The sequence below is a fragment of the Photobacterium proteolyticum genome, from assembly GCF_001939735.1.
In the GTDB taxonomy this organism is placed as follows: Bacteria; Pseudomonadota; Gammaproteobacteria; order Enterobacterales; family Vibrionaceae; genus Photobacterium; species Photobacterium proteolyticum.
This window is the reverse complement of sequence record NZ_MJIL01000060.1, coordinates 115344-173014: the sequence shown is the minus strand read 5'-3', so window position 1 is coordinate 173014 and position 57671 is coordinate 115344. Positions and strand designations below refer to the sequence as shown.

40 protein-coding genes and 10 tRNA genes (2 of these 50 cut by a window edge) are annotated in these 57671 nt (G+C 46.5%); 29 read left to right on the top strand and 21 right to left on the bottom strand.

Annotation, left to right across the window (positions count from 1 at the left end; genetic code table 11):
- On the top strand, nucleotides 1–545 hold the 3' portion of the coding sequence (gene hxpB / locus BIT28_RS10070) for a hexitol phosphatase HxpB (protein ID WP_075763420.1). The gene continues 109 nt to the left of window position 1, outside the view; the window shows 545 of its 654 coding nt (coding positions 110–654); the start codon falls outside the window, past its left edge; the stop codon is at nucleotides 543–545.
- 324 nt (nucleotides 546–869) lie between these two features.
- Nucleotides 870–1073, top strand: a complete 204-nt coding sequence (locus tag BIT28_RS10065; protein ID WP_075763419.1) for a CPXCG motif-containing cysteine-rich protein — start codon at nucleotides 870–872, stop codon at nucleotides 1071–1073.
- 83 nt (nucleotides 1074–1156) lie between these two features.
- Here BIT28_RS10065 and BIT28_RS10060 read toward each other — a convergent pair whose 3' ends face one another.
- Nucleotides 1157–1771 (bottom strand): riboflavin synthase subunit alpha, encoded by a 615-nt coding sequence (locus BIT28_RS10060; RefSeq protein ID WP_075763418.1) that lies wholly within the window; start codon nucleotides 1769–1771, stop codon nucleotides 1157–1159.
- Nucleotides 1772–1968: 197 nt separating this feature from the next.
- Here BIT28_RS10060 and BIT28_RS10055 point away from each other — a divergent pair, with 197 nt between their 5' ends.
- From BIT28_RS10055 to BIT28_RS09975, 17 genes are all read left to right on the top strand, one after another.
- Nucleotides 1969–3828 (top strand): sensor domain-containing diguanylate cyclase, encoded by a 1860-nt coding sequence (locus BIT28_RS10055; protein ID WP_075763417.1) that lies wholly within the window; start codon nucleotides 1969–1971, stop codon nucleotides 3826–3828.
- 90 nt (nucleotides 3829–3918) lie between these two features.
- Nucleotides 3919–5289 (top strand): MATE family efflux transporter, encoded by a 1371-nt coding sequence (locus BIT28_RS10050; protein ID WP_083651779.1) that lies wholly within the window; start codon nucleotides 3919–3921, stop codon nucleotides 5287–5289.
- 94 nt (nucleotides 5290–5383) lie between these two features.
- Nucleotides 5384–6430 carry a DUF3080 domain-containing protein gene (locus BIT28_RS10045; RefSeq protein ID WP_075763415.1) on the top strand — a complete coding sequence of 349 codons (1047 nt, stop codon included), beginning with the start codon at nucleotides 5384–5386 and terminating at the stop codon, nucleotides 6428–6430.
- Between the two features lie 136 nt (nucleotides 6431–6566).
- Nucleotides 6567–6827: a DUF5062 family protein gene (locus tag BIT28_RS10040; RefSeq protein ID WP_075763414.1), complete on the top strand. Its 261-nt coding sequence runs from the start codon at nucleotides 6567–6569 to the stop codon at nucleotides 6825–6827.
- A gap of 65 nt (nucleotides 6828–6892) precedes the next feature.
- Nucleotides 6893–7690, top strand: a complete 798-nt coding sequence (locus BIT28_RS10035) for a ParA family protein (protein ID WP_075763413.1) — start codon at nucleotides 6893–6895, stop codon at nucleotides 7688–7690.
- Nucleotides 7691–7875: 185 nt separating this feature from the next.
- Nucleotides 7876–7952 (top strand) — tRNA-Val (locus BIT28_RS10030).
- Nucleotides 7953–7975: 23 nt separating this feature from the next.
- Nucleotides 7976–8052: transfer RNA gene (locus BIT28_RS10025), tRNA-Val, on the top strand.
- A gap of 51 nt (nucleotides 8053–8103) precedes the next feature.
- Nucleotides 8104–8180: transfer RNA gene (locus BIT28_RS10020), tRNA-Val, on the top strand.
- Nucleotides 8181–8203: 23 nt separating this feature from the next.
- Nucleotides 8204–8280: transfer RNA gene (locus BIT28_RS10015), tRNA-Val, on the top strand.
- A gap of 52 nt (nucleotides 8281–8332) precedes the next feature.
- Nucleotides 8333–8409 (top strand) — tRNA-Val (locus tag BIT28_RS10010).
- 23 nt (nucleotides 8410–8432) lie between these two features.
- Nucleotides 8433–8509: transfer RNA gene (locus BIT28_RS10005), tRNA-Val, on the top strand.
- A gap of 52 nt (nucleotides 8510–8561) precedes the next feature.
- Nucleotides 8562–8638: transfer RNA gene (locus BIT28_RS10000), tRNA-Val, on the top strand.
- Between the two features lie 23 nt (nucleotides 8639–8661).
- Nucleotides 8662–8738: transfer RNA gene (locus BIT28_RS09995), tRNA-Val, on the top strand.
- A 52-nt stretch (nucleotides 8739–8790) separates the two neighbouring features.
- Nucleotides 8791–8867, top strand: a tRNA-Val gene (locus BIT28_RS09990).
- 23 nt (nucleotides 8868–8890) lie between these two features.
- A tRNA-Val gene (locus tag BIT28_RS09985) sits at nucleotides 8891–8967 on the top strand.
- A gap of 557 nt (nucleotides 8968–9524) precedes the next feature.
- Nucleotides 9525–10625, top strand: a complete 1101-nt coding sequence (locus BIT28_RS09980; RefSeq protein WP_075763412.1) for an efflux RND transporter periplasmic adaptor subunit — start codon at nucleotides 9525–9527, stop codon at nucleotides 10623–10625.
- On the top strand, nucleotides 10625–13816 hold the full coding sequence (locus BIT28_RS09975; protein ID WP_075763411.1) for an efflux RND transporter permease subunit: 3192 nt from the start codon (nucleotides 10625–10627) through the stop codon (nucleotides 13814–13816). The genes BIT28_RS09980 and BIT28_RS09975 overlap by 1 nt, the downstream gene beginning before the upstream one ends.
- Nucleotides 13817–13912: 96 nt before the next feature.
- On the opposite strand, the gene BIT28_RS09970 is transcribed toward BIT28_RS09975, so the two are convergent.
- From BIT28_RS09970 to BIT28_RS09960, 3 genes are read right to left on the bottom strand one after another with little or no spacing between them, the layout of a single operon-like run.
- Nucleotides 13913–14026 carry a DUF2474 family protein gene (locus BIT28_RS09970; RefSeq protein WP_217696624.1) on the bottom strand — a complete coding sequence of 38 codons (114 nt, stop codon included), beginning with the start codon at nucleotides 14024–14026 and terminating at the stop codon, nucleotides 13913–13915.
- Nucleotides 14026–15024, bottom strand: coding sequence for a cytochrome d ubiquinol oxidase subunit II (cydB, locus tag BIT28_RS09965; protein WP_075763410.1), 999 nt, complete (start codon nucleotides 15022–15024; stop codon nucleotides 14026–14028). The genes BIT28_RS09970 and cydB overlap by 1 nt, the downstream gene beginning before the upstream one ends.
- 8 nt (nucleotides 15025–15032) lie before the next feature.
- Nucleotides 15033–16403: a cytochrome ubiquinol oxidase subunit I gene (locus BIT28_RS09960; RefSeq protein ID WP_075763409.1), complete on the bottom strand. Its 1371-nt coding sequence runs from the start codon at nucleotides 16401–16403 to the stop codon at nucleotides 15033–15035.
- 572 nt (nucleotides 16404–16975) lie between these two features.
- On the opposite strand from BIT28_RS09960, the gene BIT28_RS09955 reads away from it, so the two are divergent.
- A complete protein-coding gene (locus BIT28_RS09955) occupies nucleotides 16976–18223 on the top strand; it encodes an NADH:ubiquinone reductase (Na(+)-transporting) subunit B (protein ID WP_075763408.1) in 1248 nt (415 codons plus the stop codon).
- A 111-nt stretch (nucleotides 18224–18334) separates the two neighbouring features.
- Here BIT28_RS09955 and BIT28_RS09950 read toward each other — a convergent pair whose 3' ends face one another.
- Nucleotides 18335–19192 (bottom strand): GNAT family N-acetyltransferase, encoded by an 858-nt coding sequence (locus BIT28_RS09950; protein ID WP_075763407.1) that lies wholly within the window; start codon nucleotides 19190–19192, stop codon nucleotides 18335–18337.
- 494 nt (nucleotides 19193–19686) lie between these two features.
- Between BIT28_RS09950 and BIT28_RS09945 the strand changes: the two genes are divergently transcribed.
- Complete coding sequence (locus BIT28_RS09945; protein WP_075763406.1) at nucleotides 19687–20175, top strand: L,D-transpeptidase family protein; 489 nt, start codon at nucleotides 19687–19689, stop codon at nucleotides 20173–20175.
- Between the two features lie 88 nt (nucleotides 20176–20263).
- Here BIT28_RS09945 and BIT28_RS09940 read toward each other — a convergent pair whose 3' ends face one another.
- The 3 genes from BIT28_RS09940 to BIT28_RS09930 form a co-directional block, all read right to left on the bottom strand.
- The gene (locus tag BIT28_RS09940) at nucleotides 20264–23023 is read right to left on the bottom strand and encodes an EAL domain-containing protein (protein ID WP_075763405.1); all 2760 of its coding nucleotides are present in this window, start codon (nucleotides 23021–23023) and stop codon (nucleotides 20264–20266) included.
- A gap of 132 nt (nucleotides 23024–23155) precedes the next feature.
- Nucleotides 23156–25126 carry a tetratricopeptide repeat-containing diguanylate cyclase gene (locus BIT28_RS09935; RefSeq protein ID WP_075763404.1) on the bottom strand — a complete coding sequence of 657 codons (1971 nt, stop codon included), beginning with the start codon at nucleotides 25124–25126 and terminating at the stop codon, nucleotides 23156–23158.
- Nucleotides 25127–25388: 262 nt separating this feature from the next.
- On the bottom strand, nucleotides 25389–26843 hold the full coding sequence (locus tag BIT28_RS09930) for an HD-GYP domain-containing protein (protein ID WP_075763403.1): 1455 nt from the start codon (nucleotides 26841–26843) through the stop codon (nucleotides 25389–25391).
- A gap of 390 nt (nucleotides 26844–27233) precedes the next feature.
- On the opposite strand from BIT28_RS09930, the gene BIT28_RS09925 reads away from it, so the two are divergent.
- The 3 genes from BIT28_RS09925 (at nucleotide 27234) to BIT28_RS09915 (ending at nucleotide 30488) form a co-directional block, all read left to right on the top strand.
- Nucleotides 27234–27602, top strand: coding sequence for a VOC family protein (locus BIT28_RS09925; protein ID WP_075763402.1), 369 nt, complete (start codon nucleotides 27234–27236; stop codon nucleotides 27600–27602).
- A gap of 44 nt (nucleotides 27603–27646) precedes the next feature.
- Nucleotides 27647–28285, top strand: a complete 639-nt coding sequence (locus tag BIT28_RS09920; RefSeq protein WP_075763401.1) for a glutathione S-transferase family protein — start codon at nucleotides 27647–27649, stop codon at nucleotides 28283–28285.
- A gap of 586 nt (nucleotides 28286–28871) precedes the next feature.
- Complete coding sequence (locus tag BIT28_RS09915) at nucleotides 28872–30488, top strand: BCCT family transporter (protein ID WP_075763400.1); 1617 nt, start codon at nucleotides 28872–28874, stop codon at nucleotides 30486–30488.
- A 50-nt stretch (nucleotides 30489–30538) separates the two neighbouring features.
- On the opposite strand, the gene BIT28_RS09910 is transcribed toward BIT28_RS09915, so the two are convergent.
- Together BIT28_RS09910 and BIT28_RS09905 are read right to left on the bottom strand one after the other, a co-directional pair.
- Nucleotides 30539–32005: a glycoside hydrolase family 19 protein gene (locus BIT28_RS09910; protein WP_075763399.1), complete on the bottom strand. Its 1467-nt coding sequence runs from the start codon at nucleotides 32003–32005 to the stop codon at nucleotides 30539–30541.
- 197 nt (nucleotides 32006–32202) lie between these two features.
- Nucleotides 32203–34530 (bottom strand): ATP-dependent helicase, encoded by a 2328-nt coding sequence (locus tag BIT28_RS09905; protein ID WP_075763398.1) that lies wholly within the window; start codon nucleotides 34528–34530, stop codon nucleotides 32203–32205.
- 274 nt (nucleotides 34531–34804) lie between these two features.
- On the opposite strand from BIT28_RS09905, the gene BIT28_RS09900 reads away from it, so the two are divergent.
- Both BIT28_RS09900 and BIT28_RS09895 read left to right on the top strand, forming a co-directional pair.
- A complete protein-coding gene (locus BIT28_RS09900) occupies nucleotides 34805–35908 on the top strand; it encodes a phosphoribosylaminoimidazolesuccinocarboxamide synthase (protein WP_075763397.1) in 1104 nt (367 codons plus the stop codon).
- 283 nt (nucleotides 35909–36191) lie between these two features.
- Nucleotides 36192–38060: a methyl-accepting chemotaxis protein gene (locus BIT28_RS09895; protein ID WP_075763396.1), complete on the top strand. Its 1869-nt coding sequence runs from the start codon at nucleotides 36192–36194 to the stop codon at nucleotides 38058–38060.
- Between the two features lie 95 nt (nucleotides 38061–38155).
- On the opposite strand, the gene BIT28_RS09890 is transcribed toward BIT28_RS09895, so the two are convergent.
- The 10 genes from BIT28_RS09890 to BIT28_RS09845 form a co-directional block, all read right to left on the bottom strand.
- Complete coding sequence (locus tag BIT28_RS09890) at nucleotides 38156–40015, bottom strand: methyl-accepting chemotaxis protein (protein WP_083651783.1); 1860 nt, start codon at nucleotides 40013–40015, stop codon at nucleotides 38156–38158.
- Nucleotides 40016–40580: 565 nt separating this feature from the next.
- Nucleotides 40581–42491 (bottom strand): methyl-accepting chemotaxis protein, encoded by a 1911-nt coding sequence (locus BIT28_RS09885; RefSeq protein WP_075763395.1) that lies wholly within the window; start codon nucleotides 42489–42491, stop codon nucleotides 40581–40583.
- A 432-nt stretch (nucleotides 42492–42923) separates the two neighbouring features.
- Nucleotides 42924–44471, bottom strand: coding sequence for an alanine/glycine:cation symporter family protein (locus BIT28_RS09880; protein WP_075763394.1), 1548 nt, complete (start codon nucleotides 44469–44471; stop codon nucleotides 42924–42926).
- Between the two features lie 583 nt (nucleotides 44472–45054).
- Complete coding sequence (gnd, locus tag BIT28_RS09875; RefSeq protein ID WP_075763393.1) at nucleotides 45055–46503, bottom strand: decarboxylating NADP(+)-dependent phosphogluconate dehydrogenase; 1449 nt, start codon at nucleotides 46501–46503, stop codon at nucleotides 45055–45057.
- Between the two features lie 10 nt (nucleotides 46504–46513).
- The gene (pgl, locus tag BIT28_RS09870) at nucleotides 46514–47230 is read right to left on the bottom strand and encodes a 6-phosphogluconolactonase (protein ID WP_075763392.1); all 717 of its coding nucleotides are present in this window, start codon (nucleotides 47228–47230) and stop codon (nucleotides 46514–46516) included.
- Between the two features lie 2 nt (nucleotides 47231–47232).
- On the bottom strand, nucleotides 47233–48732 hold the full coding sequence (gene zwf / locus BIT28_RS09865) for a glucose-6-phosphate dehydrogenase (protein ID WP_075763391.1): 1500 nt from the start codon (nucleotides 48730–48732) through the stop codon (nucleotides 47233–47235).
- Nucleotides 48733–48925: 193 nt separating this feature from the next.
- The gene (locus BIT28_RS09860) at nucleotides 48926–50518 is read right to left on the bottom strand and encodes an ABC transporter ATP-binding protein (RefSeq protein ID WP_075763390.1); all 1593 of its coding nucleotides are present in this window, start codon (nucleotides 50516–50518) and stop codon (nucleotides 48926–48928) included.
- 3 nt (nucleotides 50519–50521) lie between these two features.
- The gene (locus BIT28_RS09855; protein ID WP_075763470.1) at nucleotides 50522–51538 is read right to left on the bottom strand and encodes an ABC transporter permease; all 1017 of its coding nucleotides are present in this window, start codon (nucleotides 51536–51538) and stop codon (nucleotides 50522–50524) included.
- A 5-nt stretch (nucleotides 51539–51543) separates the two neighbouring features.
- A complete protein-coding gene (locus tag BIT28_RS09850; protein WP_075763389.1) occupies nucleotides 51544–52629 on the bottom strand; it encodes a microcin C ABC transporter permease YejB in 1086 nt (361 codons plus the stop codon).
- 84 nt (nucleotides 52630–52713) lie between these two features.
- Nucleotides 52714–54513, bottom strand: coding sequence for an extracellular solute-binding protein (locus BIT28_RS09845; RefSeq protein ID WP_245823678.1), 1800 nt, complete (start codon nucleotides 54511–54513; stop codon nucleotides 52714–52716).
- Between the two features lie 292 nt (nucleotides 54514–54805).
- On the opposite strand from BIT28_RS09845, the gene BIT28_RS09840 reads away from it, so the two are divergent.
- Nucleotides 54806–55138, top strand: a complete 333-nt coding sequence (locus BIT28_RS09840; RefSeq protein ID WP_075763387.1) for a PBPRA1643 family SWIM/SEC-C metal-binding motif protein — start codon at nucleotides 54806–54808, stop codon at nucleotides 55136–55138.
- A gap of 150 nt (nucleotides 55139–55288) precedes the next feature.
- A complete protein-coding gene (locus BIT28_RS09835; protein WP_075763386.1) occupies nucleotides 55289–55747 on the top strand; it encodes an RNA methyltransferase in 459 nt (152 codons plus the stop codon).
- 79 nt (nucleotides 55748–55826) lie between these two features.
- Here BIT28_RS09835 and BIT28_RS09830 read toward each other — a convergent pair whose 3' ends face one another.
- A complete protein-coding gene (locus BIT28_RS09830) occupies nucleotides 55827–56534 on the bottom strand; it encodes a DUF4336 domain-containing protein (RefSeq protein WP_217696623.1) in 708 nt (235 codons plus the stop codon).
- A 479-nt stretch (nucleotides 56535–57013) separates the two neighbouring features.
- Between BIT28_RS09830 and fusA the strand changes: the two genes are divergently transcribed.
- Nucleotides 57014–57671, top strand: partial view of an elongation factor G gene (gene fusA, locus BIT28_RS09825; protein ID WP_075763385.1) — the 5' portion only. Its footprint extends 1430 nt past the window's final position; the window shows 658 of its 2088 coding nt (coding positions 1–658); its start codon is at nucleotides 57014–57016; its stop codon lies off the right edge, out of view.

The window sequence follows — 57671 nt, the reverse complement described above, 5'->3', positions numbered from 1 at the left end:
AAAAAGATACCCTGCAAACCATGGGACTACGCATCGATCAGGTCGTCGAGTTTTGGTATGCCAAACAGCCTTGGCAAGATCTCGACTGTGCCACAGTAACAGAAATGATTGTGGTGCGAGTTGAAGAGCTAATCAAAGAGCATAAGCCGATGCTACCGGGTGTACTTGAAGCCCTGGCAACCTGCGAACAGCTAGATCTGAAAATTGCCCTTGCCTCATCTTCGCCAATGCGTCTGATCCAGTCAACGCTGGAAGCCCTTTCCCTCGAAAGCAAGTTCTCTGCAGTACTATCTGCCGAACACCTTCGCTACGGCAAACCACACCCGGAAGTCTACATCAATGCCGCCGATGAACTGGGTGTCGCTCCGCAGGCCTGTGTCGCATTTGAAGATTCGGTAAACGGCTTGCTTGCTGCCAAAGCCGCACAAATGAAAGGTATTGCCGTACCGGAAAAAGCCTATGCCGATGATGCGCGCTGGGCGATTGCTGATAGAAAACTTTCCTCGCTTCACGAAGTAAACCAACAGCTAATTACTAGCCTGTAACACACCAGATCTTACTATGCTGAGGTAGAGACAAATCGCTCTGTCTTTACCTCTCTTTTTGCACCTCTACTACACTTCGAAATGTTCCCAAATTGACATTTTGTTAAGTAACATAAATCTTATAAAATAGAAAATATCCAGCCTAAAATCACAATCCCTGACAAAATATTCATTATTTCTTTGAAACTTTCTGACCAATCAAACTTTACAGTTAATTCTCGGCAAAAACGAATGCATGCCGCTAAAGTTTAGTTATATACAATTATTCCTATAAATCAGTAATGAAGCCGATTTTATGTGCTCAGCACCTCTACGGAGTACACTATGAAAAACTATACTGAACAAGGGGTTATCTGCCCTCACTGTGGACATAATATTAGAATAACCCTCGATGCAAGCGCAGGTAGCCAAGAATTTTACGATGATTGTCCGGCATGTTGCCACGCCATTCATTTAACGATGGAAGTTGATGAGTTGCATAAAACCATTAATCTATTCGTTGATGCCGACGATGAACAGATTTTCTAACTAATCTCCCTGGCAGGTGGCTGAATACCCATTCAAACAAACAATCCCTGCAACAGCAGGGATTGTTATTAAACAAAGCGCTACTAGGCGTTTTCTTTTGCCGCCAGCACTCGTTCAACGGTATCAACAATGGCCTGTGTCTGAGGATCGATTTCGATGTTCACAATATCACCAGCCTGGCGACGGCCAAACAAAGTTCTGTTAAGCGTCTCTGGAATCAGATGAACACAGAAGCTATTGTCTTTAACCTCCCCTATCGTCAATGAACAACCATCAATGCCAATGTACCCCTTGCGTAACACATACTTAGCGTAAGCTTCAGGCAGTTGGAACCAGAGAGTACAGTTATTCGGGCTGGTGATAACCTCGCTGATTTCTGTCGAAAAGTTAATATGTCCCGACATCGAATGGCCACCAATTTCATCGCCAAACTTTGCTGCTCGCTCAACATTCACGGCATCGCCGACTTTCAGCAGACCAAGGTTCGTTACCTTTAATGTCTCATGCATCAAATCAAAGGCAACCTCGTCACCAGAGCACGCCGTTACCGTCAAGCAGCAACCGTTATGCGCCACTGAGGCGCCAATCTCAAGCCCAGACAACAACTGCGACGGCATCCTAACAACATGGGTTTGAAACTGCTCTTTTTTGACAATCTCAATAACCTCGGCCGTACCATGAACAATCCCGGTAAACATGATCTCTCCTGTTCGTATTCAAAAGGGAATGATTGATTCCCTGCATGAGAGGGCTGCAACTTACTCAGCCAACCCTATAACTTAATCAAAGAATTTATAAAACACAGCCATAACATTTGTAACCATCGACAGGAGAATATATCCTTCGAGGCATTCAATAACAGCCTATCAACTCCTGAATAGCCCAAGGGTATAATATGTTAAAGCAATTCTCTAAAAACCTTGGCTTGCGTATTCAGTTAATCCTGACGCTTCTGGTTTTGTTTACGGCAATTCCTATAGGGCTGTTATGGTATCACAGCTCTGAACAGGTCAGGCTGCAAACCATTGAAAGGCTATACCACCATTCCAGCGAAACTATATACAACCAGCTGGATAACTTCTTTGCTGAAGCCAAGGTTGTCTATCAACACCAACAAAAAATAGCAGCAGATTTGCCCGCTATTGTACAGGATCGCGACAAACTCATTGTCTATTTGTCCAATGTACTAAACCATCACTTCTCCATCGACTATGTGTACTTTGCCAACAATAAAGGCGGGTTAATCTCTCTTGGGCAAGACTGGGAAAAACACTTCATTCGCTTGGAATCAGACAACAATGCAGCCGGGCCACTAACAAGCTATCAGACCCTGTATAACGGAAAAGGTGGAATTGCTATCTCTGCCTCGGAGCACTTTGATGCCAGAGAAAGACAGTGGTACCAGCGGGCCCTTACATCTGATAAACCTATTTGGAGTGACCTTTACCCGGGAGCCATAGATAAAAACTTACTGGGGATTACTTTATCCAAGGCAATGCGGGATGAAAATAACCAGATCATGGGGGTATGGGGGCTTGATATCACGCTCACCAGCGTGGTCAACGAACTGATAAAAGCCAAGCCCAGCGAAAATAGTACCGTTGCCCTCGTTAACGAAGACGGTCAAATCCTGGCCAGCAGTAACCCTTTACACAGCCCGATAGAAGGCCAGCTTATTAACGTAAAATCATCGCAGTCACACACGCTAAGTAAGCTCTGGCCGTTAATAGAACAGCATGCTATTCAAAGCAATAAAACCAATATTGATACCACGCTGCCGTTCACTTTCCAGGGCAAGTCTTGGGTTAGCCACTATACGGAATATCCCCTAAGCGCAAAACGTACCATGCGAATTGTGCTTTACTCTCCGTTATCAGACCTAACATCGGCCTTTCTACAGGCAAAACACTATGCAATCATTATTACTGTGCTAATGATTGCCGTTGCGACCTACTACGGCTCATTAGGCACACGGTATATACTGACACCTATCCGCCAGCTAACCAAGATTGCTGAGGAAATCAGCCAAGGAAAGTGGGATAAGAAAATTACAATTGATCGCGATGATGAAGTAGGACTGCTCGAAAAGTCGTTCAACAAAATGACCACACATATCGAATCAACTATCCGCCAGCTTGATCAACAGCAGCAGGAAACCAAACGGCTGAATGCGCTTCTCGAAGAACAGAACTTACAACTGGAGGAGCGAGTAAGAGCCAGAACAGAAGAGCTGAGTATCGCCAATCACCAATTACGCGAGCTTGCTTATATCGACCCGCTCACCGAAATTGCGAACCGCCGCCATTTCTGGGAACAATTCGAGCAATCCACCAAAAACGCAGATGGTTGGCTCCTTATTCTGGATATCGACAACTTCAAACAGTTAAATGATCACTTTGGCCATGTTACCGGCGACCTCGCTCTTCAGCACTTTGCCAAACGTTGCCAAAGCTGCCTGGCAGATGGCGACTACATTGGACGAATTGGGGGCGAAGAGTTTGCCATCTGGTCCGAAGGCAGAAACGCAGAGCAAGTCAAACAATTAACAGACCAAATTTTCGACGCGCTCGCACAAGAGCCGTTAACGGTTCAGGACATATCAATTGTGATTACCACCAGTATCGGTGCTACTCACTGTGTTCCCGGAAAATTGAGCTGCTATGCCATTGCTGATAGGATGCTCTATAAAGCCAAACAAACTGGCAAAAACAAAGCAGTTATTGATACCCAGTATAACTCAAAGAATCTGGCGTAATAACTCCAACAACAATTGTATCGTCGTTCCGAGGCGCTATAATCCTCCCTCGTTTATTTGTATTACTTTTCTCTGCTTCAGGAGCATTCTGTGCATAATTACAGGCGTGAAACACGTCACTTACTCAAGCTAGCAATACCAGTGCTTATTGCCTCTGTCGCCCAGACATCCATGGGGTTTGTCGATACCGTTATGGCCGGTGGCGTCAGTGCGACCGATATGGCGGCAGTTTCGGTGGCGGCAAGCATCTGGTTGCCTTCCATTCTATTTGGCGTTGGCTTGCTGATTGCACTTGTTCCGGTCGTTGCCCAGTTAAATGGATCCGGTAAAAAAGAGAAAATACCATTCGAAGTTCAGCATGGCTTTGCGCTTTCGCTGGTCATCTCGATACCGATCATGTTTGTTCTTTACAATGCAGGCATGCTCATTGATATGATGGATGTAGAGCCCGTGCTTGGCGAAAAAACCATTGGCTACATGCACGCAGTTCTGTTTGCCGTACCGGCTTTTCTGTTCTTCCAAACCCTGAAGAGCTTCTCTGAAGGCCTGTCGATGACAGTACCGGGCATGGTTATCGGCTTTATTGGCCTGGCCGCCAATATTCCGCTCAACTGGATATTTGTCTACGGTAAATTCGGCGTACCAGAGCTTGGTGGTGTTGGCTGTGGTGTGGCGACTGCCATTGTCTACTGGCTGATGTTTTTCTCTATGTTGGTCTATGTACTGGTCAACAAGCGACTAAAGGCTGCCGGCCTTTTCACCACTTGGCATAAACCACAATTGAAAGCCATTTTGCGATTGTTCAAACTAGGCTTTCCTGTCGCCGCTTCGCTATTTTTCGAAGTATCATTGTTTGCTGCTATTGCCTTGCTAATTTCGCCGCTCGGATCAATCGTTGTCGCCTCACACCAGGTAGCGATTAACTTCTCCTCATTAGTCTTCATGCTGCCAATGAGCCTGGGTGCCGCACTTAGTATCCGGGTCGGCCACCTGCTGGGCGAAAAGAACCTTACCGAAGCAAAAATCGCCAGCCACTGCGGACTTCTGATAGGCTTGCTGATGTCGATGACAACTGCTGCGCTAACGGTTATTCTCCGTGAAGATATTGCCCTACTGTATACCGATAACCCTGACGTTGTGATACTCGCAGGCCAATTGCTGTTCCTGGCAGCTGTCTACCAGTGCACCGACGCCATTCAGGTTGTTGCTGCTGGTGCCTTGCGCGGGTACAAAGACATGCAAGCCATTTTTGTACGTACCTTCATTGCATACTGGATCCTCGGCCTGCCAATCGGCTATATCCTGGGAATGACTGACTGGATTACAGAACCAATGGGGCCTCATGGTTTCTGGTACGGAAACATTATTGGCCTGACATCAGCTGCGATCATGCTGGGTGCCCGCATGCACTGGGTTCACAAACAGGACGATGATGCTCAGATAGCCATGTCACTTCGATAAAAAGAATTCCATTTTCAACATAAGGCGGCCATGTGTCGCCTTTTCTTTTTTCCATGGTATTCACCATAATAGAAGAAAACGAGTACTCTATGTGATGCCAAACAAACCCTTCTTTTTCGCCATCGTTGTTATAGCTTTACTCACTCTTACAGGGTGCGAATTTACTACGGCTGAAGATAGCCTTGAAACCTACAACGAACGCCTGGCCAACGTACTGGAAGTCTCTCCCTCAGAAAAACCGGATACTGACATTCCGCAGTTGGCCGATATTCGAGATTTGCTCTTACCCATTGAAGACATTCGCATCGGGTTACTGGATGCCTATGAGCTAAGAAAGTGCGGTTTGTTTCACTTAATTGCCGAAAGAAATTCAATCCTAGGCAAAGTACAGGATAAAACGCATCGCTTCCGCTACGAACTACTATTCATGGATGGCTTGGAGCACTGCCTCGCTACCCTTCCCCAGGATGCAGAGATTCTTCCCGAGCTCAAACAGCTTCACCAGCTCAAACAGCAACAGCTCCCCGTCTATTTATGGAATATGCTGACTACCGGCGAGGAATGGCGCAAACAGTTGCGAATTTATCATAAACCTTTTGGCCTCGCTGAAAATCCGGGGTTTGCCGCAAACCATGATGCTATGCGTTACTTACTGTACATTCATAACACGCTTCAAGATGGCGCTACCGTTCCGCCCAAGCAAGCCGAGCGCCTGTTGGATTACCAACAGCAGATTTATACCCATAGATATTTTGGCCAGCTTGTCTATTCGCTAGCCCGCTCCCGGGACTGGCTAAATGCATCTACCCACCTGTTGGAATCCAACGAAGCAAACATCATCTGTGGTGCAAACCGTAACCAGCAAAAAGCAGTCTATCTCAGTAATGTTTTTCATCGTTTTTTTGTCGGGGACATCCAGCCCTACCTGGCAGAGCTAGACTCGCAATACAGTCAAATTCAGACCCCGCTGAAAGTGATATTGCAGCCTCCGTCTGCCGTCTCTTCCCACTTTAATGCCTACTATCAAAGCTATGTTGCCGGTGAACTGCATGCCAGCTTCAGAAACGCTATCCTTAAGCATGTGGAATTTTGGCAACGGACCTTCAAGCGATGCCAGCTCAAGCTCGGGACGCAAAATTAGCGATTGCACAGTATTTGAATAAAATCATACTGTTATTTCTGCGCTGTTCGCTCTAAGATGAAAGCTCGGCAATACCTATTCGCTAAGTTCATCCTGCTGTGTGAACTCAGCAAATCCGTATTGCAAGGAGCAAACAATGAAGAAACACAAGAATGAAGCCAAACTGCTTAAGAAAGCTCTAGAGCTCGGCATGGCGTTTGCGAAAAAGCAAGGATATGGAGACCTCGACAAAACGGTCTCGCCGAAAGACAAAGTCGAATGCATCTACCGCCTTTTAGTCGAGGCGAAACAAATTACCCCGCTAGCAACCAATCAGGAAGATGGTCCTAACATGAAGCACAAGTTAGTGCTGTGGATTTCACGATTATTACCCCCTGATCACGAGTTACTCAAATAAGCATTGCGACTCATAATAGCGTCAGGTAACGTATTCTAATTACACATATTCCAAGGTAGGAAACAATGCGTCGGGTAGTATTCAATCAAAAAGGTGGAGTCGGAAAATCAAGCATCGCGGCAAACTTGGCAGCACTTAGTGCAGCCAATGGTTATAAAACGTTATTGATTGATCTCGATGTACAAGGCAACAGCAGCCATTACCTCGGCTATGATATCAACAGCGATAGCAATACGACGGTAGCTGATTTACTTAATCAAACTGTCGGGTGGTTTTCAGTATCGACGCCGGTCAAAGACTTTCCGCAACCCACGCCTTTCTCTAACCTTGATATTATTCCCTCAAGCCCTAAGCTCGAAAAAATAGAATCTGAACTCGAACGACGCTATAAAATCTACAAACTGCGAGATGCCCTGGACGAGCTCGAGAAAAGCTATGATCGGATCTATATCGATACCCCGCCGAACCTGAACTTCTTCAGCAAGGCCGCCCTGATCGCAGCCAAGCGGCTGTTAATTCCTTTCGATTGTGACAGCTTCTCTCAACAAGCGCTGATCACCTTGCTCAATAATGTGGCTGAACTTCGTGAGGATCATAATCCCAAGCTGGAAGTCGAAGGCGTGATCGTCAATATGTTCAATGCCCAGGCCAACTTCCCGGCCCAGATCATCGCCGATCTGAGTGATCTCGGTTTACCGATTCTAGAGCCTTACCTTCCGCTTTCGATCAAAATGAAAGAGTCTCACTACCACCAGCAACCTCTGATCCATTTGCTGCCTAACCATAAGCTGACCATTACATTCGAAGAGCTCTTCCATACCCTCGAGGAAACTGCAGATAAAACAGCAGAAATCGAGCAATAACAAGCCATTATAAACGCGCTAATCGAACCTTGATTAGCGCGAAACTCCCCACAACTGCCGATTCGGCTCGCGCTTTGGACAAACTGTAAGCAAACAATCTCTTTTTTCTGACTTTCTGGATACTTGCACTTGCACCACCAGAATGAAGTGTTTAATATCCTCCTTGTTCTCAGGAACACAACAGTACGACCGTAGCTCAGCTGGTTAGAGCACCACCTTGACATGGTGGGGGTCGGTGGTTCGAGTCCACTCGGTCGTACCAATTCTCAATGAGAATCACAATTTGCGTCTGTAGCTCAGCTGGTTAGAGTATCGCCTTGACATGGCGGGGGTCGGTGGTTCGAGTCCACTCAGACGCACCAAATTTCAGTATACTGCCTTATTCGATATGAATGCAGTCTACTAAAAATGATACGACCGTAGCTCAGCTGGTTAGAGCACCACCTTGACATGGTGGGGGTCGGTGGTTCGAGTCCACTCGGTCGTACCAATTCTCGATGAGAATAACAATTTGCGTCTGTAGCTCAGCTGGTTAGAGTATCGCCTTGACATGGCGGGGGTCGGTGGTTCGAGTCCACTCAGACGCACCAAATTTCAGTACACTGCCCTATTTGATATAAATGCAGTCTACTAATAAATGATACGACCGTAGCTCAGCTGGTTAGAGCACCACCTTGACATGGTGGGGGTCGGTGGTTCGAGTCCACTCGGTCGTACCAATTCTCGATGAGAATAACAATTTGCGTCTGTAGCTCAGCTGGTTAGAGTATCGCCTTGACATGGCGGGGGTCGGTGGTTCGAGTCCACTCAGACGCACCAAATTTCAGTACACTGCCCTATTTGATATAAATGCAGTCTACTAATAAATGATACGACCGTAGCTCAGCTGGTTAGAGCACCACCTTGACATGGTGGGGGTCGGTGGTTCGAGTCCACTCGGTCGTACCAATTCTCGATGAGAATAACAATTTGCGTCTGTAGCTCAGCTGGTTAGAGTATCGCCTTGACATGGCGGGGGTCGGTGGTTCGAGTCCACTCAGACGCACCAAATTTCAGTACACTGCCCTATTTGATATAAATGCAGTCTACTAATAAATGATACGACCGTAGCTCAGCTGGTTAGAGCACCACCTTGACATGGTGGGGGTCGGTGGTTCGAGTCCACTCGGTCGTACCAATTCTCGATGAGAATAACAATTTGCGTCTGTAGCTCAGCTGGTTAGAGTATCGCCTTGACATGGCGGGGGTCGGTGGTTCGAGTCCACTCAGACGCACCATACATAAGAAAGCCTGTTCTTCGGAACAGGCTTTTTTCGTTTATAACGAAGATCCCATACCTTCCTACCATATCATTCAAGTTCAGCTTTAATCCTCATGCCGCATATAAGCTGTCCGTTTTAATCCCAGCAGTTAGAAAATCAGTTCGCCAAAGCAAAAATACCAGCGGGCAGATAACAAAAATGTATTCGGTTACATAGCATTCATTTCATGAATACCAAAATTAAAAGTTTGAAGTGCGCTGGAATTTAATAAGAAAAAAACACCCTAAATGACGCAAATTTCATAAGAAAGATCAACCTAGAAAGCGATATGCTTCTAAAAAAGAATAATTCTCAGGAAGATCATCCAATAACTTTAACTTATACATTGATAATAAGAGAGTTAATCCAAACGATGGAATGCGCCGCTAGTAATCGCTACTAGATGCGAAACCACCAGCGGATATTCAATGATGATAATATAAGCATCATATTGCAGCCGATTGGCTCAACCTAAATTCTCTGGACGGTATCCATTCGATATCGTCCCACCTGCCATACAAGGATTGTGATATATGATGTCAGTTCGCCGATTTCTTTCCCAAAAACCTTGGATCATCTCTCTTGCTATCCTGCTTGCTATTGGACTGTGGCTGCTCAGTGGTACCTCCGGAACCGAACCTGCACCACAAGCTGAAGCTTCTCAGCCTAGTGAAAAAGAACAAGCACCATTAGCAAAAGTCGTTGTGACCAACTTTAAATCGCAACCTACCCAACGCTCTATATCCTTATACGGGCGTACTGCTCCTGACAGACAGGCAACCTTGGGAGCAGAGGTTTCTGGAACCGTAGATAAGCTGCTGGTTCGTAAAGGTCAACGGGTTACCGAAGGCCAGCCACTGATCCAGCTCAACAAGGCTGATCGCGAGCTACAGCTCAAACGTGCCGAGGCTTTATTAATGGTTCGTGAGAAGGAACACAACGCGGCAAGATCTCTTCGCGAGCGCGGGCTACAGGGCGAAGTGGCATTAAGCCAGGCAGAAGCTTCACTGATTGATGCAAAGGCCACGGTAAGAAACCTGGAACTGGCACTGGAAAACACCCTGATCGAAGCGCCGTTCGACGGAATTGTCGAGACGCTGCACATAGAAAAAGGTGACTACCTTGGCGTTGGCGATCCTGTCGCAACCGTGGTTGATCTCGATCCTTTAGTAATTAGTGCAGATGTCAGCGAGCGCCATATCCAGCAGATCCATACCGGGCAGAAAGCGCGTATTTCACTGCTCAATGGCTACAGCACTAAGGGAGAACTCAGGTATCAGGCCAGCGTAGCCTCGTCGCAAACCAATACCTTCGCCATTGAGATTGAGATCCCGAACCCGGACATGAAGTTAGCAGCTGGCGTCAGCGCTGATGTCGAGCTTAAACTTGATAAGCAATCGGCTATCAAAGTAACACCTTCTATGTTGGCACTGGATGAGTCAGGTAATCTGGGCATTAAAATCCTAGCCAGCGATAACCGCGTCAACTTTATTCCCATTGCGATTGTCAAAGTAGAACCCGATGGCGTCTGGCTCAGTGGGGTTGGCGATCAAGTTGATGTTATTACTGTCGGCCAGGGCTTTGTACGTGCAGGTGATAATGTCATTCCGGTGCATCAGGCGGAGAATGAATAATGTTCGCGATTATCGATGCGGTATTAAGCCGTACACGCACCATGATCACATTGCTGATACTGATCTTGATTGCTGGTGCCATTATGTATCAGGTGGTTCCCAAAGAAGCGAACCCTGACGTAACCATTCCCGTTATCTACACCTCTGTATCGCACGAAGGGATCAGCCCAGAAGACTCAGAGCGACTGCTTGTTCGCCCGCTGGAGAAAGAGCTTCGTTCGATTGAAGGTATCAAGGAGATGAAAGCGACGGCTGCTGAAGGCTATGCCTCTGTCGTACTTGAGTTCAATGTCGGGACCGATCTTGACGAGGCATTGGTTGATGTTCGTGAAGCTGTTGATACCGCCAAAACCAAACTGCCTGCCGATAGCGATGACCCGATCGTAAAAGAAGTGACTATAGCAAGCTTTGATCCGGTTCTCTCAATGGTTCTTTATGGTACTGTCCCTGAAAGAACGATCATCCAAATTGCCCAGCAGCTTCAAGACAAACTGGAGAGCTACCGTCAGGTACTGGAAGTCGATATTGCCGGCGACCGGGAAGATGTTGTAGAGGTGGTTGTAGAGCCTCTGCTAATGGAAAGCTACGGCCTTGACCAAAATGACGTATTCAACCTCGTCTCGCGTAACAACCGTGTGGTGGCTGCCGGGTTTATTGATAGTGGGTACGGTCGATTCTCCGTCAAAGTTCCCTCGGTATTCGACTCGCTCAAAGACATTCTTGAACTGCCCATCAAGGTAGACGGCAATAAAGTTATCACTTTCGGTGATATCGCCACAGTACGTCGCTCGTTTCGTGATCCAAACAGTTTCGCTCGCCTTAACGGCCAGCCAGCTGTTGTGCTCGATGTGAAAAAACGAAGTGGCGAGAACATCATCGAAACCGTCGAAATAGTCAAGGCTGTGGTTCAGGAAGCCCAGCAAACGGCAATGTGGCCCGACAACCTGCTGGTTGAGTACACTCTCGATCAGTCTAAAGATGTCAAAATCATGCTTGCCGACCTTCAAAACAATATCATGTCGGCAATTGTCCTGGTTGTGGTTGTCATACTGGCAATCCTCGGCTCCCGAACTGCCCTACTCGTTGGGATCTCGATACCCGGCTCATTTTTAACCGGTTTACTCATACTCGCTATGAGCGGGCTTACCGTAAATATTATTGTTCTGTTCTCCCTGATCATGGCAGTCGGTATGTTGGTGGACGGTGCTATTGTCGTCACTGAGTATGCTGATCGTAGAATGCTGGAAGGTACCCCACGCAAACAGGCATACCGGGAAGCGGCGAAACGCATGGCATGGCCTATTACCGCCTCAACAGCAACAACCCTGGCAGCCTTCGCCCCCATGCTGTTCTGGCCGGATATTACCGGGGAGTTTATGCGCTATCTGCCATTAACGCTGATAGCCACACTGAGTGCCTCCCTGATTATGGCGCTCCTGTTTGTTCCTGTGGTTGGCAGTGTCATCGGCAAACCTCAACAGAACAATAAAGAAGAGCTTCAACGGAAGTTGGCGCTCGAACGAGGTGAGTTCGATAAAGCTAAAGGACTTACCCGGCTTTACCTGAATAGTCTGGCTATCGCAATTCGCCATCCCTTAAAAATACTTGCTGGTGCCCTGTTGTTCACGGTGCTCGTTGCTTTTGGCTATGCGAAGGCTGGACTCGGTGTCGTATTCTTCCCGGAAGTGGATCCTCCTCACTTCTCGCTTAAAGTGCGCTCTCACGGCGACTTGTCGATTTATGAAAAAGATAAGCTAATGCGCGATATCGAAGCGAGGATCATCGGTACAGCGGGGATCAGCAGCGTCTACACCCGAACTGGCGGGGAAGATCAAATCGGCTACATACAACTCAATCCGCTAGACTGGCAGTACCGTGCTCCTATCAAAGATATTATCGCCGAGCTTCGGACCAAAACCGATGATCTGGCCGGCGTCGAGCTGGAATTCAAGTCACCGGATGCCGGGCCGCCGAGTGAGCATGATCTGATCATTGAAGTAGCCGGTACCAATAGTTCAGACATGACCGAAGCCGTACGGCAGATCCGCCATTGGGTAGAATCTCAGGCCGCCTTCACCAATATTTCCGATACCAGTAACAAGGCAGGGATCGACTGGGAAATCAAAATTAACCGCGATGATGCTGCTCGCTTTGGTGGTGATGCCACGCTTGTCGGTAATACTGTCCAGTTTGTTACTAACGGCTTAAAAATCGGCGAGTATCTGCCGGATGATACTGATGAAGAAGTCGATATACTTGTGCGCTACCCACAGGACAAACGTGATATCGGCCGCTTTGATGAGTTGAGGATAAAAACGCTCTATGGATTAGTCCCGATCACTAACTTCTCCAGTATTGCGCCATCGCCAAAACAGCACACGATCAGCCGTACTGACGGTAAACGCGTTCTGGAAGTCATGGCTGACGTTACCCCCGGTTATAACCTGAGCCTGGAACTTCCTAAGGTTCAGGCTGCTATCGATGATATGCCATTAGCTGATAATATTAATGTCAAACTTCGCGGGCAAAACGAAGATCAGGATAAGTCATCTCAGTTCCTTCAATCAGCCTTTGTTGTCGCACTAGCTGTAATGGGACTTATCCTTGTCACCCAGTTCAATAGCTTCTATCAGGCCTTGCTGATTTTAAGTGCCGTGCTGTTTTCAACCGTCGGTGTTTTCCTCGGCTTACTCATCTTCCAGCGTCCATTTGGCATCATAATGTCTGGAATTGGTGTTATCTCTCTGGCTGGTATTGTAGTCAACAACAATATCGTTCTTATCGATACCTATAACCAATTGCGCCGAAAAGGCTATGAAAAAACGGTTGCCATAATGCATACCGGTGCCCAACGTTTACGTCCTGTTATGCTAACCACCATCACTACGGTGCTGGGCCTGATGCCCATGGTCATGGAAATGAACATTGACCTACTAAACAGAAAAGTAGAATTTGGTGCGCCCAGTACCCAATGGTGGTCACAGCTGGCAACAGCAGTAGCAGGCGGCCTGACGTTTGCGACCCTGCTCACCTTGATTTTGACACCTTGCCTGCTCATGCTAGGGCGTGATAAGCAGCAAAAGAGTCAGCATCAGCCCCCATTCAGGCCCGATGATACGATCGAAATTATGGAAGAAGATGTATCAACAAAGACAGAAGGTAATCCTATGAAAAGGGAACTAGCTTACTAATCACTTCTCCTTTCGTTATAATTCCGTGCACCTTGAAGCAACAGGGTGCACGGAGTGTTGACCCTTAATTAGCTAAACTAGCTGGAAAAAACTGCCCTAGGCGACATTCAGTGCCCAGCGGATCAGTAACGCGACCAGTGACAAACCCAACACGCCGCAAAACCACAACGCAACAAACCACAGCCAGCGTTTAAAACACGGATTGATCATCAATGGTACCCTTCATCTTCATTCAGCTTGCCTCGGAACACCCAATACGAATACGCCGTGTAGGCAATGATCAACGGCAATAACACAACCGCGCCAGCCAGCAGAAATTTCAAACTGGTATCAGGCGCAGCAGCCTCAGCATAAGTCAGGCTGTGCGGGACAATATAGGGATAGGTACTAACACCAAAACCCAGCGAGGCCAGCAGGAATAGACCAAGGCTGGCCAGATATGCCTTAATAGGTTTATGTTCTATAAGATCTTTAAACAGCAGGTACACCAGATAAGCAGACCCTGCCGGGATCAGCAAGAACAAAAATGCCTGCGGAAATGAGAACCAGCGTTCAGCGATTTCGCTATTTCCCAAAGGCAGCCACAAGCTCAGGATCCCAACCATAACCACCATAATCAAGGCACACCTTTTGGCTGTCGAGTAATAGCGACTCTGATAAGGTTTCGGCAATTTGATCAATAACCAGCAGGCACCAAGCAGACAGTAAGCAGCTATGGTGACCAGCCCACAAAAAACGCTGAAAGGCGTAAACCAGTCAAACCAGCCTCCGCTATACTGCCTGTCAGCCACTTCAATCCCTTGCAATAAGGTGCCAAGCATCATGCCCTGGGTGAAAGTTGCCATCAATGAGCCAATAAAGAATGAGCTATCCCATAGAAATTGCCCGCGCCGGGTCCGGAAACGGTACTCGAATGCGACCCCTCTAAAAATGAGCCCGAGCAACATCATGATCAACGGGGCATACAAGGCAGGCATTACCACCGCATAGGCTAAAGGAAATACGGCAAATAAACCGCCACCGCCAAGCACCAGCCAGGTTTCGTTACCGTCCCATACCGGGGCGATACTGTTCATCATCAAATCTCGCTCTTTGGTTGAATCGCCGGCAATAAACAAAATCCCAATCCCGAGATCAAATCCATCAAGTGCAACATAGGCGAAAACCGCAATGGCAATGAGCATATACCATATCAATGCGTAATCCATATGGCCTCCTATAGCGTTGGGTCAGTTGTGGTTGATACAGCCGATTGGCCTTTCAGCTCCGCCTGATACTTGGTCGGCGATTTACGCATCAGCCTTAGCAGGTAGAAAAAACCCGCACCAAAAACAGTGAAGTACACCACAACAAATGCCGCCAGCGACACACTTACCGCCGCAGCGTTAACGGGTGAAATGGAGTCTATGGTTCTCAGTAACCCATAAACGGTATATGGCTGTCGCCCTACTTCCGTGGTCACCCAGCCACAAATAATGGCGACAAAGCCAGTCGGAGCCATAACAACGCAGCAGCGGTGGAACCACTCATTATGGTAAAGCTCGTCTTTTCTCCTCAACCACAAACTAGTCAGGCCGATTGCTAGCATCAGAAACCCGATCCCAACCATGATCCTGAAGCTCCAAAAAACGATACCGACTGGCGGATGTTCATCCTCGGGAAACGCATCTAACCCCTTAACCTCGCCATTCCACTCATGCGTGAGGATCAGGCTACCGAGATGCGGAATCGCGATTTTGTAATCAACAGTTTTCTCTTCTTCATTTGGTAACCCAAACAAGATCAGTGGTGCCCCTTTTTGGGTATCAAAATGCCCTTCCATTGCGGCAACCTTTGCGGGCTGGTGCTCAAGCGTATTCAGGCCATGAAGATCACCGACAATCACCTGAATAGGGGTGACTATCGCGGCCATCCACATTGCCATTGAAAACATGGTTCGTGCCAAATGATTGCTCTGAGAACGCAACAAATGAAAAGCTCCGACTCCTCCCACAACAAATGCCGTCGTTAAGAATGCCGCCAGCACCATATGAACAAGACGATAAGGAAAAGATGGATTAAAAACGACTGCCCACCAGTCTACGGGGATAAAATGACCAAGCTCATTCATCGAATAGCCCGCCGGTGTCTGCATCCAGCTATTTACGGAAAGGATCCAGAATGCGGAGAACAGGGTACCGAATGCGACAATAACCGTAGACAGAAAATGTAGGTTTTTCCCGACTCGGTTCATCCCAAACAGCATCACACCAAGAAAACCGGCCTCGAGAAAAAAGGCAGTAAAGACTTCATAACCCATCAAGGGTCCGAGTACAGGACCGGTTTTGTCAGAAAAGACACTCCAGTTGGTACCAAACTGATAACTCATCACAATGCCGCTGACGACGCCCATCCCAAAGCTAATAGCGAAGATTTTTATCCAGTAATGGTACAGCTCAATGTATTTATGCTTACCAGTTTTAAGGTACAAACCTTCCAGCACGGCCAAATAGCTCGCCAAGCCAATCGTGAACGCCGGAAAAATGATATGGAAAGAAACAGTAAATGCGAATTGGAACCTTGCCAGATCAACTGCGAGTTCATTCATAGTTGCTCCTTAGCCCAAACCAACGTATTAAGGTGCCCGGTTCAGGTAGTACATGTGATGAAAGCTCTATTCTGCTAATACGATCAAAGTTAAATTATGGTTCATCTATCTGCATTCGTTGGGACATTTTCAGTACGATTAACGCTATTAACTATCATTAGGCGTTTTATTATTTTTGTAACCACCTAATTATTAGTCGATTCGTCAAAGAAAAAACTCAAAGCAATATATAAAAACATTAACAAGCCAACCCGCAAGATAAAACCACAATAAATGTACTTGAATAATTTTTATCTCTTAATTTGCATACCAAAGTTGACAGCTATATATTCATTAAGTTGGCAACGTAAAACATAAACCAATAATAATTAACTATTTTATGACCAGGTAAAATGAGAGTTAATAATTATTCCGTATTTTAACGCATCGCAAACTACTATTGATGCTTGCTATTAGCTTTAGTTAGGCGTATAGATATAAATTAAACCACCACTCAGCCCTTGTTAGTAATGATAATTACTGGCACGTCATCTTACGTTTGAATTTTGGTATTTGATGTGAGGGCACACTTTATGAGTCTTAAACGAACTCTTGAAAAAATGGAGCCGGACTTTGAGCCCGGAGGGAAATATCAAAAATGGCACGCATTGTATGAGGCCATTACTACCATCATCTACACACCCGGCACGATCACCAAAGGTCACACCCATATCCGTGATAGCATAGATCTCAAGCGAATCATGATTATGGTGTGGTTCGCGACTTTCCCTGCCCTATTTTGGGGAATGTACAATATCGGTAACCAGGCCATTATCGCACTCAATGCTATCTACTCTCCTGAACAGATAGTAACCCTTGCCGAAACCAACTGGCATTATGCGACAAGTCTTGCGCTTGGCGGATCTCTCGCCGACAGTGCAGGATGGGGCAGCCGCATGCTATTAGGGGCTGCCTACTTCCTGCCCATTTATCTGACCGTTTTTATCGTCGGCGGTTTTTGGGAAGTTCTTTTCGCAGTCATACGCAAGCATGAAATCAATGAAGGCTTCTTTGTCACTTCAATTTTATTTGCCCTCATCCTCCCGCCTACCACTCCGTTGTGGCAAGCGGCTTTGGGCATCACTTTTGGTATTGTTGTTGCCAAAGAAGTCTTTGGAGGAACAGGCCGAAACTTCATTAATCCCGCGCTCGCCGGACGCGCTTTTCTCTACTTTGCCTATCCAGCACAACATTCTGGCGGCTTAGTCTGGGTGGCAGCCGATGGTTACACCGGGGCAACAGCGCTCAGTCAATGGGCCGAAAGCGGTCCCTCGGCACTGATTCACAACACAACCGGCGACTCAATTAGCTGGATGGACGCATTCATTGGCAATGTTCCTGGGTCCATTGGCGAGGTGTCTACTCTGGCACTGCTTATCGGCGGCATCATGATTATTGCCATGGGTATAGCCTCATGGCGCATTGTTACCGGTGTGTTCCTGGGAATGGTCATCACCTCGGCAATGTTCAACCTCATTGGCTCGGAAACTAACCCTATGTTTTCAATGCCATTCTGGTGGCACTTGGTGTTAGGTGGGTTTGCATTCGGGATGTTCTTCATGGCTACCGATCCGGTGTCGGCGGCATTTACGGACAAAGGAAAGTGGGCATTTGGGGTACTGATTGGAGCGATGACAGTGCTGCTTCGTGTAATTAATCCGGCCTACCCTGAAGGCATTATGCTCGCCATTCTCTTCGCCAATCTCTTTGCGCCCATTTTCGACTTTTTTGTTACCCAAGCCAATATCACAAGAAGGGAGCGCAGATCGCGCTCTGGCTGAGGAGGAAATTGGTTTCTCTGGCACTCAATTGCTTTGCGTGCCCGAGGAACCGATAAAGCTATGATAGCTGAACAAACAATGGTCTCTGTACTGGCTCACTTATGGGAGGTGTTAAGCCATACCTTCGACAAAGATAACCGGATCCTGATAGCTGATCGCCATACCTTCGTCCATGAGCTCTTCGATGATGTCGTCATTCATTTCTACAAACGCTTCGCTCAGGATATCGCAAATCGCCTCCCCTCCCGGCGTCAAAGCCAAGGCTGAGAACCAGGGTTTTAGCCTGATCTTTCCTTGCAGCACATGATGAAGGTTCAGCATGTCTTTACGAGCAATATTTACAATGCTGTTTGCCAGGCTGCTCGCTATCCCCAGAGAGCGGTATTCAGGCAATACATAGACAGTATGCAATGAGAGCTCATAACACAGCTCTGATAAATGGAACGGAAAACGATGGTCTTCGATATAACGACTGAAAAGTGCCGTAGCAATCAACTCGTCATGGCAATATACAAGCAATGCTACATCATTGTCGGATTGATACTGGCGCTGAAAAGGTGCTTCCAGCAGGCTTGATTCAGCAGCAAAGGTGCTCATGCCATCGTTGCCATTCAGCACCTGGATTTCATAGCTAGCTTCAGCAAGCGGTTTAAGAACAGTCACTCCGTCAGTCAGCCCCAACGGTTCTATCACTCCCTCCAGGATTAATGCAGGTAGCGACAATAATCTCACTTGCTCATAAAAAGAGCCTGCACGGTGGCCTGTCGGTTTTAAAAGACCGAATGCATCAATTTGAAATACATCTTCACAATTATCATCTGCATGTATATCAACAACATACCATTTTTGCTTTTTATTAAGCTCCAGCTCTAACGCCCATAGAACAACTTTTTGCCAACAGGAAAAAGACTGATTTAATTGAAATGATGTCTCTTCCAGATGATAAACCTGATAACGATCTTGTTGCATTAAATAAAACCTTGCCAATGAAAGTAAGCAATCATTTGATTATTTATCATATCAAAGTTAACCAAACTCATCGCATAGCATTAAGCAAAGTTGTGATGTATGAGTTATTCGGTGAGAAGTATTGAGGTTTTTACGGCAATATTCCGACAATTGTTAGTCAATATCTTGACGCCAAAAAAGTGACAATAATTTGCCTTATTCTCGGCAAAATAATTACTACATTTAATTCAATACATTGAAATTAAAACAACAGGTTTGGGATCAATATCACCTCATAAAAGGCACATATAATATTGATAATTTATATTACATTGACTAAAGTCAGCCATGTCAGAGCAATGTCAAAAACAATAACAACCATTATTGGTGACCATAAGGCTTATCGAAATAATAACAGCAAGGATGCTTATGAAGTAATTACTCTATTTCTTATTCGTTATTAAAGACTCCATTATTATTTTACACAATAAATTTATAACAATATTAAGCATTTAATGAAAAAGTTACTTTTTATATTATTAGTCGTCGCCTCGCAAAGCGTAATGGCATTCAGTGATAGACCAACCGCAGATCTGGTGTTAGTCAAAAAAGCAGAGCGGAAAATGTTCCTAATAAAGAACGATACCGTCTTTCGCGAATATAATATCAGTTTAGGTAAGCAACCTGTTGGACATAAACAAAAACGGGGAGATAACCGAACACCAGAAGGCTTATATACGCTCGATTTTAGAAACAGGCAAAGTAAGTTCCATCTGAGTTTACATATCGATTATCCGAACCAGCAAGACAGGTTGAAAGCACAGCAACTCGGTGTCGACCCTGGTGGAGATATCTTTATTCACGGATTGCCAAACGGAAAGAACATGCCCCTTGTCTACGAAGGCGTCGACTGGACCCGTGGATGTATTGCAGTAAACAATCCGCAAATTAGAGAAATTGCCCAATACGTGTCAGACGGTACACCGATTAGAATAGCGCCATAACTAGTCACGACTTAGGTATAGCTCTCCACCATCCAGAAGGATTGGAGTACGGAGAGTTATCACAATTGCCTGTGCTGCTTGCATCACCTTATGATTGCGTCACACGCCCATCCAGCGCAACACGTAAGCTCTCTTCATATGACAAAGGCTTGGAGAAAAAGTACCCTTGAAGTTCTTCGACCTTCAACCCCTGTAACGCTTTCTTTTGCTGCTCGGTTTCGACCCCTTCAGCCACCATTTTAAGCCCGAGAGCCTTCGACATACTCACCACACTGCTAATGAGTATTTCCCCTTGGTCATCGACACCAATACGCTTGACAAAGTTTTGATCCAGCTTGACGACATCAAGCGGAAACTCGCACAGTGAATTCAACGCTGAATAGCCGGTTCCAAAGTCATCAAGTGCCAACTTGACTCCCATGTTTTTGATTACCTGCATACGGTGAATGACCTGCTTGGTCGATCCAATCAACATACTTTCGGTTATTTCTATCGTCAGGTTCTCAGGCTCAATCTGATGTCGCTCAAGCACTGACTGTATCTGGTGAAGTAGCTGGGAATGTGAAAAATGCGGACTCGACAAATTCACATGCACCGATAACGGCGCTAAGCCATGTTCCCGACGCTGACAATTAACTTGCGCCAAGAACTCGCAGGATTTATCCAAAATTCGGCTACCAAGGGCGATAATCATTTCTCGTGACTCCGCCATCGGAATAAACCGGCCCGGTGACACCTCTCCAAGCTCCGGATGGTACCATCGAGCCAATGCTTCAAAACCAGATATTTCTTCAGTAGCAGCGCACACTAATGGCTGAAACTTAGGATAAATACTGCCATCGCGAATAGCCTTGGCGATATCTCGCTGAATCAAAATATGACTTTTTAGCTGTTCCGCAATACGATGGTTGAACAGCTGAATCCGTGAAGGCTTTAATCCCGCACGGTAAGTTGCATACTCGGCGGCATTCATCATTTCATCTGCGGATAAAATTTGTTTTGTCGTTAGCACAACTCCCACTGAGACGGTTAGCTGAACTTCAACACCTTCGACCATTAACGGCTCATGCAGCGCTTCGATAATCGCTTTGGCATGGCGATAAGGAATAAAACGGCTGCCTTCAGTCAGTACAAAGGCAAATTCACTGTCAGCCACACGCCCCAGGGTTCCCCTACCGACAACACGCTTAAGCATTCTGGCAACGGCCACCAGCACCTCATCGGCCATTTGGTGCCCGAATGCGCCAGCGACAATATTAAACCGCTCTATTCGAATATAAATCAGCGCAGGTGATATTAACTGAGGTTCTTGCTGTTTATCAGCAAGTTTGTTCGATAACAGTTTATAAAGGGTCTGACGATTGGCCAATCCCGTCACCGTGTCGTATTTTTCGAGTTGTTTAATCAACCCTTCCTGCTTTTTTTGGTGACTGACATCTTTAACGGACAGCATCAGCGCCTCGCCATTTTGTTGTTTAATGGGAGTCACTTCCAACTTGCAGGTAATCAAGCTGCCGTCTGCTGCCAGCATATCCGTATCAAAATGTCTTTGTCCGGTGGCTACCGCTTGATACATAGCGTCGACCTTACAACTTTGAACACCGGATTCCGAACAAATATTCAGTAAAGGCTGACCAACAAGAACCCTCCCAGACGGATAGTGCAAAATAGAGGCTAACGTATCATTGGCATCAACAATTTGACCATCAAGCACGATGACCAGCCCTAGGTTGCTAGTGCGATACAAGGCTTCAAACTTTTGAGCAACATCATTAAGGGCTGAGTCGGTATGGGATGATTTTGTCAGGATTTGATTAATAACCTCGCCCACCATTGAGAACTCATCGTTACCATCGACTTTCATCGGGGTGCTGTACTCGTCCCGGATCAAGGTCTCAAGTCCTTTTTCCAGCGCGATAAAACGGCTACCCACTTTTCGGCGAAACGCGAGCAAAGTCAATACGCCGGTAATCACAGCGGAAATCAGCATGGCCACGGCCAGCCAAATAATAAGCTGGTTACCTTCGTGATAGATAGTTCGCGGCCGGCTGCTTTTTAGAATGGCTAATGGATTGCCATTGAAATCATTAAGCACAACGCATGCAGCAAGGTCTTTCCCGTTATTCTCAATTTGAGTAAGAGGAATTAGCTTACGCTCTATACTGTCTTGCGGTGTTACTGCAACCAGCGTATTTTCCGCAGATAGCACCTCCTTGAATTGATTTGGGAAAACGGCTGATAAATACCGTCCCCAGATCAGCCAGCCGCCAACAGGGCTATTAGCAAGACTGTTTCGGATCGGCGTTACGCTGACAATCAGCACTTTGCCCGATATTGATATAAGGCCTGATTTGACCTGATTGTCAGGAAGGTGGCCTTGGGTTAGTACATCAAGGTAGGTACCTATCCCTTGCAAGGACAATAGCTGATGGAGGAAACCAGGCGACACTTTAGATGTACGACCACGCCCATTTACCACCGAGCTCTCAACAATATCTCCTCCTTTGTTAACAAAGAGCATCAAATCAAGCTCAAGGTTTTTCAACGCATCGTAGTTCAGGTTTCGGTCACGGTAGACATCATCTCCTTTGGTCACAAGCTGATAGCTTTCATCCCAGTTCGCCCAGTCATATGAACGTTCTCCCTGACTACGAACAAGGATATCGATGACGGCTTTAGCCTGGTAGTTATCCTTAAGAATTTGCTGGCGCTCAATGTCATTGAGGTTCATGAGAAAAAAATAGCGGGCACAAAACAGGCATATAGCAGCAATCGCAAACAAGCCTGCTCCAAATAATAGAGCCGTTCTTGTACTTAGCTTGGCAGGTGCAAGAGTTTTTATTCTCATTTTCCATTAACAGTCGCAGTTTCATTCCATCAAAGAATATCAATTTACCCTTCGCAGACGCAACAAATCACGGGCGCTACTAATAGTGAAGCAATACGATAAACAGTAAAGGATACCTCGTAAACCGTGTACTCAGCATGGGTAATTTACTAGTTTGTATCCATTCCTTCCTGCCGCTTTTACGCTGTACAGCGCTTTGTCTGCCGCCACCATAATTGCATCCCATTCGCTTTGCAACTGCTGCTGGGACGCTGTAAATACTGCTCCCATAGAAACAGTGACAGTGATATCTCCGGCACTGGTAGAAAAAGCGATTTCAGAAATAGCCGAGCTTAGACATGCCAGAATGTTATCGGCTTCATGTTCAGAAGTATTGATTATCAACACGAACTCTTCTCCTCCCCAGCGAACACTCAGATCCCCGCTACACGATGCATTTTTTACTCGCTGAGCCAGCAAGATCAACACCTGATCACCAACATCATGTCCCAGCTTGTCATTGATAGATTTGAAATGATCAATGTCTAGCAATACCACAAGAGCGGTTCTTTGCTCAGGTCTTGAAGAAATGGTTGTCAGCCACCTTTCAAGGTAACGACGGTTGTTAAGACGAGTTAGCGGATCTTGCATCGACTGGGTGGCCAGTTCCGCATTTGACTGCTCCAGAGCGATATTGTTGCGGCTAATACTGCTGTAGCGACGATAAAGTAAATACAGCACAATCAAAATTAATACCGTGCCGACCTTTAGCATATTCTCACGAGCTTCCTGCTCAGCAAGGCGTGCTGAGCTCAAGGAGTTTTCCGTTTTCAACAACACGATTTCGTGTTCTTTTTCTTTCGCTTCAAACCGCTCCTGTAAATCAAACAGCTCTTTTCTTCTAACATCAAACAAGTACTCTTTGCCTTGTACTGCATACTGTTTGTAATATTTGAGAGCCAGCTTGAAATCACCCGATGCCTCATAAATATTAGCAATAATATTACTCACGTAGATGTAGCGCTTGCGATTTTTCCTTTTTTCATAGGTATCCAGAGCAAGAAAGGCATGTTCAAGTGCCTGATCAGTTTGATTTAACAGTAAATACGACTCAGCCAGGCTTTCATTACAATTGGCAATACCACGGGGCTCGTTATAGGTTTCTGCCAACCTCAGGCAAGCTATTGAACTCTCCATCGCTTCCTGTGGCATACCGTGATCCTGTTGCATAGCAGACAGATTCATGAGGGCTGTCAGCTTCACACGGTAAGAGCTGGTTTTTGCCGCCATTTTCATCGCTTCGTTAATATGAGCAACACGCTCTTCTGGTCTATTTAAATACTTAGTAATAACGCTGCCATTGATATGGAGTATTGCTTCAGCAAATGGATTGGAAAATGCCTGCTCATGATAGATATCCAAAGCCTGGCTCAAATAGTGATCAGCCTTTCCCCATTCCTCCATACGTATATAAACCGTTGAAATATTCGATAGAACGCGGGCTATTTGTAGCTTGTCACCACACCCGAGAAAAATTTCATACGCATTCTGGTAACTCTGCAGTCCCTGCTTATATTCCGAACGGTCAATATAGATATTTCCCTGCCACTTCAGCGCACGGGCAAGCAAAGAGGAATACTCCAGTTCCCTCGCCAGATCGGCAACTACAGCAACCGTTGATTCTGCCAGTTCGTAGTTTCGCTTATCCACCAGCTCAGCCGCTTCAGCCAACCATGCCTCGGCGACCATCCATTTACTGCCAGTTTTCTCGCCAAGCTGCTTTAGCTCGCGAATATAGCTCATTGCCTTAATATCATTGTCACCTTCAGCCTGCTCAATGTTGTACTTCACCAGCAAAAAAATCGCCTGCCTTACTGAGGAATACGAAGGATCGATTTTCTTTGCCACTGTCGGCAGGCGCTGCTCTGCTTTTTTGGGTGCAACTAAAGACTGTACATAAAGATCCAGCAAAGGCTGTTCCTTGTCGCTTGATATCGACTTCAAGAAATGGATACAGGGCTGATCGCTGTCTTGGCCAGCCATTGAACGAGAGGAAAACGTCACGGCAGCAAGCATGATTAATAGAATTGTAAAACGCGCTATTAACTTTGAAGGCTCGGGCATAAAACTCTTTATAGGTTAGTAATTGTCGTTGTTCCCTCACAACATTCCATCGGGGCTATTAGTATCAGAGATTGTATTACAAATACAATCTCTATCCTTTTATTTTGTCAATCAATATCAAGAAATGCCGATATCATCATCAGCCCGGTGTCTAATTTCAACAATTAATAGTAATTACAATCAAAACAATAAAGTGCAAGCAAAAAATACATATAAAATAGCCCACAAAAAGCGGGCAATTATATACTTCATGAATAATTAACTAAGCGACCATCGCCTCTTCATCTTGATAATTTCGCGCAATATCTACAAACTCATTTTCGCATTCCAAGAAGGCCTCAACCACTTGCGGATCGAAATGTGTTCCCTTTCCTTCCAGAATGATTGTCTTGGCCTTTTCATGACTAAACGCAGGCTTATACACTCGCTTCGATATCAGGGCATCATAGACATCAGCTAAAGCCATCAACCGACCTGACAACGGTATTTCCTCTCCAGCTAATCCGGCCGGATAGCCACTTCCATTCCACTTCTCGTGGTGAGTCAGTGCAATTTCACGCGCCAAGGACAAGAAGGTCGAGCTTCCCATTTGCTTTTCAGCCGTAGCGATCGATTCAGCACCGATCAGGGCATGCGTTTTCATGGTTTCAAACTCTTCGTCAGTGAGTTTACCCGGCTTAAGCAGTATCGCATCTGGAATCCCAACTTTACCGATATCATGCAGTGGAGCCGACTTATACAGCAAATCTATCCGCTCATCGGTCAAATAATCGCGAAAGACCTCTCGATACTTGAGGCGGTTTGCCAGTGCTCGTACATATTCTTGAGTTCGCAATATATGCGCACCTGTTTCATTGTCTCGCGATTCAGCCAATGCCGATAAGCCAACTATCGCAACATCGCGTGTCAGGTTGACTTCATCATAGCTTTGCTCCAATCGGATCAGCATTTCATTGGTATAATGCGCAATTGTCCCCATCTCGCCATGCTGGACAACGGGCACGCGAACAGATAAATCTCCCTTAGCCGCCTCTTCGAGCACCTGCTGTTGATTTACTAACAATAAACGCAACAACTTCAGCCACTGATACATAATAGAGACGGTATAGGCGACAAGAACAACGGCAACATAGGCAAACTCTTTGACGATACTGGCGATCGCAGAATCCGGCCCCGTTACCGCAATATTTTCAGCCAGCCAACGGACATCTTTGAGCATCAGCATACCCAGTATTGTTGTGAGCAAGGTAACCACAAATATCACCATTCCAGCCATTTGAAAGGCAAGTGAATGGCGGTAACTCTGAATACCCGCCAGCTCCGACACCTTGATCTGTTTAGGATAATGCAAGATCTGGCTATATAAAGAGAGATCCAGACTGATCAATACGCCCAGGCTGCCAATACCAAGCAGAACCTTAAAGCTGCTTTCAATGGGAAAGTTATGAAAAACGTTGTACCAAACAGACAGGCCTATTGCCCCTACAGCGAATATAGCCAGATTCTTTGTCACGCAATGGATGCTATCGCCTGTTTTAATCCATAACGAACGTAACACGAACATTAGCGAAAATGTGACTAATGCATAGAGTCCAGCCTGCCCCCCCGAAAGCGTATCGAGAAAAGGGCATACCCGCCCGCCATACAAACTAAAAATCCCGGCTGCAAGCGTGTAATGAATCGCAGCTCGTTTTGTCAGTTGTTGTTCAGTATTCATCTCTACTTATTGTTAGTATGAATTTGGTTCAGTGTAACCAAATGTTAAAAACATTTCATTCACTTAAGTCATCCAATAGTGACGTGGCATCTACATTAATAATGGTCCGCCTAAGCGCTTTACTATCTCACCCCTCGCCAATAACAAACGCCATCACATCACAACACAAGTGACACCGTAACTCATACAGTTCTGTTCAAATGATTAAAAGCATCCCCAAAGGGCATTAACTAAAGGGTTTATCCTACTTAAAAATACAAAAGCCATATTGCTGTTATTTGCAAAAGATATATTGCTAACCACCTGAAATCAGTACTTTTTATCAATATAACGTTGCTGTATCATTACTGTATATACATACAATACCAATCTGTATAATAAGGACCTATTGTGTTCATCAACCATGTCTCAGTCGGTACAAATGATATTTCAGCTGCCATCCGATTCTATGATGCAGTATTTGCAACACTTCAAATTCAACGCTCACACGTCATCGATGGTGTTTCCGCTTCATACGGTGAAAGCTTCGAGTTTTGGGTTGGCAGCCCCTGTGACGGTGAGCCAACATCCGGAAACGGTTCCCATGTTGCCTTTAGCGCCCCGACAACACAGTCTGTCGACGAATTTTATCAAGTCGCTCTAAAGCAAGGCGGCCGCTGTGGTGGCAAGCCCGGACTGCGCCCGTTATATGGAAGAACGTATTACGCTGCATATATCTACGACTTAGACGAAAACAAAATTGAAGCTGTCTGTTGTTAGCCCTTAAGGCTAAAAGCCCTAGATACTATTGAAAAGGACTCAACGTGTACCGACTATATTACTACCCCAACAACGCCAGCCTTGCTCCCCACTTTCTGCTCCATGAGATGCAGCTTGATTATGAGCTATTACTTGTAGACCGAAAATCTAATCGCCAAAAGTCTTCAGAGTACCTGAAGTTAAACCCTGCGGGCCGGATCCCCACATTGATTGATGATGAAATAACGTTATTCGAAAGTCCGGCCATCTGTATTCACCTTTGTGAACAGCACCCCGAAAAAGGCTTGATTCCACCGTTAGGAAGCAAAGAAAGACCATTGTTCTTTCAGTGGCTGGCTTATTTAAACAACACACTTCAAGCTGAACTCATGGTCCGTTACTACCCACATAGACATACGTTTAATGAGGGAGGCATACCAGCGATTAGAGAAGCACAAGATGAGCGCGTTGCGGAATCTTTGCAAATCATCAATGAAGCATTAACAGGCAAACAATACCTGCTCGGCGATGATTTTTCCGCCTGCGACTTCTTCCTATTCATGCTCTCGCTGTGGTCCCTTGGCACCAAAAGATCACCGATGTCATTCCCTCATTTAAGCCAGTACCTCAAACGCATGGCTCAATATCCAACAGTTCACGAAGTCTGTAAGTTTGAAAAGATCGATCTTCAAGCTTTTCAATAATTGCTTCAAATGAAAGTTGAGTTATTTCACAAAACAGAACAATCACACAAAAGAAAGAGAATGCACCTAGGCAAAACGATTAAAACAAGAAGATATCGAGTTACATTATCACAATCATAATTCTGATTTTTTCTCGGCTGAACATAGCCTTCGACCCACCACAAATTGCCCAGCTCATTATGCTGATTTCAGTCATGAATGCATGGAACCGAATAGCTGTAACAACCAAAATCCAAGAAAAATAACTGATCGGCTAGCCACAATTAGAAAACGCCTCAAAGAGCATCAAACCCAGTCACTTCACGTGACTGGGTTTCTTGCGCCATCCCGCTATATCTCTCGCTTTTCGATAGATTCAACACAAACAATTAGAGGTCAAAACATTATATTGCAAAAGCTAACGCTTTACTGATAAAAACCTTTGCCAAATGATGAAATTCAAATCAAAACTTGTGAGATACTTATCACAATGTTAACATTCTGCCGATTTTTTTAATTTGAAGTCTAAGCATTTTCCTTTTTTGAGCTGTTGAGATGATATTTAGCAGAGGTAAATACTTAGAGGACAAAACGTTTGAGAAGAAGTATGGATAGCGTATTTAGTAAATACAGTATAGAAACAACGGATTACGAAGTTGGGCAAGACAACATTCAAAAATGGGGATTTGACGTTCATAACCCTGTATTCGGCATCAGTGCCGGACTGATTATTCTATTTTTGAGCGCACTCTTGCTTGTTGAACCGAGTACTGCCAAAGCCGCCCTCAATGGCCTAAAGTTTCAAATCATTGAAAACTTTGACCTCCTGTTCATGTGGTCTGGCAATATTTTCCTTATTTTTTGCCTTGGCCTGATAATCTCACCGCTTGGCAAAATCAGGCTCGGGGGTATCAATGCCAAACCTGAGCACTCAAAGATCTCATGGCTTGCAATGTTGTTTGCGGCCGGTATGGGTATCGGCCTTATGTTCTGGGGGGTGGCTGAGCCAACGGCCTACTTTACTGGCTGGTATGAAACGCCTCTTGCCGTAGAAGCTTATTCACCAGAGGCGAAGGAAGTCGCTCTGGGAGCAACCATGTTCCACTGGGGAATTCATGCATGGTCAATGTATGCAATCGTCGCCCTTTCGCTGGCTTTCTTCACCTTCAACAAAGGCCTGCCACTTTCTATCCGTTCAATTTTTTACCCAATTCTCGGTGATAGAACTTGGGGTTGGTTTGGTAACGCCATTGATATTATGGCTGTTCTGGCCACCCTGTTTGGTCTTGCGACATCTCTAGGGCTTGGAGCTCAACAGGCAACCAGTGGCATCAATCATGTCTTTGGCACCGAAGGTGGCCTTGGCATGCAGTTAGCCGTCATTGCTTTTGTTACTACACTGGCTGTTATGTCTGTTGTTCGTGGTATTGAAGGCGGCGTTAAGGTGCTAAGCAACATCAACATGCTTTTCGCCTTTGCGCTTCTTGTCTTCGTTACCTTGGTTGGTTTTGCCATTGCAAAAGGTTCTCTGCCTGCAACCTTCATGGGTTATGTCGAGAACATCATTCCTCTGAGCAACCCGCATGGCCGTGAAGACGAGACCTGGATGCACGGCTGGACAGTCTTTTACTGGGCTTGGTGGATTTCTTGGTCACCATTTGTCGGGATGTTCATTGCCCGCGTTTCTAAGGGCAGAACAGTTAGAGAGTTCCTGATTGCCGTAATCTTTATTCCAACCCTGATTACCCTGATCTGGATGTCCGTCTTTGGTGGTATTGCTATCGACCAGGTGGTGAATAAAGTGGGTGAGCTAGGTGCAAACGGGCTGACTGATATATCTCTGACTCTGTTTCACGTATTTGATGCTCTGCCATTTGGCTCAATCATCTCAGTGATTTCTATCGCGCTAATCTTGGTGTTTTTTATCACCTCGTCTGATTCAGGCTCTCTGGTTATCGATAGCATTACTGCTGGCGGTAAAGTGGATGCGCCTGTTCCGCAGCGTATCTTCTGGGCAACCGTTGAAGGTGCAATTGCGGCAGTCATGTTATGGGTCGGCGGAACCGAAGCAATCCAGGCTCTACAGGCAGGTACCATTGCCACAGCCCTACCGTTTACCATTATTCTCCTATTGATGTGTGTGAGTCTCATCAAAGGGTTAAGAACCGAAACATCGCTCTACACGGCGAAAGGGACGAGCATTAACACAAGCCCTTCTCTTTAATTAAAAACAAATGGTCAGCAACATGCTGACCATTTTTTTACCTGCCCGAACTATTGTCCATCCGGGATCACATTGCCATTTTCATCATAGGCCCGGACATTGAAATGGTACTCGACACATTTCTCGTAATCACCTTTGAACAACGCATTAAAAGCATACTGATAAGGGACGAGTTTACATGTAAAGCTATGGTTCCCCGGAGTGTTCGGATTCCAGCCCCAATCCTTATCCCAGGTGATCATTAACGCTCCTGCCCCGCTTGTATCAAATGGCTTCATATCGGCACAACCCAACTTCTCGCCGGTGATATCAAGATTCAGTTCCTTGGCAAAGAGACGATAATAATCAATTCTGTTTTGCGCCAGATTGGTTTCGGCTCCCTTATTACATTCATAGGCGCCGTTGATGATCTGAATTGTTGCCCCGAATCCGGCCTCGATACCCGCCGCTTTGTCGGCGGCATTTGGCTTCCAAGTTCCGTCAATGACATGCAACATACTCGGCTTCGGTGGCTGAGGATAGACATAGAAGAAGACTGCCGAAGCAAGATTCAACCAGGTATCGGCAACCAATGCGGGGTTTTCCAACAAGATACTCTGATCGCCGAACATCGCTTCCGAGAACGGGCCATAGTTATAGTTCCAACTCAGCTGTTTAGCACCACGACCAAAATAACTCTTGCCTGGCGCGCATGGCCACTTCTCGCCCTGCCAGCCGCTGCATTTACTGTAGGTGCTGTCGGGCTTATCTTCGGACTTATACATCTCACGTAGGTAATACAGTCCCTGACGCCACTCTGGTACCCCTTTTGATGTCTCCCAGCTTGGAGCATGTGCCCCTGTTTCCTGAACAAAGTGAGCAAACATAGTGGTGATAGAGCGTTTACAAATATCGTCTGAATTACGGCCGTCAGTATAGGTTCGACAGAATGCAGGGAATTTGGCTATAGCCTGGAGAAAACGTGTATAGGTGTACTTCTCATTGCGCAGCGGGAAAAGATAGTTCCACATCGCCTCATCAACAATCGTCTCGACACGGCGGACATTCTCCGGGTTAGCTATGTTCAGAGGAGTCACCGCTTCCACCAACACATTATCAAGCGTCGCAATATCTGATCGTACCAAGCGAAACAGCTCTGTACTGGTTTGTTGTGTTTCGAAAGCTTCCAGCTCACTACGCGGCATTAAGTACCCGCCTTTGCCATCCGGGAGCACCGTCAAGCCGGGTTCCGGATTAGGGTTGGGCCCTGGGCCGGAGCCAGGCTCTACAGGAGTGGTACAATCCGAGGGTTTCCAAAACCATGATGATGATGCAGACGGTGTATCCCATGCGCCCGGATTATTCTGGGCGATATAACAACTTCCGTTGTAGCTAACTACATCACCATTAACAACCTGAGTCTGACCTGGCACCCACTCTATAGGTTGTACATTAGCGAGAGTCACGCCGCTTGCACTAACACTGAGTGCCATACCAATCAAATAACCAATTCTTTTAGTCTTATTGATGTTCAACATAAATAACAAGCCTCCGTTCTATCTTTCGGGTCCTGGTTATTATTTGTTCAACAAAAATACGGTGCGATGTGATTCAAATTTAAATTATCAGGCGTTCGAGTGTATTCACATTTTTTCTGATACCGGAAATATTCTCGCAGTGAATTGTCGATATCGCGCAAAGAATTATTCTATTGATAAAATGAGTAAAAACGCAATTACCGCCTCACCCGGCTTCTGGCATTCGCCGCTACAATGAGCCGGTTAATCAGTACTTTTTTCTTGGTCTCCGACGAAGTATTAAGCTCGCGGATCACCCGGCTGATTTCAGAATCAAGGTACTTGGCTGTCTTGGTGCGGATCATTGCACTGATGACTTTATCAGCGTTGACCGGCAACGGCTGTGCCAGTGCCCACTGGTAACTGTAGCCTTGGCTGGTGTCCGAATCATTGCCAGCCCCTTGAGCATCAATCATGATTTCAATTGGAGACTGAACATCCGCTTCACGCCCTAGTTTCCTGTAATACTCGCAGACAACAGGAGACCGGTGATGGGGCAGTTCGCCACTTTGGTACAACTTCGGCCCCAGCTCTCTGGCCAGATCTACTTTCGCCTCCAGTACAAAAGTACTCGCATTGGTCGCTTTGGCCGTTGGTTTATCCGGCTCGGTGAAATACACCATCGCCCGATCTTTGGCACGCGTCAAACCGACATAAGCCAGTCGCCGTTCTTCCTCAACATCGGCTGCAATACTCCCCGACGATTTATTCATATAAGGGAAGGCATCCTTATCCCAGAAAGGCAAGTGGACATGATTATATTCACAGCCTTTGGCACGGAAAATTGTAGTCAGTTGAACACCCGAAGCTTGGTTATTAGTCTCCCCAGTTCGCTGGGCAGATTTCTGTGCCGACTGCTGAGTGTAATATTCGAAATACTGCAGTGCTTTTTCGCAATTCTGATCCATCGATTCCAGCACCGTTGCCACACTGTCGAGCCTTTCAATTGCCTCTTCAATTTCAGTCGCTGTTGCCTCAGTTTTCCATATCCAGTTATCCAGTCCGCTATCATTGCGGTACTGGTTATAGACTTCCAGCGCCTTGAAGCTCCCCTTTCGCTGCAATCGAACCAGCAAATCCAATCGCTCGATCAGATTATCCAGCTTCAGGCTAGTGTTCGCTTTCTCGTACCGACCAATAAACACCAACCAGTTAGTGGTTTCCATACCGGCCAGCTGATCGCACAGCGGTCGCAGTTCCTTATTCGGTACATAACAATGGGGAAAGCTCAAAAAACTAAATAGCAACAAAGACTTTTGCTGCTGAGGCAGCTCACCATACCTGCCTGTAGCCAGCAGCATGAGTTCTATCAGCAATCTGACTTCCCGGCTGTTGGCCAATACCGAGGGCACTGGCATTTGGTATGGCACCTGCTTGCTCAAAAATGCTAGCTCAAACAGCAAAGTCTGTGACCAGCGCCGCACTAGAATGGCAACGTCTGACGACTCGCCACCGTCAGCGATGTAGTTCTGCACCGACTGGGCAATTTCACCGACCTGACGCGAAGTGCCTAATACCTCAATGGAGGTATCACTGATCGCTTCATCAGAAATGGTTAGGAAATCACTAAATCGTTGCTTATTGTTGGCGATTAAATGACTCGCCGATAAGGCCAGACTATGCCCGAACCGGAAGGTACGAGACAGGGTATAGGTACTGGCAGGTGCAAAATCCTGTTCAAAATCCAGCATGAATTGCGGTGCACTGCCGCGCCACTTGTAAATACACTGATCAACATCACCGACGGCCAGTAGTTGTGTCTCCGGCCCCAGCAGTTGTTTGAGCAAGCGGTACTGAGCCGTATTGATATCCTGGAACTCATCAACCACCACAAGCTTGCAGTGCTGATGATAATGCTCACGTATTGCATCGTTGCCTTCGAGCAATTTCACCGACTCCACCAGCCAGTCATCAAAAAAGAATACCCTTTGCTGCTTACGCAAGGTCTCAAACTGCTCATAGGCATCAATAATGAACAAATAGTCCCGGCTGATCTCTGACATCCGGAACACTTCGCGCGGCGGCAGCATATACGCCTTAACCAGGCCGATAAAACTCAACAAGAGCTCAATGGTCTTGGGATCTTTGATCATTTGCTGACGCTGGTAGCTTTTTTCCTGTCCGGCCGCGGCCCGGAGTATAGTTTTCACCAGTGACTTATCACTCTCACCGCTCTGATAATCGACGCGAAAGCCTGTCTCCCGCAGAAAACCCGTTTGATTAAGCAGCTTGAGGCAGAAGCTGTGAAAAGTATGGACCGGTACGTTTTGTTCGATCCCCGTTGTAACGAGTTTCTGCTGAAAGTCGGTTCGAATATCGCGGTTGAACATCATCACCAACATTTCTTCGGCGGGAATCTGCACCAGCTTCTTCTCTATCAGGCCCACCAGAGTAGTGGTCTTTCCTGTACCTGCGCCAGCGATGCAGAGGGCATTACCTGATTGGTGATTAATAAATGCTGTCTGCTCGAGGGTATAGCGCGTCATAGTGGAAACTGAACCTGAAAAACGAAAAGACGCTGATTTTGCCACAACTCGCGCCTCTTCGCTTCTCAAAATCATCCATAACAGGTCATTTCCAAACCCACATCGCCCTACTATGAAAACCAATTTGCGCAAACGTTTGCTTTATTTGCTGAAAGCTGTAATCGCTTCTGCTATTATCAGCCACAGTTACAGGCTAGGCTGCTGTTTTGATGACATATCCAGCCTAACCTGCATGGTTTTATCTTTGTCTCGACTTTTGAAATAGGAATTCACCATGAGCCTTGCCGATCAAGTTCTCGCTGTAAATGACGACCTCCCGATCCGTACAGACAAACCTGTTCATAGCGGAAAAGTACGTTCTGTGTACTGGTTGACAGAAGCAGACAGTCGCCGTCTGATCAAAGAAAAAGGCTATAACGTTCAGCCTGATGCCCCACTCGCCATTATGGTGATCAGCGATCGTATCTCAGCATTCGACTGTATCTGGCATGGCGAAGAAGGCATGAAGGGCGTTCCAGGTAAAGGCGCTGCGCTCAATGCTATTTCTAACCACTGGTTTAAGCTATTTCGTGAGAACGGCCTGGCTGATAGCCACATTCTTGATATTCCGCACCCATTTGTCTGGATTGTCCAAAAAGCCAAGCCGATTAAAATCGAAGCCATTTGTCGTCAATACATCACCGGATCGATGTGGCGCGCCTATGCAAACGGCGAACGTGAGTTCTGCGGCATCAATGTTCCCGAGGGACTGGAAAAAGATCAGAAACTACCTGAGCTGCTGATCACCCCTTCAACCAAAGGTATTCTGGAAGGTATTCCAGACGTTCCAGCCGTGGATGATGTCAATATCAGCCGAAAGAACATTGAAGATAACTATGCCGCATTTAATTTCAGCTCAGTAGATGATATTGCTCGCTACGAAACCTTATTAAAAGATGGCTTTGGTGTTATTAGCAACGCCCTCGCCAAACTGGATCAGATATTTGTCGATACCAAATTCGAATTTGGCTATGTCACTGATGCCCAAGGCAATGATAAACTTATCTATATGGATGAAGTCGGTACACCTGATTCATCACGTATCTGGGAAGGTGCCGCTTATCGCGAAGGTAAAATAGTTGAAAACTCTAAAGAAGATTTCCGCCAGCTCTTGCTAAACCACTTCCCTGATCCTGACATCCTGCTCAACAAAGATCGCATGGATGAGCGTTCGGCATTGGCGCGTGACAACGCCCTTCCTCAAGAGGTGCTCATGCAAGTCTCCAAAGTTTACACCAGTATTGCTGAAAAAATCACCGGCAAAAAAATCACACTAAGTGAAAATCCTAAAGCTGAAATTATTAATATTCTTCGTGATGAATATGATTTAATTGATTAAGTAAAAAAGATTCTTTAAAAAAAAGCGGCAATGATGCCGCTTTTATTTTTATGTATTTAACTATATTTACATGAGTTAAATATTTATATTCAACTATTTTAATATTCAAAAGCACGGTTTTTAACCGTGTTTTATAGTGAAAATTTTATAAACTTAATTACCGACAAAAAAACACATTCCGCGATCACATATTTACACAACCGCTATTAACAATCCTGTTACCCAGCCGACACAATGACTATCAAACCTATAAATATACGTGTGCTCGTCGAGGTCTCATCATATGAAGTTTAGCCATAAAGTGGTCGCCACATCATCCGCCATATTACTTGCAGCATTAGCCCTGCTTTCTGCTAATCAGTACTTCAATACTAAATCCCAAATCCAGACTTTGGTCATGGACAGTATTGATGAAATTGTTACTGGCATGAGTAACACCGTCAATGCAGAAATAAGCAGCCGCAAAGAACTTGCCAGCTATGCGACTAGCTTGATTGAGCAAGATTTATCACTCAATAATATCCAAACCGTCATCAGCCAGCCTGTAATGAAGAACACCTTTCTCCTGACAGGACTCGGCTTCGAAAAAGATGGTAGCTATACCAGTAATGATCCTAGCTGGGATCCGGGCAGTGACTGGAACCCTCGGGCACGCCCATGGTACATAGACGCCAAAGAAGCCCGCGAGCTTGTTATCACTGCACCTTACGCAGACTCGGCCACCAAAGAGATTTTGGTCTCCATCGCGACGCCAGTATTTGCACGTGGTGAATTTACCGGTGCCATTTTCTTTGACGTCAGCCTGGGTGGCCTGGCTGAACTGGTGAACCAGGTTTCACTGTTTGATGCCGGTTACCTATTCATCGTTGCCAACGATGGTACCGTTATTGCGCACCCTGAAGGGAAATACAACGGCAAACCAATGTCAGACTTCCTGGGTAATCAGGCACTCTCTAGCAATGTCGTCACCACCGAACTCAACGGCAAAGCCGTCAAGCTCTCTTTTACCCAAATTGAAGGCCAAAACTGGTACATCGGTACTGTTCTTGATGAGAGCCTGGCATTTGCCGCAGTCGACAAACTAAAAACCGATTCTATCATCTACTCAGTTGTTGCATTAATTGCCGGAATCATTGCCCTGCTACTGCTTATCAAAGTACTCATGCGCCCACTGCAAGACCTGAACATCGCGATTCAGGACGTTGCATCCGGTCAGGGCGACCTAACCCGCCGTCTGGACACCAATACTGATGCCGAGTTTGCCATACTGGCAACAGGCTTCAACGCCTTCACCGAAAAATTGCAAGGCCTCATTATTCAGTCAAAATCATTGAGCCATGACATCATGCAAGGTACTGAGATGACAGCTGAAGGTGCGAAACAATCTGCCAGTGCGATGTCTTCACAGCTGCAGGAACTAGACCAGCTAGCAACAGCTATGCACGAGATGGCCACCACCTCTTCTGATGTCGCAGGCAATGCACAGGGGGCCGCTTCAGCTGCTCAGGCTGCCGATAACGCGGTAACAGAGGGAACTGACGTGGTATCTCATACTGCTGCAGCCATTACCAACCTGTCGGAGCAAATCGACGAAGCTGTTGAAGTTGTCAAACAGCTGGAAGCAGCCACAGGCAACATTGAATCCATCCTGAAGGTGATCAATGAAATTGCTGACCAGACTAACCTGCTGGCACTGAATGCCGCGATTGAAGCTGCCCGTGCCGGTGATTCTGGCCGTGGGTTCGCCGTAGTCGCCGACGAGGTTCGTACACTTGCCCAGCGTACACAGGAGTCAACCACAGAGATCCGCCAGATGATTGAGCAACTTCAGTCTGGCGCTAGCTCAGCGGCAAGCGTTATGGGACTTAGCAAGGAAACAGCTGCCAATACCGTTGTAAAAGCACAGGAGGCAGATGAAGCTTTGGCACGCATTAGCGGTGCTATTCAGCAAATCAACGATATGAACCTGCAGATTGCTTCTGCAGCTGAAGAGCAGAGCCTGGTTGCCGAAGAAATTAATACCAATACCTTGAACATCAAAGAGCTCTCGGTGCAGGTCGCCGATGCTGCCAATGGTGCCAACGAGGCAATGGAAGTTCAAATTAGCAAAGTACGCGAACAGGACAGTGTAATGAACAAGTTTATTGTCTAGCGGCAAACGACTTCATTAATCGACCATAAGCACACAACACAATGCCACCCATAACGGGTGGCATTTTCATTACTTACACAAGGATAGACTTGCCGTTAGAGCGTGAATTTCTGTGTCTCAGAATTTAAAGTATGGGACATCCGGGAAAGCTCACTACTTGAGTCAGCAATATTACGGGTTGCGAGCTCGGTTTCCGAAGCCTGCTTGTCGATATATTCGATGTTATGGGTGATGTCATCAATGCTTGTCGTCTGCTGCTCGGTTGCGGCCGCTATTTGCACCACCATATCAAAGATCCCTCCCACTTCCTTCGATAGCATACTATTGACCTCATTGGCCTGGCTTGCAAGTTGCTGAACTTGGTTAGCCTGCTCGACGTTTGTCTCCATCGTTTGAACGGCAGCATCAGCCCCACCGACAATCGTCTCGATGATCCCTTCTATTTCCGATGTTGACTGCTGAGTTGACAGCGCAAGTCGGCGTACTTCATCAGCTACCACAGCAAAGCCTCGTCCGTGCTCTCCTGCCCTAGCGGCCTCGATAGCTGCATTCAGTGCCAACAGGTTAGTCTGTTCAGCAATTTGTTTAATCACCGCCAGCACATTCACTATCTGTTCGGTATCTTGCCGCAACTTGATTATCTGTTCAGACGTAGACTGTGTCGTCTCACCGAGTGAAACCAGAGAGTTGTAGGTATTCTCGATATGTTCTGCCCCTTCCTTGGCTTTGACCAGCACATCTTCGCATACCCCGGAAGCGGTTGCTGATGTCGACGCTATCTCTCTGATTGTCTCTCCGATTTCCTTAGTCGCGATAACTGCGCTCGCTGTCTGGGCCTGCTGTTCGGCAACAGCTGACGTCGTTTGCTGGGTAACTGCAGCCAATTCATCAGCCGTTGTGCCTTGCTGGGATGCCACCTCGGTAAGATGACTCACCATTACACGCAAATTAAGCAGCATCTGATCGAGTGATGTTTGCAGCTTGCCAACTTCGTCATGAGCATCTACCTGGATATTGTGGGAAAGATCACCACCGGCCACTTTCTGCGCCAGTTTGGCGGCCGCAATAATAGGCATCGCTATTTTCCGTGCTATATACAAACCCAACAGGAAAACAACAATGCCCGAGACAAGAATCAGCATCCCCGAGATAAGTGTTGTACGCTTGACCGAGCTGAAGGCCTCCACAATGTCAACCTCACTAATAATCACCCAGCTAAAATCACCAATGTCGATAACATCATAGGCAGATAGAACCTTATCACCGTTATAGTTTACGAGAATATCGACGCCTTGTTGGCCACCAAGAGCCCGATTCACTGCCACACTGTCCACTCCATTGTTCTCAACGCTTCCGGCAAAGCTTGCTTTCATAGAGTGTGCAGCTGGATCAAGGAAGGAGTCCGAACGCATCAGCTTATCATCCCCCACCAGGTAGCTTTCCCCAGTCTCACCCATACCATCACGAACAGCCATAATTCGACGCAGACCCGACTGAGATAGCTGAAGCGCGACAACCATATCTGTACCATCAACAGGTTTGGCAATGAACGCAGCGGGATCACCATTACTAGGTGCGTAGGGCTGATAATCAACAATTCCGTAGCGACCTGAATGCTTTACCAGCTTGACCAGACTACCAAGATTAGAATCAGCATATTTGCCATTAAGAATATTCGTCAGATAATCCGGCTCTTTGGTAACCGAATAGAATATTGTTCCATCCTCATCAATAAGAAATAAATCATGATAATGGTACTTACTGATATAGTCTGAAAAAAAAGAGTCATAAACCTCTTCATCAAGCTGAGGAATAAGGCGTGCAAGAATATTAAGATCTGCTTCACGCTCATTAGAGTAATTATTAACTTGGTTTCTTTTTAAAGTGTTAATTGCTTCAAGTTTAAGTGAAACCTTACTTTCAACATCGAGATTTGACTGAAACGTTGCAATCATTGTTGTGATCGAGGCGGGGATAACACCAACCAGCAAAAAGGCTATTATTAACTTGGTCTTAAGGCTCCAACGAGTAAATCACCATGGAGGAAAACGCTTTGAATGCGACATATTATAGCACCTATCATTACGCCTACTTAATATATAAAGTAGTTAGTTAGGTTTACTAACCTTAGTTATAAAACACAGTTAGAAAACCATATTACAGCAATAGAAAGGATTAATGAAGTTGCTAAAATTTAATTGCGTCGCATTAAAAAGACATAATCAAGAACAAAACAAACAACAATATACTCAAATAGAATTTCTTGTTTTACTTTCAGGATAAAATTCCATTAAAGGAAAATATCCGTCAACTTATGTGCTGAAACGATAACAATCATTATAATTAAACAGTCTTAATTTATTATTTGTGCATTATTTTTCATTTAACAAATGATGAATATAGTGGCTCAATCTAGACACATTCATAGCGATAATGACAGCGCTGTCTATAAATATAAATATGAATAAAAAGAAAGGCTAGTGAATACTAGCCTTTCTTTAGGTAGCTTGGGTATATGACTTAACTTTCTTTAAGCTTGAATTTGTTAACAATAGCTGCAAGCTGAGTATTGGCCGACGCTAGGATTTGGCTATTCTCAACATTTTGCTGCCCGCTCTCTGCAAGCGTATCTGCCATTTCCCTGATGGAAGACATGTTCTTGCTAATTTCCTCAGAAACAGAGCTTTGCTCTTCGGCAGCCGTTGCGATTTCTACCGCGAGATTATTCACCTCGATGATAGACTCCGCCATGGTATCGAGATCCTGGTTTACCCGCGCCGTATTCTCGGCGGTATGGTTGCAACTTTCTTTAATCACATTCATATTCGACACTAGGCTATCAGCCCCCGTCGTAAGCTTAGTCAGCATTTGCTCAATCTCAGAGGTGCTCTGCTGTGTTCGAGCAGCCAAGGCTCGCACTTCATCGGCAACGACTGCAAACCCTCGACCCTGTTCACCGGCACGCGCAGCTTCAATGGCCGCATTCAAGGCCAACAGGTTGGTCTGCTCAGCAATATCACCAATTACTTTAAGAACACCCGCAATATCCATGCTATTTCGGTTCATCTCACTGATGTTCGTTGCCATTGACTCAACGTCATTAACCAGCGCAGAAACCGATGAAACAGCATTAGAAACAATTGCCTTAGAATGTTGCGCCTGATCATTGGTACTCTGAGTATGAGAAGAGGTCTGGGCAGCGTTTGCTGACACCGTCTCAGCTGTAATGCTCATCTCATTTATTGCAGTCACTACCTGATCGGTTTCATCCACATGAGACTGCAGTACGGTTGCGTTCTGTTCAGACTGCGTTCTGAGATCTTCCACACTTCGAGAAATGTGGTTCGTCGCCTGTGAGACCTCCAACATCATCTGTTGCAGGTTGGCGATGAAGGTATTAATCCCCTCGGCGATTTTTCCCAGATCGTCATGGCTGTTCACTTCAAGACGACGGGTAAGATCGCCATTTCCAGCCGAAAGATCCATTACGGTTTCTTTCAGGGCAACAATCGGACGATATAGCTGATTTAGCACCATAACCACAACAAGCAAGGCAAAGATAAGAATGGTAGCAGAGGTGATCAAAGAGTGAGTAAACGCCTCCTCTATATCAGCATAAACAACCGATTTATTAACACCGACGTACAAATACCATTTTTTGCCATCAACCAATGGAATATCAGAAAAGTAAGCCCGCTTATCGACACCCGCCCATTGATAGTCAGCCGCGCCCGATCCCATTGCAGCCATTTTCTGCTCAAGGTCTGGGATATCAAAGTAAATACCGAGCTCATCACCTGGATCCGTCGAAGCCAGTTGAGTGAACTCTTCACTAAGGATCAAAATAACCGCCCCTGGAAAATGTACGCGACGGATCGTTTCATTAAGACTGCTTAGGGAAACATCACCGACAACCACCCCCTCACGGCTGATTGGCGTAGCAATACTGACCATCAAGTCACCTGTGGTCGCATCGCTGTAAAAGTCAGTCAGAATGGTTCCGTTCTTTACCAGCGCCTGCTTGTACCAATCACGTGTACGAGGATCATAATCTTTGACATCAAAGACGCCGTTATCTCCCCCCGAGTCACCATAGGCCCGGCCATCGCTGTAGCCGGCAGTAAAACTGGCAAAGCTGGCCGCTTTGGTGATCATCTTGGCCACTTCGACATAGTGACTGTCTGAATGCTCTTCCTGATAGAAGGCTCTGCTTGACTCCAGCGCATCCACGCCTTTTTGCATAGAGACTTCTATTTCTCGTTTGGCGCCCTCAACAATGAGCCGAGACTTCTCTTCAATTGTCGCTATTTTGTCTTGTTTGAAATTGTTGTAAGACAGCCAATTAGTGATCGACAGTGCAACTGCAACCAATACAGCAACTGTCATGATGATGCGTTGCTTGAAGCCAATACGTTGTAATGAAAGGTGCATGATCTACGTCTTATATGCTTAAAGTTGAATACGAGATATCTGTTCACTTTAGAGTCTAAACACGTAGAATAGGAAAGTGGAGAGTTAATAAATTGACATTTCTATCTGTTTTTTGACGCCATGAAAAACTAATCTAGTCTCGTTTTTGGCTAGAGATCAACCAATTCAGAGTTTTTCCCAGGATATGCCTTCTTAGGCACTCGCTTATAGTAATAAGTTCAACACCAGAGTTATTCAATCATTTATTCAATTAGTGAAAAATTATGTATCCGAACTGCATATCAGCTCAGATGCCCTAATTTGCGGCAAGATTGAAATCTGTGATACTCATCACGCATAATATACACTGTGGGTATAGGTTATTTGAAACAGACTCGAACAAAAAGGGTTAGCACTAAGCTAACCCTTTACACATTTCAGTAGATGATTCTGTTACGCTGTCGGTTTAATCGGCTCGCCGTCAACATCTTCTGGCTGAGCAACTGGTTTACCTGAAGACTTCAAGCGTTTTTCCCAGTAGTCAGCGTTTTTGATACCTAACTTCACAGGGTCGAAAGTAAACTCTGTAACACCCGCTTTCTGTTGCGCTTCGTAATCATTCAGCGCTTTCAAAGCAGGCTTCGACAGGAAGAAGATAATCAGGATACCAACAATGTTCAGCCATGCCATCAGACCTACACCAACATCACCCATTGCCCAGGCAAGGTTCGCCGCTTTTACTGTGCCGTAGAATACAGCGACAGTCAGGACAATTTTCAGAACAAACATCATGCCAGGCAGCTTCAGTGAGCGGCGGATATAAGCGATGTTAGTTTCCGCGATGTAGTAGTAAGCAAGAATCGTTGTGAAGGCAAAGAAGAACAGAGCAAATGCGATGAACGGTTTACCGATACCAGGCATTGCACTTTCGATAGCCATCTGAGTGAACACAGGACCGTTGGCACCAATATCAGCAGCCAGGTTCTGTACCAGGAATGTGCCTTCTGCACCACCGTGAACATTGTAAGCACCAGTGATAATAATCATGAATGCTGTAGCAGAACATACTAGCAGTGTATCGATGTAGATTGAGAATGACTGAACCAAGCCCTGCTGAGCCGGGTGATCAACATCTGCCGCTGCAGCAGCATGAGGACCTGTACCCTGACCGGCTTCGTTCGAGTAAACACCACGCTTAACACCCCAGCCAATTGCAGCACCAACACCAGCCATAGGTGTAAATGCGTCACCAACAATCATTCCGAATACCGTAGGTACCAAGTTGATGTTTAGTAGGATGATAATAAAGGCAATGATGATGTAGGCCAGTGCCATAAATGGAACGACAATCTGGGTAAAGCTAGCAATACGCTTCACACCACCAAAAATGATGAATGCCAGAATAATCGAGACAACTGTACCTGTTACGATTTTCGCCAGGCTGATAGTACCGATAGTTGTTTCAATCATACCACCTGTACCGAATGCAGCTTCAACCGCATTACCGATACTGTTTGACTGAACACCAGGTAGAAGTACACCACAGGCGAAAATCGTCGCAATAGCAAAGATCCATGCATACCATTTCTGGCCCATTGCTTTTTCGATGTAGTAAGCCGGACCACCACGGAACTGACCGTCTTCGTCTTCTTCTTTATATATCTGCGCCAGGGCTGATTCACTGTATGCTGTCGCTGCACCCAGAAAGGCAACAACCCACATCCAGAATACGGCACCCGGACCACCAAAACCGATTGCTGCAGCAACACCTGCAATATTACCGGTACCGACACGTCCAGACAAAGAAACGGCTAGTGCTTGAAAAGAGGAAATACCTTGATCTGAACTCTTACCGGATAACAGTAGGCGCCACATCTCTCTGAAGTGGCGGATTTGAACAAAACGAGTGGCGATGGAATAAAACAAACCAGCACCCAGGCACAAATAAATCAGTACCGGGCTCCATATTATTCCGTTTAGAAAATCTACTAACGACTGCATTAAAATCTCCCTGTCTTATAGATTATGGTTAATGCGTGGGCAGTATAATAAGCAGATTGTAAGCTAAATGTTAAGATTTTTATTTCATCAGTCAATTAAGCGTGAGCAACAGCACAGAACAACAACATTAAATTAACAACTAGTGAATTTATCCCTATGCCATGAAATGCATGGTTATTTGTACTGCAAGAGATAGGCTCAGCCCCTTATTCCTTAAACAATAGGCAGGCAAGCAAACCAATATTTATGTTATTGATCACAGATTTAGCAGGATGATAAAGCAAACAGACTCGCTGTCCCTATCAAAACTGCACATTTATTAACCAGCAAATAGCAGCACGCTTACTATGTGTTTTATATTGAATAAGTTTTAGCCTTTGTTACCAACTTTAGTGTTTTTCTAACCACAAGCTTTTTCGGATCCAAGCTAAAGCTCGTTACCATTTAACAAAGTATTAACTATTACCTTGTTAGTACTAAGTGTAATGACAACGACTTCTCATGAACTTCCACATCAACAAACAGAAAAGCGCAGTGGTAGTCACTGCGCTTTTGTAATCTTTGTTAGGCGTAAATCTCACCGTTACACATCATAGGTCGTAGAAGAAATGTCTCCTCCCTTACCTGTCCAGTTAGTATGGAAAAACTCGCCACGAGGCTTATCCGTGCGCTCATAAGTGTGCGCACCGAAGTAGTCGCGCTGAGCTTGCAGCATATTGGCAGGCAAACGGGCCGTAGTGTAACCGTTAAGGAACGTCAGCGCCGATGACATACAAGGCATAGGCAGGCCTACCTCAAACGACTTGGCAACGACTTTGCGCCATGCTGGCAGACATTGCTCCAAAATAGCCTTGAAGTAAGGATCGAGACCAAGGAAGGCCAAATCCGGATTGGTTTCGAATGCATCTCGAATGTTCCCAAGGAACGCGCTGCGGATAATACAACCGCCTCGCCACATCAAGGCCACATTACCGTAGTTGAGTGACCAATCATTCTCCTCCGAAGCCTGGCGGATCAACATAAAGCCCTGTGCATAGGAGATTATTTTCGAGGCAAGCAACGCCTGGCGAAGCGCATCAACCCACTCGGACTTCTCGCCATCAACAGGCTGGATCGCGTTATCGAACAGCGCTTCCGCCTCGACACGCTGCTCTTTAAGCGATGACAGGCAGCGTGCAAATACAGAATCAGTGATCAACGTCAGTGGAATACCATGTTCAAGGGCATTGATCCCAGTCCACTTGCCGGTACCTTTCTGACCTGCCGCATCGAGAATTTTCTCCACCAGCGGTTCGCCTTCCTGATCTCGATAGCCAAGAATATCGGCTGTAATTTCAACCAGATAGCTGTCTAGTTCCGTTTTGTTCCAGTCAGTAAAGATTGACTGCATCTCATCATGCGAGATACCGAGTCCCTCTTTCATGAAGTGATAGGCTTCACAAATCAGCTGCATATCACCGTATTCAATCCCGTTGTGTACCATTTTCACGAAATGGCCGGCACCTTCACTACCAACCCAGTCACAGCAAGCCTCGCCCTTATCAGTTTTCGCGGCAATCGCCTGGAAAATCGGCTTCACATGCGGCCATGCCTCCGGATCACCACCGGGCATAATAGAAGGGCCAAAACGTGCACCTTCTTCACCACCGGATACACCAGCACCGACGAAACGGATCCCTTTTTCACTAAGTGCCGCGACACGTCGATTAGTATCCGGATAATTGGTATTACCGCCATCGATAATAATATCGCCTTCATCCAGCAGCGGAACCAAGCTGTCGATAAACTGATCAACCACTTCGCCTGCACGTACCATCAGCATCACTTTGCGCGGACTTTCGAGCTGGTCAACCAGGTTTTGCAGCGAGGTTGCCCCGACAATGTTGGTTCCTTTCGCAGCACCATTCAAAAACTCGTCAACCTTGGCCACAGTACGGTTGTAGGCGACCACCTTGAAACCATGATCATTCATATTCAGGATCAGGTTTTGGCCCATCACAGCCAAGCCAATTACACCAATATCACCTTTCATTTCTTTCTCCTTATGCCAGCTCTTTGGCGGCTGCTGAATCTAAAAACCATTCTGTCAGACCATTTTCGGCCTTGATGTTTGCCGCCGGATACGCGGATGCTTCGGTTGACTGCTCAAAAATGGCTTTAATCACCGGCGCTTTGCTCTCCCCCATCACCAAATAAGTGATTCGCTTGGCATGGGACAGCAGATGCGCGGTCTTGGATACCCTGATTTGTCTGTTTTCCGGATGAGCCGCAATGGTAGCAAGCTCGGTTGTATCGTAATTCGTCTGGCCGGGGAACAGCGATGCCGTATGTCCATCCGTCCCCATCCCGAGCAATACCCAGTCAAACGCCGGTACATCATTTTCATGGGGGATCTCCGCCTTCATTTCTTCGGCAAAGCGCACCGCTTCCAGTGCCGCAAACTCTTCACCACGGATACGGTGAATGTTTTCAGCCGGTATCGAGATATGATCGAATAACAAGGCCTTGGCATTGCCATAGTTACTCTCCTGGCTATCTGGCGAGACACAGCGCTCATCTCCCCACCAGAAATGCAAATTCTGCCACTGGACGGCATCTGCAAATGTCGGCTGTGCCAATACTTTGAACAACAGAGCCGGTGTACTGCCACCAGACAATGAGATATGTACCGGACGGTTTTGTTGACTGTACTCAACGATGGACTCGGCCAGCGAAGTCACCACCTGCTCGGGGGTATCAAAGATTGAATAGTTCATCATGGTTATAACTCGCAGTAATCAGTATTAGTCAGGTTCTTACAAGGGAAACGCCACTCTCGTTTGTCGCCAGCCAACAGGGCATCAGCTTCTTTCGGCCCCCAGGTACCTGCGGCATAACCGTACAGGTGTTTGGGATCTTCTTTGTAGTCAAGAATTGGCTGAACAAACTTCCAACATGCTTTTACTGCGTCAGTACGGGCAAATAATGTTGCATCGCCGTTCATGGAGTCTAGCAGCAACCGCTCGTACGCCGTCAGCATGTGGGTTTCCTCAAGGCTCTCGTAATGGAAGTCCATCGACACATCCTTGGCTTCGAACCCGGCTCCCGGTTTCTTGAGGCCAAAACTCATCAAAATACCTTCATCAGGCTGAATACGAATGATCAGCTTATTCGCCGGTGCATTGGCACTAAAGACCGGGTGCGGTGTTTTCTTGAAGTGAATCACTACCTCGGTTACCCGGGTTGGAAGGCGTTTGCCGGTGCGGACATAAAACGGTACGCCGCTCCAGCGCCAGTTGTCGATAAACATCTTTAACCCGACATAGGTCTCGGTGCGGGATTCAGATGCAACCCCTTGTTCGTCGCGATAACCCGGCAGATGCTCACCGCGAACATCAGATTCGGTGTACTGGCCTAAAACCAGATTCTGTTTTAAATCCTGCTCTGACAACGGCTGGAAGCTGTTCATCACCTTCACCACCTCATCACGCATCGAATCGGCATTGATAGCCGCTGGCGGCTCCATACCCACCATGGCTAATACCTGCAGCAGGTGATTCTGGAACATATCACGCACCGCACCGGCTCCGTCGTAATAGCCACCGCGCTCTTCAACACCAAGAAATTCTGCGGCAGTAATTTCGACATAATCGATAAAGTTACGGTTCCATAGCGGCTCAAACATGCCGTTGGCAAAGCGGAAAACCAACAGATTCTGCACGGTTTCCTTACCCAGGTAATGGTCGATTCGATATATCTGGTGCTCCTGAAAATAGCGATGGAGCTGCTGGTCCAAGGCCTGTGCCGAAGCCAAATCATAACCAAAAGGTTTCTCGACAATCAGACGCTTCCAGCCGTTCGATTCATCATTAAGACCGTATGCCGCCAAGTTTTCAGGGATCACACTGTACAGACTAGGCGGTGTAGCAAGGTAAAAGGTGGTGTTGCCATTGGTATGGCACTGTTCGTCAACCCTATCCAGGCGTTCTTTCAGCAACGCGTAATCTTCAACTGCTGCCGTATTGAGAGCCTGATAATGCAAATGCTGGCAAAATGCCTCAAGCGTCTGTTCGTCCACTTCCTCCGTGGTCATCAGTGTTTGCTTGAGCTTTTCTCTGAATGCCAGATCGGAGAACGCCGTGCGGCTAACACCTAAAATGGCAAACTCTTCAGGTAACTGCCCATTGGCATAGAGATGATAGAACGCAGGGATCAATTTCCTGTGGGTCAGATCGCCTGACGCACCAAAAATGACAATACAATTATTTTCTGGCTTATCCATAGAGTTTTTCCATTCAGAACAACAAGATCTGCAAGACAATGTCTTGATAGACCGGATGTTAGCACTACGAAAAAGAAGGGAAATTCGGTTTTACCTATTACAGTAATAGGTAAAACCTTGTTGTGAGGAAAGTTTAGACGAAAGGGCCAAATGGCTACTGAACATATACCATACAGGTAAACCGGTTAACTATTTAGACTGATGACAAGTTCACTAGCTCTCGGGTGTAGGCATGTTGTGGTTCATTAAAGACTTGCGCCGTGTCACCCTGCTCAACGACTTGGCCATTCTTAAGCACCAAGGTGTAGTGGCAAAGTGACTTCACAACATGGAGATCATGACTGATAAACAGATAGCTCAACCCGTACTTTTGCTGGAGGGATTTTAGCAAGCTCAACACCTGAAACTGCACGGTCCTGTCGAGCGATGATGTCGGCTCATCGAGCAAAATAAACTCCGGCTTCAATACCAGGGCACGGGCAATCGCGATACGTTGCCGCTGTCCGCCGGAAAACTCATTGGGGTAGCGGTGACGGGTGTCCGGGTCCAACTCCACTTCCCGCATTGCTTCGCAAATCACCTCGTCCTCTTCTTTCGGGGTCAGCGACTTGTGGATTTTTAACCCTTCACCAATGATCTGCGCGACCGACATACGCGGGTTGAGCGCCGAAAACGGATCTTGGAACACCACCTGCAATTTACTGCGGTAAGGCAGCATCTGCTTACGACTAAGCGCCGAAATATCTACCCCGTCGAAGCGAATTTGTCCTTCACTATTGAGCAGTTTCAGCACCGCCATCCCGGTTGTCGATTTGCCGGAGCCACTTTCACCCACCAAACCGACACTGTGGCCTTTTCGCAGAATAAAGCTGACATCGGTAACGGCTTTAATATGATCCTTCACTCTTTTCAAAATGCCGCCGGTGATCGGAAACCACACCCGCAAATCATTCACATCGAACAAAGGCTCGGCGCTGGCTGAAACAGGAACCGGGCTGCCGCTCGGATCAGAGTTGATCAGCTTAATCGTATAGGGATCGGACGGGGTATTGAATATCACATCACGGGTATCTGTCTCTACCAGAGTGCCAAGCTGCATAACTGCCACCCGATCTGCAATACGGCGGACGATACTCAAGTCATGGGTAATAAACAGCATCGCCATACCCATCTCCTGCTGGAGATCTTTGAGCAACTCCAGTATCTGCGCCTGCACCGACACATCAAGCGCTGTTGTCGGCTCATCGGCAATTAAGAGTTCAGGTTCGTTTATCAGGGCCATTGCTATCATTACCCGCTGACGTTCGCCACCCGATAATTCGTGCGGATAGGCCGTAAGACGTTTTTCGGCATTACGAATACCGACCTTCTTTAGCCAACTCAATGCACGCTTTTCAGCATCTCTCTGCCTTATTCCCCGGTGGATAGCCAAGGTTTCACATAGCTGGCGACCAATTTTGTGCAACGGATTAAGCGACATCATCGGTTCCTGAAATATCATTCCGATCCGATCACCTCGCATTCGACGCATCTCGCGCTCGCTGCACGCCATCATATCTGTCCCGTCATAGATAACCTGACCGCCGATATAACGGGTAGAGGACTTTGGCAACAGGCGTAGTATCGCATTGGCCGTCACCGACTTACCCGAACCACTTTCACCCACCAGCGCCAACGTCTCTCCACGGCGAATAGAAAGACTAACATCGTGCGTGACCTGATTGACACTGTCACCGCTCTGAAAGCCAACCGATAAGTTTTCAATTGTGAGTATTGGTTTTGCCATGACTTATCTCTGATGATGGGGATCAAATGCATCCCGGACAGCTTCACCGACAAACACCAGCAGGCTTAGCATAATTGACAGTACAACAAAGGCAGACAACCCAAGCCAGGGAGCCTGCAAATTCGTTTTACCCTGCGCCAGCAACTCGCCTAATGACGGCGATCCTGCGGGCAGACCAAAGCCAAGAAAATCCAGCGAGGTTAAGGTTGTCACTGAGCCGCTGAGAATAAACGGCATCATGGTGAGCGAGGCCACCATGGCGTTTGGCAACATATGACGCAGCATAATACGTCCGTCTCCGACACCCAGTGCCTGGGCGGCACGGACATAATCGAAGTTCCGGCAACGGAGGAACTCTGCCCGCACCACACCGACAAGCCCCATCCAGCTAAACAGAACCATGATCCCGAGTAACCACCAGAAGTTCGGCTCAACGAAACTTGAGAGAATGATCAACAGGAACAGTGTCGGCATTCCCGACCACACTTCGATGAAACGCTGACCGAACAAATCGACCCAACCACCGTAATAGCCCTGACACGCTCCCACTATCACCCCGATGATGGTCGAGATAACAGTAAGGGCAAACCCGAATAACACGGAGATCCGGAAACCATAAATGATCCGTGCCAGTACGTCCCGTCCTTTATCATCCGTGCCCAGCCAGTTGACACTATCCGGCGGAGACGGTGCCGGGCCGGTCAAATCATAATTAATGGTATCGTAGCTAAAACGGATGAGCGGCCAAATCATAAAGCCATCAGCCTCAATCAACTCAACCACATAGGGGTCGGTATAATCGGCTTCAGACTCGAACTCTCCGCCAAACTCGGTTTCTGTATATTGCTCGATGATCGGAAAATACCAATTGGCATCAAAGCGGATCAACAGCGGCTTGTCATTGGCAACCACTTCGGCAAACAAACTGATAAAAAACAGCAAAGCAAAGGTCCATAGCGACCAGTAACCGCGTTTATGGGCACGGAATCTCGCCAGTCTCTCCTTTGTTAACGGATTCATTTTCACTAGCGCGCCTCAAAATCAATGCGTGGATCAACGAAGGTGTACGTCAAATCCGAAATGATGTTCAATAAAAGTCCCAGCAGGGTCATGATATATAAAGAACTGAATACCACCGGATAATCACGCTGAATGGTCGACTCAAACCCCAATAGCCCAATACCTTCCAGCGAAAACATCACCTCAATCAGCATCGCGCCGGTAAAGAAAATACTGATAAATGCCGCGGGGAACCCGGCTATGATGATCAACATGGCATTACGGAATACATGACGGTAGAGAATGCTGCGCTCGTCGAGCCCCTTGGCTCGGGCCGTCACCACATACTGCTTGTTAATTTCATCGAGGAAAGAGTTTTTAGTCAGCATCGACAAGGTAGCAAACCCACCGATCACCATCGCCAGAATAGGCAAGGTCAAATGCCAGAAATAATCGATGATCTGCTGATACCACGCCAGTTGGTCAAAGTCGGATGACACTAAGCCACGCAACGGGAACCAGCTGAAATAGTTGCCACTGGCAAAGAAGATTATCAGCAAGATAGCAAACAAAAAACCCGGAATGGCATAACCAACAATGACGACAGCACTACTCCAGACATCAAACCGCGAGCCATGATTAATAGCCTTGGCGATCCCCAGCGGAATAGAGACGAAATAGATGATCAGGGTGCTCCATAACCCCAGGGAAATAGATACCGGCAGGCGATCGATGATCAGATCAATCACATTGCCCCCTTTAAACAGGCTCTCGCCAAAGTTAAAAGTGGCATAGTTCTTCAGCATATCGAAGTAGCGTTCATGCAGAGGCTTATCAAAGCCAAACTGCACCTTGATGGCTTCGACCACTTCGGGATCCAGCCCGCGCGAACCACGATAGCCAGAACCGTTGTCTCCCGGCTCTACGGCCTGAACCTCCTGGCCACCCCCGGTGAAACGTTCCATGATGCCGGACGAATGCCCTTCAAGCTGGGCGACCGCCTGCTCGACAGGTCCGCCCGGCGCAATCTGAATGACAAAAAAGTTAATGGTTATAATCGCCCATAAGGTCGGAATAACCAGTAACAAACGACGAATTATATAAGCAGTCATCTTCCCTATGCCTTCTTAATACTTCCTAAGGCGAACAACGTATCGCAGCTTTGTGCACTGCATCATTTGCACTCCGGCCAATCATTAGCGGCGTTTTTCCGGCAGCTTGGCGGCCTTCACCGGATCAATCCACCAAGTATCCTTGCCCAGCGCATACTTGGGCCTTACCGACGGACGGGAGAACTTATCCCAGCTGGCAACACGGAACTGACTGATATGCCATTGCGGGATCACGAAGAAATTCCACTGCAACACCCTGTCTAGCGCTCGCCCGTAACTGAGTAAAGCTTCCGGATCTTGCTGATTCTCTGCAATCTTCTCTGTCAGATAATCAATTGCGGGGTCTTTGACACCTGCCGTATTGTAGGTACTGTCGATAAAATTGCTATTCCAGGCTATCAGCAAATTAGGATTCGGATAGGGGTTGGCACCGTAGCCATGTGACACCATGTCAAAGTCACGATCACGCAGTCGCTTGATGTACTGGGTAGTATCGACGGTGCGGATCTTCATATCGATCCCCATCAATTTGAGGTTCCTCTGCACCGGGATTGCCAAGCGCTCGGTAGTCGGGCTATAGATCAACAACTCAAAAGCAAACGGCTCGCCTGTTTCGACATTGCTCATCACCTTGTTCTTCAGTACCCAGCCAGATTGCTTCAACAAGCCAAGAGCCTTGCGCATCTGGCTCCGAATCCGTCCCGAGCCGTCAGTCACCGGCGGTTGATAGGCTTCGGTAAACACCCGCGGCGGCACTTTATCTTTCACAGGTTCAAGCACCTTGAGCTCATCGGCAGTCGGCAGGCCGCTTGCTTCATACTCGGTATTCTGGAAATAACTGCGGGTGCGCTTGTACTGGTTGTAGAACAGGCTTTTGTTCATCCACTCAAAGTCCATTGCATAGGTCAGTGCCTCGCGGACTCTGGCGTCCTGAAAATATGGACTTTCCGTATTGAAGACAAAAGCCTGCATCGATTGCGGGATCTGGTGGGGGATTTCCTCCTTGAGGATATAGCCCTGATCAAAGTTAGGCCCCTGATACATGGTGGCCCAGAACTTGGCAACATTTTCTTCCCGGATGTCGTATTCACCCGCCTTGAAGGCTTCGAGGGTTACGGTTTCATCACGATAGTAGTCGTACTTGATGGTTTCAAAATTATGACGACCGATATTTACCGGCAAATCCTTGGCCCAGTAGTCATCAACCAGCGAATAAGTCACGCTCTGGCCTGATTTATAGCTGGCAACCTTATAGGCACTACTGCCGAGAGGCGGCGTGCTCAGGGGCTCACTCAGGTTCTTGTCTTTCCAATAATGCTCGGGGAGCACGACCATTCCCTGTACCAGCGAGAATAGAATTTCACGATTGGGTTTGATCATGTCGATACGGGCAGTGAGTTTGGACTTGGCCGTTACCGACTTAACGTCCTTATAATATACCTTGTATTGTGCTACCCCTTCTTTGAGGAATTTTTCAAAGGTAAAAGCAACGTCTTCAGCCGTTATCGAGTGGCCATCGTGAAAGCGGGCCTTGGGGTTGATGTCCACTTCCATCCAGGTGAAGTCATCGGCATAACGTACTTTTTCTGCAATAAGCGGGTAGTGGCTGTCGATTTCATCTGTAGAGGAAACAAACAAGGTATCATAGATAGCATCCGCACCGGCTGCAGATACTCCCCGACTGGCATAACGATTAAAACTATCAAACGTACCTACCTGGGCGTAGGTAACCTGCCCTCCTTTAGGAGCTTCGGGATTCACATAGTCGAAATGAGTAAAGTTACTGGGGTATTTCGCACTGCCGAAACCAACCAGATTGGTCGACTCTATTACCTCGGCAGCATAAACATCGACGGCATGGATCGCTCCGGTAGCGAACAACATTGCCCCGAATAATGGTATCTTTTTCAACATTAGCGTCTCCCTGCTTACCTCGAACGTCCTGCTTGAGGGTAAAAAAGTTCAAATTATCATTATTCTACGATAGGACAGTAATCACTATTCGACAATGTCGCAAGCACGGTTGCTACATAATCTGATCGACGCATATAACGTTGTAGTTAGATTGAACAAAGGTTGTACACAGGTATGGTCTTTGACTTGCGGGCGGCCCGGTTAGCCGTTAACATCCCCTCCCTCTCCGCAGATGCGGACTACGTTATACAGGATTCAGGTTATGTCTAAATTTTTCTATAAAGGCCGCATCGAGAAAAAACCTAAGCACGAGAGCTTCGGTTACAACACCAAACGTGCAGCCAAACTAGGAACCGAAACCAACCCGCTACCGCTTATCGTTAACAGTGAAGAGCGCAAAACAGAGGTTGAAGCTATCCTTGCCGAAAATCAGCTATTTGCAACAATTACGGTCAGTGTAGAAGAAAAAGAAAATCTAGTTGAACTAGAAACAATCCTGAACAAGCCAAAAACGACCGTTTTCGAGAAAACGCCCAACCGTAATGACCCTTGCTCATGTGGTAGCGGCAAGAAGTTCAAAAAGTGCTGCGGCTAAACTCTGCTTATAGGCAACAGTCCCGCCATTAATGGGGCTGTTACCTCAACCCATCTCCCCGTAAGCTAGCCGCATTTCTTTTGTTCCTGCAATTTTGCAGAAAAATCCGTATAATCCCGCCTCGATTTTAATTTTGAAGATGTATGCGATATGAGCAAAGGTTACTCCTGTGTCGGGCTATTCAACCCCAAAACCCCTGAAAATGTTGGTTCAGTAATGCGCGCAGCTGGTTGCTATGGCGTGAACTCGGTGTTTTATACAGGGACACGTTATGACCTTGCCAAAAAGTTTTGTACTGACACCAAAAACGTCTATCAGGATATCCCGCTGATCGGGGTTCAGGACCTGAAAGATATCATCCCGCATGATTGTGTTCCTGTTGCTGTCGATTTGATTGAAGGGGCCAAGCCTCTGCCGGACTACAAGCATCCTAAACGGGCTTTCTATATCTTTGGGCCGGAAGACAATACGCTGAAAAAAGAGATCACTGATTTTTGTCGCGAAACAATTTACGTTCCGACCAAGGGCTGCATGAACCTGGCTGCTGCCGTGAACGTTATCCTTTATGATCGCATGGCAAAGGGCGATAATTTCTCTAACCACAAATAAATAGCCCACTATATATACAGCAATTAATAGACAGCCAACGGAATAACCAAGCCCTCTTGGTTATTCCACACAGATAAAGTCAGTGCTCAAGCGGCACTTCCCAGGCCTGCCTGACTATTTCCTTGGCGTTATGATTGATTAAATCACCATGAGAAATAATCACCCGCTCAAAATCCCAGTTCAGTATCTGCAATAAAGACTGCCTTGCTGCAACTTTATCCTTCCAGCCTAACTGATACTCGGGTGCCGGCTTGGGGTGATTCCACATTCGAAAAACCAGCTTCCACCAAAACTTCATTCCCCAGCCAACCCCTTTTGTTTTATCGCCAATGTTTTCGACAAGATCGACCAGAATAAGTGTTCGACTCGGCTTGTGGAAAAAAGCCACCTCCCACATATATTTAGCCCCGCGCACCAATACCTGGTCAAAATCATCAACCCAACAGTCAGGGACCTTGTCGCACAGGAACTCACTGAATTGCAAATCCGGCACTTTCTGTTCAACACCCGGACAAATCATGGTTTGCGCTAGCGGGTAAGTATCCTGTGCGGAAACAATATGCTGGTAATGATACGAGCCTGGAGCAACGATATACGCAACCTCTCCCAACTGATCAAGCTGCGCTTTCAATGCCGGACTGATATGGCAAGGCGAATGCAGCAGCAGCCGATCGTCGATAAGGCGAATTACGGTCATCCGTGAGAAGAAATCTAAACCGGCATAATGTACCGGATAGTCATTTGTCCATATCCTATCTCGGGTATGTTCAGTCAATAGCATGCTCATATCACTTCTCCGGTTTATTCAGGAAAAGTCTAGCACTTACAATTTTGTCAAACTCAACCTGTCTTTCATACTGGCAAGGCAGCCATGACTAGGCCATTAACTATCTTCCATCAGCACCTGAAAATATGGGAACACAACTGGTACACGAGGCCTAACCGAACTAGACTTAATCCGATTCAACTATGGGTCACAACACCAGACTCAAACTACACGGAGAATTATCACAAAGCGTTCGGTAAACAACCTGCAACGTCTACCACAAAGATAAGCAACCTGTATATGGGTCATTTCCCAGAAGATTATCTTATCTCATTGGTAACCTTGTGGTTTTATTGAGCGTTTGAGCTGGAAATATAGAAAAGACGGAGCAAAAACAAGCAAATGTTCATTTTATAGTGCATGGGCTCTGTAATCTTTGTTTGAATCAGTGATATACTCCCCCACCGAATAGTGACAGTAATTGTTTATAGAGAAAAACAATGGCAGATTTATCTAAATACAGAAACATTGGTATTTTCGCGCACGTTGATGCGGGTAAAACCACCACTACTGAGCGTATCCTTAAGCTTACTGGTCAAATCCACAAGACTGGTGAAGTACACGACGGCGAATCAACTACTGACTTCATGGAGCAGGAAGCTGAGCGTGGTATTACAATCCAGTCTGCAGCAGTTAGCTGTTTCTGGAACAACCACCGTCTAAACGTTATCGATACTCCTGGACACGTTGACTTCACAGTTGAAGTTTACCGTTCACTTAAAGTACTTGATGGTGGTATCGGTGTATTCTGTGGTTCTGGTGGTGTTGAGCCTCAGTCAGAAACTAACTGGCGTTACGCAAACGAATCAGAAGTTGCTCGTCTGATCTTCGTTAACAAACTAGACCGTATGGGTGCAGATTTCTTCAACGTTGTTGACCAGGTTAAGAACGTTCTAGGTGCTAACCCACTAGTTATGACTCTACCAATCGGTCGCGAAGATGACTTCGTTGGTGTTGTTGACGTACTAAACCGTCAAGCTTACGTTTGGGATGACACAGGTCTTCCAGAAAACTACGAAATCAAAGAAATCCCAGCGGATATGGTTGATGACGTAGAAACTTACCGTGAAGAGCTTGTTGAAACTGCTGTTGAGCAGG

Coding starts and splice junctions, on each gene's coding strand:
- BIT28_RS09830 (WP_217696623.1), bottom strand. CDS start 56,534: ATGAGCATGCTATTGACTGAACATACCCGAGATAGGATATGGACAAAT.
- BIT28_RS10060 (WP_075763418.1), bottom strand. CDS start 1,771: ATGTTTACCGGGATTGTTCATGGTACGGCCGAGGTTATTGAGATTGTC.
- BIT28_RS09845 (WP_245823678.1), bottom strand. CDS start 54,513: ATGTTGTTCGCTACCGGAGCGATCCATGCCGTCGATGTTTATGCTGCC.
- BIT28_RS09980 (WP_075763412.1), top strand. CDS start 9,525: ATGATGTCAGTTCGCCGATTTCTTTCCCAAAAACCTTGGATCATCTCT.
- BIT28_RS09850 (WP_075763389.1), bottom strand. CDS start 52,629: ATGACTGCTTATATAATTCGTCGTTTGTTACTGGTTATTCCGACCTTA.
- BIT28_RS09885 (WP_075763395.1), bottom strand. CDS start 42,491: ATGCACCTTTCATTACAACGTATTGGCTTCAAGCAACGCATCATCATG.
- BIT28_RS09960 (WP_075763409.1), bottom strand. CDS start 16,403: ATGAATGAACTCGCAGTTGATCTGGCAAGGTTCCAATTCGCATTTACT.
- BIT28_RS09940 (WP_075763405.1), bottom strand. CDS start 23,023: ATGAGAATAAAAACTCTTGCACCTGCCAAGCTAAGTACAAGAACGGCT.
- BIT28_RS09950 (WP_075763407.1), bottom strand. CDS start 19,192: ATGCAACAAGATCGTTATCAGGTTTATCATCTGGAAGAGACATCATTT.
- BIT28_RS09915 (WP_075763400.1), top strand. CDS start 28,872: ATGGATAGCGTATTTAGTAAATACAGTATAGAAACAACGGATTACGAA.
- BIT28_RS09930 (WP_075763403.1), bottom strand. CDS start 26,843: ATGAATACTGAACAACAACTGACAAAACGAGCTGCGATTCATTACACG.
- BIT28_RS09910 (WP_075763399.1), bottom strand. CDS start 32,005: ATGTTGAACATCAATAAGACTAAAAGAATTGGTTATTTGATTGGTATG.
- BIT28_RS09955 (WP_075763408.1), top strand. CDS start 16,976: ATGAGTCTTAAACGAACTCTTGAAAAAATGGAGCCGGACTTTGAGCCC.
- BIT28_RS09840 (WP_075763387.1), top strand. CDS start 54,806: ATGTCTAAATTTTTCTATAAAGGCCGCATCGAGAAAAAACCTAAGCAC.
- zwf (WP_075763391.1), bottom strand. CDS start 48,732: ATGGATAAGCCAGAAAATAATTGTATTGTCATTTTTGGTGCGTCAGGC.
- cydB (WP_075763410.1), bottom strand. CDS start 15,024: ATGGATTACGCATTGATATGGTATATGCTCATTGCCATTGCGGTTTTC.
- BIT28_RS10045 (WP_075763415.1), top strand. CDS start 5,384: ATGCCAAACAAACCCTTCTTTTTCGCCATCGTTGTTATAGCTTTACTC.
- gnd (WP_075763393.1), bottom strand. CDS start 46,503: ATGAAAGGTGATATTGGTGTAATTGGCTTGGCTGTGATGGGCCAAAAC.
- BIT28_RS10040 (WP_075763414.1), top strand. CDS start 6,567: ATGAAGAAACACAAGAATGAAGCCAAACTGCTTAAGAAAGCTCTAGAG.
- BIT28_RS10055 (WP_075763417.1), top strand. CDS start 1,969: ATGTTAAAGCAATTCTCTAAAAACCTTGGCTTGCGTATTCAGTTAATC.
- BIT28_RS09835 (WP_075763386.1), top strand. CDS start 55,289: ATGAGCAAAGGTTACTCCTGTGTCGGGCTATTCAACCCCAAAACCCCT.
- BIT28_RS09860 (WP_075763390.1), bottom strand. CDS start 50,518: ATGGCAAAACCAATACTCACAATTGAAAACTTATCGGTTGGCTTTCAG.
- BIT28_RS09975 (WP_075763411.1), top strand. CDS start 10,625: ATGTTCGCGATTATCGATGCGGTATTAAGCCGTACACGCACCATGATC.
- BIT28_RS09880 (WP_075763394.1), bottom strand. CDS start 44,471: ATGCAGTCGTTAGTAGATTTTCTAAACGGAATAATATGGAGCCCGGTA.
- BIT28_RS09905 (WP_075763398.1), bottom strand. CDS start 34,530: ATGACGCGCTATACCCTCGAGCAGACAGCATTTATTAATCACCAATCA.
- pgl (WP_075763392.1), bottom strand. CDS start 47,230: ATGATGAACTATTCAATCTTTGATACCCCCGAGCAGGTGGTGACTTCG.
- BIT28_RS09900 (WP_075763397.1), top strand. CDS start 34,805: ATGAGCCTTGCCGATCAAGTTCTCGCTGTAAATGACGACCTCCCGATC.
- BIT28_RS09935 (WP_075763404.1), bottom strand. CDS start 25,126: ATGCCCGAGCCTTCAAAGTTAATAGCGCGTTTTACAATTCTATTAATC.
- BIT28_RS10065 (WP_075763419.1), top strand. CDS start 870: ATGAAAAACTATACTGAACAAGGGGTTATCTGCCCTCACTGTGGACAT.
- BIT28_RS09890 (WP_083651783.1), bottom strand. CDS start 40,015: ATGATTGCAACGTTTCAGTCAAATCTCGATGTTGAAAGTAAGGTTTCA.
- BIT28_RS09970 (WP_217696624.1), bottom strand. CDS start 14,026: ATGATCAATCCGTGTTTTAAACGCTGGCTGTGGTTTGTTGCGTTGTGG.
- BIT28_RS09945 (WP_075763406.1), top strand. CDS start 19,687: ATGAAAAAGTTACTTTTTATATTATTAGTCGTCGCCTCGCAAAGCGTA.
- BIT28_RS10035 (WP_075763413.1), top strand. CDS start 6,893: ATGCGTCGGGTAGTATTCAATCAAAAAGGTGGAGTCGGAAAATCAAGC.
- BIT28_RS09895 (WP_075763396.1), top strand. CDS start 36,192: ATGAAGTTTAGCCATAAAGTGGTCGCCACATCATCCGCCATATTACTT.
- BIT28_RS09855 (WP_075763470.1), bottom strand. CDS start 51,538: ATGAATCCGTTAACAAAGGAGAGACTGGCGAGATTCCGTGCCCATAAA.